Origin of the sequence: Kitasatospora sp. NPDC096128 (assembly GCF_040303105.1) — a bacterium.
Lineage (GTDB): Bacteria > Actinomycetota > Actinomycetes > Streptomycetales > Streptomycetaceae > Kitasatospora.
Genome location: NZ_JBEOSP010000027.1, coordinates 19,321 through 75,639, shown reverse-complemented (window position 1 = coordinate 75,639; position 56,319 = coordinate 19,321). Strand labels below are relative to the sequence as shown.

Annotated in this window: 52 protein-coding genes; 26 read left to right on the top strand and 26 right to left on the bottom strand. The window is 73.2% G+C overall.

Annotation, left to right across the window (positions count from 1 at the left end; all coding sequences use genetic code 11):
- Window positions 1–50: 50 nt before the first annotated feature.
- The 15 genes from ABTY61_RS27220 to ABTY61_RS27150 form a co-directional block, all read right to left on the bottom strand.
- Complete coding sequence (locus ABTY61_RS27220) at window positions 51–2,402, bottom strand: immune inhibitor A domain-containing protein (RefSeq protein ID WP_350507711.1); 2,352 nt, start codon at window positions 2,400–2,402, stop codon at window positions 51–53.
- A 273-nt stretch (window positions 2,403–2,675) separates the two neighbouring features.
- Window positions 2,676–5,195: an ATP-dependent Clp protease ATP-binding subunit gene (locus ABTY61_RS27215; protein WP_350507710.1), complete on the bottom strand. Its 2,520-nt coding sequence runs from the start codon at window positions 5,193–5,195 to the stop codon at window positions 2,676–2,678.
- Between the two features lie 660 nt (window positions 5,196–5,855).
- Entirely contained in the window at window positions 5,856–6,206 is a 351-nt protein-coding gene (locus tag ABTY61_RS27210) for a histone-like nucleoid-structuring protein Lsr2 (RefSeq protein WP_350507709.1), read from the bottom strand.
- 91 nt (window positions 6,207–6,297) lie between these two features.
- A complete protein-coding gene (locus ABTY61_RS27205; RefSeq protein ID WP_350507708.1) occupies window positions 6,298–6,834 on the bottom strand; it encodes an amino-acid N-acetyltransferase in 537 nt (178 codons plus the stop codon).
- Between the two features lie 9 nt (window positions 6,835–6,843).
- A complete protein-coding gene (locus tag ABTY61_RS27200) occupies window positions 6,844–7,323 on the bottom strand; it encodes a BlaI/MecI/CopY family transcriptional regulator (protein ID WP_350507707.1) in 480 nt (159 codons plus the stop codon).
- 250 nt (window positions 7,324–7,573) lie between these two features.
- A complete protein-coding gene (lysX, locus tag ABTY61_RS27195) occupies window positions 7,574–9,151 on the bottom strand; it encodes a bifunctional lysylphosphatidylglycerol synthetase/lysine--tRNA ligase LysX (protein WP_502895440.1) in 1,578 nt (525 codons plus the stop codon).
- 111 nt (window positions 9,152–9,262) lie between these two features.
- Complete coding sequence (locus tag ABTY61_RS27190) at window positions 9,263–10,012, bottom strand: hypothetical protein (RefSeq protein WP_350507705.1); 750 nt, start codon at window positions 10,010–10,012, stop codon at window positions 9,263–9,265.
- An 89-nt stretch (window positions 10,013–10,101) separates the two neighbouring features.
- Window positions 10,102–10,890: a type III pantothenate kinase gene (locus ABTY61_RS27185; protein WP_350507704.1), complete on the bottom strand. Its 789-nt coding sequence runs from the start codon at window positions 10,888–10,890 to the stop codon at window positions 10,102–10,104.
- 59 nt (window positions 10,891–10,949) lie between these two features.
- On the bottom strand, window positions 10,950–11,918 hold the full coding sequence (gene nadC, locus ABTY61_RS27180; RefSeq protein WP_350507703.1) for a carboxylating nicotinate-nucleotide diphosphorylase: 969 nt from the start codon (window positions 11,916–11,918) through the stop codon (window positions 10,950–10,952).
- Window positions 11,919–11,922: 4 nt separating this feature from the next.
- A complete protein-coding gene (locus tag ABTY61_RS27175) occupies window positions 11,923–13,596 on the bottom strand; it encodes an L-aspartate oxidase (protein ID WP_350507702.1) in 1,674 nt (557 codons plus the stop codon).
- A 15-nt stretch (window positions 13,597–13,611) separates the two neighbouring features.
- The gene (gene panD / locus ABTY61_RS27170; protein WP_350507701.1) at window positions 13,612–14,061 is read right to left on the bottom strand and encodes an aspartate 1-decarboxylase; all 450 of its coding nucleotides are present in this window, start codon (window positions 14,059–14,061) and stop codon (window positions 13,612–13,614) included.
- Window positions 14,062–14,116: 55 nt separating this feature from the next.
- A complete protein-coding gene (gene panC, locus ABTY61_RS27165; protein WP_350507700.1) occupies window positions 14,117–15,022 on the bottom strand; it encodes a pantoate--beta-alanine ligase in 906 nt (301 codons plus the stop codon).
- The gene (locus tag ABTY61_RS27160; RefSeq protein WP_350507699.1) at window positions 15,009–15,977 is read right to left on the bottom strand and encodes a Rossmann-like and DUF2520 domain-containing protein; all 969 of its coding nucleotides are present in this window, start codon (window positions 15,975–15,977) and stop codon (window positions 15,009–15,011) included. Before ABTY61_RS27160 ends, panC begins: the two co-directional genes overlap by 14 nt.
- An 88-nt stretch (window positions 15,978–16,065) precedes the next feature.
- Window positions 16,066–16,755, bottom strand: a complete 690-nt coding sequence (locus ABTY61_RS27155; protein WP_350507698.1) for a response regulator — start codon at window positions 16,753–16,755, stop codon at window positions 16,066–16,068.
- Window positions 16,756–16,781: 26 nt separating this feature from the next.
- Window positions 16,782–18,005: a sensor histidine kinase gene (locus ABTY61_RS27150; RefSeq protein ID WP_350507697.1), complete on the bottom strand. Its 1,224-nt coding sequence runs from the start codon at window positions 18,003–18,005 to the stop codon at window positions 16,782–16,784.
- A 129-nt stretch (window positions 18,006–18,134) separates the two neighbouring features.
- On the opposite strand from ABTY61_RS27150, the gene ABTY61_RS27145 reads away from it, so the two are divergent.
- Window positions 18,135–19,151: an SAM-dependent methyltransferase gene (locus tag ABTY61_RS27145; protein WP_350507696.1), complete on the top strand. Its 1,017-nt coding sequence runs from the start codon at window positions 18,135–18,137 to the stop codon at window positions 19,149–19,151.
- Entirely contained in the window at window positions 19,148–20,317 is a 1,170-nt protein-coding gene (locus ABTY61_RS27140) for an NADH-quinone oxidoreductase subunit D (protein WP_350507695.1), read from the top strand. The genes ABTY61_RS27145 and ABTY61_RS27140 overlap by 4 nt, the downstream gene beginning before the upstream one ends.
- Window positions 20,318–20,548: 231 nt before the next feature.
- Here ABTY61_RS27140 and ABTY61_RS27135 read toward each other — a convergent pair whose 3' ends face one another.
- Window positions 20,549–21,373, bottom strand: coding sequence for a DUF3109 family protein (locus ABTY61_RS27135; RefSeq protein ID WP_350507753.1), 825 nt, complete (start codon window positions 21,371–21,373; stop codon window positions 20,549–20,551).
- Between the two features lie 270 nt (window positions 21,374–21,643).
- Between ABTY61_RS27135 and ABTY61_RS27130 the strand changes: the two genes are divergently transcribed.
- Both ABTY61_RS27130 and ABTY61_RS27125 read left to right on the top strand, forming a co-directional pair.
- Window positions 21,644–22,114, top strand: a complete 471-nt coding sequence (locus ABTY61_RS27130; RefSeq protein ID WP_350507694.1) for a hypothetical protein — start codon at window positions 21,644–21,646, stop codon at window positions 22,112–22,114.
- A 28-nt stretch (window positions 22,115–22,142) separates the two neighbouring features.
- Complete coding sequence (locus tag ABTY61_RS27125) at window positions 22,143–24,914, top strand: toxin glutamine deamidase domain-containing protein (protein ID WP_350507693.1); 2,772 nt, start codon at window positions 22,143–22,145, stop codon at window positions 24,912–24,914.
- A gap of 33 nt (window positions 24,915–24,947) precedes the next feature.
- On the opposite strand, the gene ABTY61_RS27120 is transcribed toward ABTY61_RS27125, so the two are convergent.
- Both ABTY61_RS27120 and ABTY61_RS27115 read right to left on the bottom strand, forming a co-directional pair.
- Window positions 24,948–25,238, bottom strand: coding sequence for a hypothetical protein (locus ABTY61_RS27120; RefSeq protein WP_350507692.1), 291 nt, complete (start codon window positions 25,236–25,238; stop codon window positions 24,948–24,950).
- On the bottom strand, window positions 25,235–25,504 hold the full coding sequence (locus ABTY61_RS27115) for a hypothetical protein (protein ID WP_350507691.1): 270 nt from the start codon (window positions 25,502–25,504) through the stop codon (window positions 25,235–25,237). Before ABTY61_RS27115 ends, ABTY61_RS27120 begins: the two co-directional genes overlap by 4 nt.
- A 124-nt stretch (window positions 25,505–25,628) precedes the next feature.
- Between ABTY61_RS27115 and ABTY61_RS27110 the strand changes: the two genes are divergently transcribed.
- The 7 genes from ABTY61_RS27110 to ABTY61_RS27080 all read left to right on the top strand — a co-directional run bounded on the left by ABTY61_RS27110 (window position 25,629) and on the right by ABTY61_RS27080 (window position 33,906).
- Window positions 25,629–26,921, top strand: coding sequence for an SUKH-4 family immunity protein (locus ABTY61_RS27110; RefSeq protein ID WP_350507690.1), 1,293 nt, complete (start codon window positions 25,629–25,631; stop codon window positions 26,919–26,921).
- 189 nt (window positions 26,922–27,110) lie between these two features.
- The gene (locus ABTY61_RS27105) at window positions 27,111–27,962 is read left to right on the top strand and encodes a glycerophosphodiester phosphodiesterase (RefSeq protein WP_350507689.1); all 852 of its coding nucleotides are present in this window, start codon (window positions 27,111–27,113) and stop codon (window positions 27,960–27,962) included.
- Window positions 27,963–28,082: 120 nt separating this feature from the next.
- Window positions 28,083–29,045, top strand: coding sequence for a Ppx/GppA family phosphatase (locus ABTY61_RS27100; RefSeq protein WP_350507688.1), 963 nt, complete (start codon window positions 28,083–28,085; stop codon window positions 29,043–29,045).
- A 576-nt stretch (window positions 29,046–29,621) separates the two neighbouring features.
- A complete protein-coding gene (locus ABTY61_RS27095) occupies window positions 29,622–30,425 on the top strand; it encodes a sugar phosphate isomerase/epimerase family protein (RefSeq protein ID WP_350507752.1) in 804 nt (267 codons plus the stop codon).
- 45 nt (window positions 30,426–30,470) lie between these two features.
- Complete coding sequence (locus tag ABTY61_RS27090) at window positions 30,471–31,241, top strand: class I SAM-dependent methyltransferase (RefSeq protein ID WP_350507687.1); 771 nt, start codon at window positions 30,471–30,473, stop codon at window positions 31,239–31,241.
- Between the two features lie 184 nt (window positions 31,242–31,425).
- Complete coding sequence (gene ilvD, locus ABTY61_RS27085; protein WP_350507686.1) at window positions 31,426–33,270, top strand: dihydroxy-acid dehydratase; 1,845 nt, start codon at window positions 31,426–31,428, stop codon at window positions 33,268–33,270.
- Window positions 33,271–33,393: 123 nt separating this feature from the next.
- The gene (locus tag ABTY61_RS27080; RefSeq protein ID WP_350507685.1) at window positions 33,394–33,906 is read left to right on the top strand and encodes an EamA/RhaT family transporter; all 513 of its coding nucleotides are present in this window, start codon (window positions 33,394–33,396) and stop codon (window positions 33,904–33,906) included.
- 3 nt (window positions 33,907–33,909) lie between these two features.
- Here the strand turns inward: ABTY61_RS27080 and ABTY61_RS27075 are convergent, their stop codons facing one another.
- Both ABTY61_RS27075 and ABTY61_RS27070 read right to left on the bottom strand, forming a co-directional pair.
- A complete protein-coding gene (locus tag ABTY61_RS27075; protein WP_350507684.1) occupies window positions 33,910–35,253 on the bottom strand; it encodes an SCO2583/SCO2584 N-terminal domain-containing protein in 1,344 nt (447 codons plus the stop codon).
- A gap of 121 nt (window positions 35,254–35,374) precedes the next feature.
- A complete protein-coding gene (locus ABTY61_RS27070; RefSeq protein ID WP_350507683.1) occupies window positions 35,375–35,824 on the bottom strand; it encodes a hypothetical protein in 450 nt (149 codons plus the stop codon).
- 167 nt (window positions 35,825–35,991) lie between these two features.
- On the opposite strand from ABTY61_RS27070, the gene proC reads away from it, so the two are divergent.
- From proC to ABTY61_RS27035, 7 genes are all read left to right on the top strand, one after another.
- The gene (proC, locus tag ABTY61_RS27065) at window positions 35,992–36,819 is read left to right on the top strand and encodes a pyrroline-5-carboxylate reductase (RefSeq protein WP_350507682.1); all 828 of its coding nucleotides are present in this window, start codon (window positions 35,992–35,994) and stop codon (window positions 36,817–36,819) included.
- Between the two features lie 141 nt (window positions 36,820–36,960).
- Window positions 36,961–38,175, top strand: coding sequence for an MFS transporter (locus tag ABTY61_RS27060; RefSeq protein ID WP_350507681.1), 1,215 nt, complete (start codon window positions 36,961–36,963; stop codon window positions 38,173–38,175).
- A 49-nt stretch (window positions 38,176–38,224) separates the two neighbouring features.
- Window positions 38,225–39,421, top strand: coding sequence for an acetoin utilization protein AcuC (locus ABTY61_RS27055; RefSeq protein ID WP_350507680.1), 1,197 nt, complete (start codon window positions 38,225–38,227; stop codon window positions 39,419–39,421).
- Window positions 39,422–39,657: 236 nt separating this feature from the next.
- Entirely contained in the window at window positions 39,658–39,867 is a 210-nt protein-coding gene (locus ABTY61_RS27050) for a helix-turn-helix domain-containing protein (RefSeq protein ID WP_045699258.1), read from the top strand.
- A 173-nt stretch (window positions 39,868–40,040) separates the two neighbouring features.
- Window positions 40,041–40,157, top strand: coding sequence for a 30S ribosomal protein bS22 (locus ABTY61_RS27045; protein WP_425311139.1), 117 nt, complete (start codon window positions 40,041–40,043; stop codon window positions 40,155–40,157).
- 149 nt (window positions 40,158–40,306) lie between these two features.
- Window positions 40,307–41,398, top strand: coding sequence for an NAD-dependent epimerase/dehydratase family protein (locus ABTY61_RS27040; protein WP_350507751.1), 1,092 nt, complete (start codon window positions 40,307–40,309; stop codon window positions 41,396–41,398).
- 7 nt (window positions 41,399–41,405) lie between these two features.
- Window positions 41,406–42,413: a lysophospholipid acyltransferase family protein gene (locus ABTY61_RS27035; RefSeq protein WP_350507679.1), complete on the top strand. Its 1,008-nt coding sequence runs from the start codon at window positions 41,406–41,408 to the stop codon at window positions 42,411–42,413.
- Between the two features lie 87 nt (window positions 42,414–42,500).
- On the opposite strand, the gene ABTY61_RS27030 is transcribed toward ABTY61_RS27035, so the two are convergent.
- The 3 genes from ABTY61_RS27030 to ABTY61_RS27020 all read right to left on the bottom strand — a co-directional run bounded on the left by ABTY61_RS27030 (window position 42,501) and on the right by ABTY61_RS27020 (window position 46,512).
- Window positions 42,501–43,805: a DUF5667 domain-containing protein gene (locus tag ABTY61_RS27030; protein WP_350507678.1), complete on the bottom strand. Its 1,305-nt coding sequence runs from the start codon at window positions 43,803–43,805 to the stop codon at window positions 42,501–42,503.
- 297 nt (window positions 43,806–44,102) lie between these two features.
- Window positions 44,103–44,918 (bottom strand): ECF subfamily RNA polymerase sigma factor, BldN family, encoded by an 816-nt coding sequence (locus tag ABTY61_RS27025; protein ID WP_497973248.1) that lies wholly within the window; start codon window positions 44,916–44,918, stop codon window positions 44,103–44,105.
- A 547-nt stretch (window positions 44,919–45,465) separates the two neighbouring features.
- Window positions 45,466–46,512, bottom strand: a complete 1,047-nt coding sequence (locus ABTY61_RS27020) for an HAD family hydrolase (protein ID WP_350507677.1) — start codon at window positions 46,510–46,512, stop codon at window positions 45,466–45,468.
- 120 nt (window positions 46,513–46,632) lie between these two features.
- Here ABTY61_RS27020 and ABTY61_RS27015 point away from each other — a divergent pair, with 120 nt between their 5' ends.
- The 7 genes from ABTY61_RS27015 to hemB all read left to right on the top strand — a co-directional run bounded on the left by ABTY61_RS27015 (window position 46,633) and on the right by hemB (window position 53,924).
- Entirely contained in the window at window positions 46,633–46,908 is a 276-nt protein-coding gene (locus tag ABTY61_RS27015; RefSeq protein ID WP_350507676.1) for a glutaredoxin family protein, read from the top strand.
- Between the two features lie 163 nt (window positions 46,909–47,071).
- Window positions 47,072–47,806 (top strand): 3'-5' exonuclease, encoded by a 735-nt coding sequence (locus ABTY61_RS27010; protein WP_350507675.1) that lies wholly within the window; start codon window positions 47,072–47,074, stop codon window positions 47,804–47,806.
- A 107-nt stretch (window positions 47,807–47,913) separates the two neighbouring features.
- The gene (locus tag ABTY61_RS27005; protein WP_350507749.1) at window positions 47,914–48,810 is read left to right on the top strand and encodes a redox-sensing transcriptional repressor Rex; all 897 of its coding nucleotides are present in this window, start codon (window positions 47,914–47,916) and stop codon (window positions 48,808–48,810) included.
- 25 nt (window positions 48,811–48,835) lie between these two features.
- Window positions 48,836–50,176: a glutamyl-tRNA reductase gene (locus tag ABTY61_RS27000; RefSeq protein WP_350507674.1), complete on the top strand. Its 1,341-nt coding sequence runs from the start codon at window positions 48,836–48,838 to the stop codon at window positions 50,174–50,176.
- A 41-nt stretch (window positions 50,177–50,217) separates the two neighbouring features.
- Window positions 50,218–51,222, top strand: a complete 1,005-nt coding sequence (hemC, locus tag ABTY61_RS26995; RefSeq protein WP_350507673.1) for a hydroxymethylbilane synthase — start codon at window positions 50,218–50,220, stop codon at window positions 51,220–51,222.
- A complete protein-coding gene (locus ABTY61_RS26990) occupies window positions 51,219–52,865 on the top strand; it encodes a bifunctional uroporphyrinogen-III C-methyltransferase/uroporphyrinogen-III synthase (RefSeq protein WP_350507672.1) in 1,647 nt (548 codons plus the stop codon). The genes hemC and ABTY61_RS26990 overlap by 4 nt, the downstream gene beginning before the upstream one ends.
- Window positions 52,866–52,937: 72 nt before the next feature.
- Window positions 52,938–53,924 (top strand): porphobilinogen synthase, encoded by a 987-nt coding sequence (gene hemB, locus ABTY61_RS26985; protein WP_350507671.1) that lies wholly within the window; start codon window positions 52,938–52,940, stop codon window positions 53,922–53,924.
- Window positions 53,925–54,015: 91 nt separating this feature from the next.
- Here the strand turns inward: hemB and ABTY61_RS26980 are convergent, their stop codons facing one another.
- The 3 genes from ABTY61_RS26980 to ABTY61_RS26970 all read right to left on the bottom strand — a co-directional run bounded on the left by ABTY61_RS26980 (window position 54,016) and on the right by ABTY61_RS26970 (window position 55,189).
- Window positions 54,016–54,282, bottom strand: coding sequence for a hypothetical protein (locus ABTY61_RS26980; protein ID WP_350507670.1), 267 nt, complete (start codon window positions 54,280–54,282; stop codon window positions 54,016–54,018).
- A gap of 134 nt (window positions 54,283–54,416) precedes the next feature.
- Window positions 54,417–54,761: a rodlet layer protein gene (locus ABTY61_RS26975; protein WP_188309838.1), complete on the bottom strand. Its 345-nt coding sequence runs from the start codon at window positions 54,759–54,761 to the stop codon at window positions 54,417–54,419.
- A gap of 83 nt (window positions 54,762–54,844) precedes the next feature.
- The gene (locus tag ABTY61_RS26970) at window positions 54,845–55,189 is read right to left on the bottom strand and encodes a rodlet layer protein (protein ID WP_350507669.1); all 345 of its coding nucleotides are present in this window, start codon (window positions 55,187–55,189) and stop codon (window positions 54,845–54,847) included.
- Between the two features lie 326 nt (window positions 55,190–55,515).
- Here ABTY61_RS26970 and ABTY61_RS26965 point away from each other — a divergent pair, with 326 nt between their 5' ends.
- Window positions 55,516–56,223, top strand: a complete 708-nt coding sequence (locus tag ABTY61_RS26965; protein ID WP_350507668.1) for a hypothetical protein — start codon at window positions 55,516–55,518, stop codon at window positions 56,221–56,223.
- Window positions 56,224–56,319 lie beyond the last annotated feature (96 nt).

The window sequence follows — 56,319 nt, the reverse complement described above, 5'->3', positions numbered from 1 at the left end:
GGACATGGAGACTTCAGTGCCGCGCGATCACGGCCTGACCGTCAGGACGATCAGTTGTCGACCGGGCGGACCCGGATCCAGGTCTCCAGGTAGTTCGCGGACTCGTTCTCGACCTCGATGCTGGTGCCGGTCTTCGGCACGTCGACACCGGCGTACTGGTCGTCCTTGGACCACCAGGACTTCAGGTCGTTGAACTCGTCGACGCCCTTGGACTTCGGGATGACCGTCTCGACGTCGGCCTTGTGCAGGGTCAGCGCCGGGACGCGGCGCGAACCGAAGGTCGAGTCGAAGCCCTGCATGCGCGGACGCATCAGGGTGCCGTCCGACCACTTGATCGGGGTCGGGTGCGAGTCGACCGGCAGCACCAGGCCGTGGCCCGGGTGGGCGCTGACGTTGTTGTCGGTCTGCGACTCGTCCCAGTACCAGATCAGCAGGCCGGGCTGGTACGCGTAGTGCTCGACCCAGTTGGGCTTGGCGGCCGAACCGAAGTTGTACGGGCCGGTCTTCAGCGTCTGGTCGAACGACACGTACTGCTTGTTCTCCGCGATGTAGTACTGCGCGTAGTCCTTGGTGTACGAGCCGCCGAAGCGGGTGAAGCCGGCGGCGGTCCAGCCGTTGTCGCCGTTCTCCACGTCGTCGCTGAACACGGTGGCGCCGTCGGCGACCACCGCGATGTTGTCCACCGCGAAGCCGCGGTAGTGCAGACCGCCGTCGGTGGTGTTGTGGTAGCGGAACTGGATCTTCTTGCCGGCGTAGGCGTCCAGGTTGAACGACAGGTCACCCCAGGCGGCGGTCAGGCCGCTGACGGCCGGGCGGCCGTTCTCCTTGGGGAGCGCGGCGCCGTTCCAGGTGCCGTCCACCACGGTCCAGTTCTTGCCGCCGTCGGTGGAGACCTCACCGAAGGCGTAGTCGAAGTCCTGCTCCAGCTCGTACCAGGCCTTGGCGTTGATGCTGGCCTTGGCCTTGCCGGTCAGGTCGATGTCGCGGGTCAGCGTGACGTTGAGGTTGTCGGCGCTGCCGCTCCACCACTCGCTGTTGCCACCGAAGGGCTTGTTGATGTCGGTGGTGATGCTCTTCTTCGGCAGGTCGACGATGAGCGCCTGCGGAAGGTTGGTGTTGTACTCGACCGGGCCGATGTGGTGGGTCGACTCGGTGCCCGCCTTGGCGCGGTCGGCCTTCAGCCAGCCGAGCTGGTACTTGCTCCAGGCGTCGAGGTCGTTCGGCATGTCGCCGATGCTGTCCTTGCCCTCGCCGAGCCAGGAGCCGGAGGACATCAGGGACCAGAAGCCGACCGAGTTGTCGATGCCCTTGCCGGCGGTGTCGTAGAGGTCCGGCAGACCGAGGTCGTGGCCGTACTCGTGGGCGAAGACGCCGAGGCCGCCGTTCTCCGGCTGCATCGTGTAGTCGCCGATCCAGAAGCCGGAGTCACCGACCTGGACGCCGCCGAGCTTGTTGTTGTCCGGACCGGCCTGGCCGGTCAGGTTGCCGTAGACGTACGAGCGGTGCGCCCACAGGGCCTTGCTGCCCTGCTTGCCGCCACCGGCCGACTTGTCCTCGCCGGCGTGCACGATCTGGAAGTGGTCGATGTACCCGTCGGGCTGGTTGAAGTTCCCGTCGTGGTGCGACCCGTAGCGGTCCCACTGGTCGTACGAGGCCAGCGTCGCCTTGATCTGGTCCTTGGTCTGACCCTTCGCCAGCTGGTCCTTGTACCAGATGTCGACGGCGTCGCGGATCAGGTCCTGGGCGCTGGAGCAGACGTTGGAGCCGCAGTAGTCGGAGCCGTACCGGGCCTCGTTCCACGGCACCCGGACCCAGTCCGAGACCACGCCGTCGACCGTGTAGCGGCCCGAGGACTGCTTCTCGTAGAAGGTCTTCAGCGAGGGCTTGTCCTTGGCGAAGTACAGGTCCTGGTAGTGCTGCTGGCTGTAGTCGGCCTGCCAGGCGGTCGAGTTGTTCGTGGCGCGGTCGGGCGCTGCGATCTCGTTGTGCTTGGGGCCGGCCTCGCCGCCGTACTTGACCTTGCCGTCGGCGGTCTTGGTGGTGTTGTCGACCTGGTCGCCGAAGTCGACCAGGATCGTGAAGATCTTGTCCGAGCGCTCACGCGGGAGCTCGACGTACTTGTCCTTGCCGAGCTTCACGCTGGTGCTGCCGTTGTGCTCTTCGACCTGGGCGGTGCCGTTGAGCAGCTGCTCGGTGGCGGCCTTCTTCTCCGCCTCGACCTTGGCGGTCAGCGGGCCCGGGATGTTGTGCTCGGTGTTGACGGCCTGGACGGCGTCGGCCGGGTCCTTCGGAACCGGTGCCGAGCCGGACGCGACGGCGCTGCTCGGGAACAGACCCGCGCCGAGCGTGACTATGACCGCCGCCGCGGTGGTGACCGCGGCAGCTCTCCTGGTGGTCTTCAACGTTGTGACGCCCTCCCCGACCGAGCCGACTCTTGGCCAAGGCCCGGTAAACCAATATGAAAGACAGGTGGACGTCATTTGACCGAAGTGGAGCTGGAAAAGATAGACCTTGACCGTGACATGGCCACGGCGCTATGCTCGCCGATTTCCCGTCAGCTGATGGTGCGTGAGAAAGGCCAGGTCCGGACCCTGCGCCGGCACCCGGAACGCACCGAGCCCCCGGCGCGAACGCCGGGGGCTCGGTGGCTGTGAAGTTGTCTGTTAAATGTTGCTCTACTTCGTCAGGTCCGGACCGGACGAAGCGACCTCGGCCGGGGTGTCCGCGACGGCCGACTTCTCCTCGCCGCGGAAGGTGAACTTGGCTTCCTTGCCGTCACCGTCCACGTCGACGACCACGATGTGGCCGGCCCGCAGCTCGCCGAAGAGGATCTTCTCGGACAGGTGGTCCTCGATCTCGCGCTGGATGGTGCGGCGCAGCGGACGGGCACCCAGGATCGGGTCGTAGCCGCGCTTGGCCAGCAGCTTCTTGGCCTCGACGCTGAGCTCCAGGCCCATGTCCTTGTCCTTGAGCCGCTCGTCCACCTTGGCGATCATGAGGTCGACGATCTGGATGATGTCTTCCTCGGACAGCTGGTGGAACACCACGATGTCGTCGACGCGGTTCAGGAACTCGGGGCGGAAGTGCTGCTTGAGCTCCTCGCCGACCTTCGCCTTCATCCGCTCGTACCCGGTCTGGGTGTCACCCGTGGCCGCGAAGCCCAGGTTGAAGCCCTTGGAGATGTCCCGGGTGCCGAGGTTGGTCGTCATGATGATGACGGTGTTCTTGAAGTCGACCACGCGGCCCTGGGAGTCGGTCAGGCGACCGTCCTCCAGGATCTGCAGCAGCGAGTTGAAGATGTCCGGGTGGGCCTTCTCGACCTCGTCGAAGAGGACGACCGAGAACGGCTTGCGGCGGACCTTCTCGGTCAGCTGGCCGCCCTCCTCGTAGCCCACGTACCCGGGCGGGGAGCCGAACAGCCGGGAGACGGTGTGCTTCTCGGAGAACTCGGACATGTCGAGCGCGATCAGCGCGTCCTCGTCGCCGAAGAGGAACTCGGCGAGCGTCTTGGACAGTTCGGTCTTACCGACGCCGGACGGGCCGGCGAAGATGAACGAACCGCCGGGGCGCTTCGGGTCCTTGAGGCCCGCACGGGTGCGCCGGATGGCCTGGGAGAGCGCCTTGATGGCGTCCTTCTGGCCGATGACGCGCTTGTGCAGCTCGTCCTCCATGCGCAGCAGCCGGGAGGTCTCCTCCTCGGTCAGCTTGAAGACCGGGATGCCGGTGGCGGTGGCCAGGACCTCGGCGATGAGCTCCTCGTTGACCTCCGCGACGACGTCCATGTCGCCGGCCTTCCACTCCTTCTCGCGCTTGGCCTTGGCCTGCAGGAGCTGCTTCTCGTCGTCGCGCAGGGACGCGGCCTTCTCGAAGTCCTGCGCGTCGATCGCGCTCTCCTTCTCGCGGCGCACGTCGGCGATCTTCTCGTCGAACTCGCGCAGGTCCGGCGGCGCGGTCATCCGGCGGATGCGCATTCGGGAGCCGGCCTCGTCGATCAGGTCGATCGCCTTGTCCGGCAGGAAGCGGTCCGAGATGTACCGGTCGGCCAGGGTGGCGGCGGCGACCAGGGCGGCGTCCGTGATGGAGACCCGGTGGTGGGCCTCGTAGCGGTCGCGCAGACCCTTGAGGATCTCGATGGTGTGCGGCAGCGAGGGCTCGGCGACCTGGATCGGCTGGAAGCGGCGCTCCAGCGCGGCGTCCTTCTCCAGGTGCTTGCGGTACTCGTCCAGGGTGGTGGCACCGATGGTCTGCAGCTCGCCGCGGGCCAGCATCGGCTTGAGGATGCTGGCGGCGTCGATGGCGCCCTCGGCGGCGCCCGCGCCGACCAGGGTGTGCAGCTCGTCGATGAACAGGATGATGTCGCCGCGGGTGCGGATCTCCTTGAGCACCTTCTTCAGGCGCTCCTCGAAGTCACCGCGGTAGCGCGAGCCGGCCACCAGGGCGCCCAGGTCCAGCGTGTAGAGCTGCTTGTCCTTGAGCGTCTCCGGGACCTCGCCCTTGACGATCGCCTGCGCCAGGCCCTCGACCACGGCGGTCTTGCCGACGCCGGGCTCACCGATCAGGACCGGGTTGTTCTTGGTGCGGCGGGACAGCACCTGCATGACCCGCTCGATCTCCTTCTCGCGCCCGATGACCGGGTCGAGCTTGGCCTCGCGGGCGGCCTGGGTGAGGTTGCGCCCGAACTGGTCCAGGACCAGCGAGGTCGACGGGGTGCCCTCGGCGGGCCCGCCGGCCGTGGCCGACTCCTTGCCGCCGCTGGTCTGGTAACCGGAGAGCAGCTGGATGACCTGCTGGCGCACCCGGTTGAGGTCGGCGCCCAGCTTCACCAGGACCTGGGCGGCGACGCCCTCGCCCTCGCGGATCAGGCCGAGCAGGATGTGCTCGGTGCCGATGTAGTTGTGGCCGAGCTGCAGGGCCTCCCGGAGCGACAGCTCCAGGACCTTCTTCGCCCGGGGGGTGAAGGGAATGTGACCGGACGGGGCCTGCTGGCCCTGGCCGATGATCTCCTCGACCTGCTGGCGCACGGCCTCAAGGGAAATCCCGAGGCTCTCCAGGGCCTTGGCGGCGACGCCCTCGCCCTCGTGGATCAGACCCAGGAGGATGTGCTCGGTGCCGATGTAGTTGTGGTTGAGCATCCGGGCTTCTTCCTGAGCCAGGACGACAACCCGCCGCGCGCGGTCGGTGAACCTCTCGAACATCGTTTATCGCTCCTCAGAGCGGTCGGGCAGTTCGGGGTCCGTCCCCGCCCTGTCCTTCCGCATGCTAGTCCCGCTCAGCGGCGCGGCCCACGGATTCACTCCCCGGTAGAGGAGCGAGATGCTGCGCGACCAGCCGACACCAATCCCAACCTGATGCTGGGAATCGGTGTTCCCACAGGTGGGCCGGATGCACCGGAAACCGCTACGCCATCGGCGAACAAGCGTCGCCGGGGCGGAGCCGGTCCCTCTTCGGCCGGTCGCACATGCTGCCCCTGGACGGGTCGAAGAACCCGTCCACCTGCATTCATACCCGGTATCGGGGCGGTTCTCGCGCAGTTTCCGCGGTGGCGGTGTTCGCCTGGCGAGAAGTCCGGTCGCGGTGACGGTGGTTCGACGGCGGCCGGGGACGGTCGTGCGCCGTCCCGGGGTGTCCGCCCCCGGGGGTGTTCGCGTCGCTTCGCCCTTACAGCGTTGCACAGCTCGTGATTGTTCCGCCGCCCGAGCCCGCGGCCCCGGCCGGTGCCACCGCACGGCGGACCTCCGGGTGCGCGCCGCGGGGCGCGGAGGTGTGACCTCCGCGCCCCGCGCGTGTGTCGTCGGCGCCGTACGCGGCCGCCGGGGCCCCGCATCCGCTCCGGCGGGCCGGTGCCGGCACCGGGATCAGGCCGCGTTGGCCTTGTCGTAGGCCTCGCGGACGGTGCTGGGCACCCGGCCGCGGTCGTTGACCTCCATGCCCTGCTCCTTGGCCCACGCGCGGATCTTCGCGGTGTCGGGAGCGCTGCCGGACGGACGCGCCGCCGCCGTGCGGCCCGGACGGCGGGGGCCGGCCAGCCGACCGCTCTGCTTGCGGCCCTTCTCCACGTAGGGCGCCAGCAGACCGCGCAGCTTGTCCGCGTTGGCGCTCTTCAGGTCGATCTCGTAGGCAACGCCGTCGAGCGCGAACGTCACCGTCTCGTCCGCCGAACCGCCATCGAGATCGTCTTCAAGAATGACCTGCACCCTCTGTGCCACGGGCTTCCCTTTCCGCTAAACGACCCATTGCCTAAGGAAAGGAAAGCGCCTTTCTGCGGAAAACACAAACCCTTGACCGGCTCGGAGTCGCTCAGAGGTGCAGCAGCATGCGTGAGTTGCCCAGTGTGTTGGGCTTCACGCGCTCCAGGTCAAGGAACTCGGCGACACCTTCATCGTACGAGCGGAGAAGTTCTTCATAGACATCCGTAGCGATCGCCGCCGGGTCTGTCGTACCATCATCGGTTTCCTGGAGCTCCCCGATCTCGACGAAACCGTGTTTCGCGAAGAACGGCACCTCGAACGTCAAGCAGAAAATCCGACGGACGCCCAGCCAGCGTGCCGTCTGCACCAGCTTCTCCAGCAGCAGGTGCCCGACCCCGAAGCCCCGGCAGGACGGATCGACCGCGAGCGTACGGACCTCGGCGAGGTCCTCCCACATCACGTGCAGGGCGCCGCAGGCCACCACCGCGCCGTTGTCGTCCCGTTCCGCGACCCAGAACTCCTGGACCGATTCGAACAGTGTGACCGTGGGCTTGTCGAGCAGAATGCCGTCGCGCGAGTAGGCGTCGATGAGCCCGCGTACGGCCCGTACGTCCGTGGTCCGCGCGCGGCGGATGGTGACCTCCATGGCGGGACGTTATCGCGTCGCGCCCGGCGGGGTCTCCCCGGTATCCACTGTTCCGGTATCGGAGCCGCCGGTATCGGTCCCGTCCTCGGCGGAATCCCCGGCCGGCGGATCGGCCGCTGGATCGGACGGGAACAAGGCCGCCACCCGCAACGCGTCCCGGAGGGCCTCGCGTTGCTCCGGCGACATCAGGCCGAAGAAGTGCACCAGGGCGGCCGCGGGATTGTCACCGGTGGCCCAGGCGTCGTTCATCAGAGCCGCCGTGTACGCCTCACGCGAGGAGACCGGTTCATATCGATAGGCCCGGCCGACCCGCTCGCGGCGCAACCAGCCCTTTCTGTGCAGCTTGTCCAGGACGGTCATCACCGTGGTGTACGCGATTTCGCGTTCCGACTGCAGATCCAGGAGAACCTCGCGAACCGTCACCGGTCGGTTCCACCGCCACACCCGGGTCATGATGGCGTTCTCAAGTTCGCCGAGTTGCCGGACCATAGTGCCGCCAGGATAGGGAGTGAATGGGGCAAATCTTGTGAAGTGCGCCAAACCGGCGCGCCGCCACCCCCGGGAATCGGGAATGGCGGCGCGGGTCGTTCGGGGCGGCTGACGGCGTCAGTCCGATCAGTCGATGTCTTCCTTGGCCTTCTGGGCCCCGCCCTGGCTGCGGACGATGGCCCGCACCAGGAATCCGAAGCCGATCGCCATGACCAGCGGTGGCACGATCGCGCTGACGTAGTCCATCAGGTCACTCCTCCTCGGTCTTCTCCGCCGGCGCGGCGGAGGCCTTCGGCTCCGGCTTCACCAGCGGGAAGAGCACGGTCTCCCGGATGTTCTTGCCGGTCAGCAGCATGATCAGGCGGTCCACGCCGAGGCCGAGGCCGCCGGTCGGCGGCATCGCGTACTCCAGGGCCCGCAGGAAGTCCTCGTCCACCTGCATCGCCTCGACGTCGCCGCCGGCGGCCAGCAGGGACTGCGCGGTCAGGCGGGCGCGCTGCTCGACCGGGTCGACCAGCTCGGAGTAGGCGGTGCCGATCTCGGTGCCGAAGATCACCAGGTCCCACTTCTCGGCCACGCCCGCGATCGAGCGGTGCTGGCGGGTCAGCGGGGAGACCTCGGTCGGGTAGTCCTTGATGAAGGTCGGCCGGACGGCGTTCTCCTCCAGCAGGCGCTCCACCATCTCCAGCACGATCTGGCCGTGGCCCCAGTTCTTCTCGAACGGGATGCCGTGCTCGGCGGCCAGCGCGCGCAGCTCCTCGACGCCGGTCTCCGGGGTGACCTCGACGCCCAGGCGGGCGGAGATGCCCGGGTAGACGCTGACCTCCTCCCACGGCTCGGCCAGGTCGATCTCGTGCTCCACGCCGTGCGGGTCCACGCCCTTGATCACCGTGGTGCCCAGGGCGTCCCGGGCGGCGTTGACGATCGTCGCGCGGATCAGCTCGGCCTGGGTGTCGTAGTCGCCGTAGGCCTCGTACGACTCCAGCGAGGTGAACTCCGGGTTGTGGGTGGAGTCCGCGCCTTCGTTGCGGAAGTTGCGGTTGATCTCGAAGACCTTCTCGGCGCCGCCGACCACCAGCCGCTTGAGGTACAGCTCGGGGGCGATGCGCATGTAGAGGTCGATGTCGTACGCGTTGATGTGCGTCTTGAACGGACGCGCGTTGGCGCCCCCGTGCACCGGCTGGAGCATCGGCGTCTCGACCTCGATGTAGCCGCGGTCCTCGTAGGTGCGGCGGATCGAGCGGACGACCTTGCTGCGCAGGTGCAGGATCTCGCGCGCCTCGGGGTTCACGATCAGGTCGACGTAGCGCTGGCGGACCCGGGCCTCCGGGTCGGTCAGGCCCTTGTGCTTGTCCGGCAGCGGGCGCAGGCACTTGGCGGTGAGCTCCCAGCGGTCCACCATCACCGACAGCTCGCCGCGCTTGGAGGTGATCACCTCGCCCTCGACGCCGACCTGGTCGCCGAGGTCGATGTCGGACTTCCAGGCCGCCAGCCGCTCGGTGCCGAGCTTGTCCAGGGAGAGCATCACCTGGAGGTCGCCGGTGCCGTCGCGCAGGGTGGCGAAGCACAGCTTGCCGCCGGTGCGGGACAGGATCACCCGGCCGGTGATGCCGGCGCGCTCGCCGGTCGCGGTGTCGGGTTCGAGGTCCGGGTGCTTGGCACGCAGGTCCGCGATGGTGCTGGTGCGGGGGAATCCGACCGGGTACGGGTCGACCCCGGCCGCCCGGAGCCGGTCCAGCTTCTCGCGCCGGACGCGCATCTGCTCGGGAAGGTCGTCGGTCGCGGGGACAAGGCTCTGATCGCTCACCCCACAAGGGTAGCCAGCCACACACGGTGCTCCGCGACCGGATAAGGCCGGACGACGCCGGACGACGCCGGACGACGCGGGAGGGGAGGCCGTCGGGTCGACGGCCTCCCCTCCGGGGCGGGTGCGGGCGGCTCAGCCGGTGCCGGTGCGGAGCTCGACCTCCTCCGGAGCCCGCTCGGCCGGCGGGGCGGGCGGGGCCGGCGGCTTGGGGCGGCGGCCGAACAGCTCGGCCGGGGTGGGCATCCGGTGCGGGCGGGGCGGGGTCTGCGCGGCGGCGGGCTGCTCCGGGCGGGAGTCCCGGGAGTCGGTGCTGCTCATCGTGATCCGTCCTCCTACAGGGGTGGGGTGACTGCTGGGTGGTGCGGCGGGGTTCGGGACGGCCACCAGGTGGCGCGGGTGGCCGGTGGTGAGCGCGAGCCGTTCGCGGACGGCGGCCTCGGCCAGCGCGTGGCACCGCCCGGCGAGCCGGGAGCGGCGGGCCCGCTCGCCGTGGCCGCAGGGCTGGCGGGTCAGCCCGCGCAGCGCGGTGAGGTCCTCGGGCGCGGGGAGGTAGCCGTCGGTCACCGCCTCCTCGAGGCGTTCCAGGTAGCCGGCGGCGCTGCCGGGCAGGGCGGCCCGGTAGCGGCAGAGGTCGGCGAGCAGGAAGGCGCGCAGTCGGCCGCCCTCCTGGACGGCCTCGTCGATCGCCTCGGTCAGACGCAGGGCGTCCTGGACGTCCTCGGCCCACAGCTCGGCGCCCGGGCCGGCGGGCGCCGTCCGGTCGGGCCCCTGGAGGTGGACGGGGACGGCGGGGTGCAGGGCTTGGGCGAGGGCTCGGCGCAGCACGCGGACTTCGTCGGCGCTGAAGGCCATGCCGCCGCGCGATCCGTGTGGCGTAGGCATGGGTTGACACTACGTGAGGAATATCCGATTTGTCGGTAACGTCGCGCGGAATTCCCCACGTCCGCCCGGCCGGGCGTTCGGTCGGGCGATCAGCTGGTGGGGCGATTGCGCTCGTACACCAGGCGCAGGCCGATCAGGGTCAGCCAGGGCTCGTGCACGTCGATGGTGGAGGCCTCGCCGAGGACCAGCGGGGCGAGGCCGCCGGTGGCGATCACCTGGACGTCGTCCGGGTCCTTGGCCAGCTCCCGGGCCATCCGCTCGACCAGGCCGTCGACCTGCCCGGCGAAGCCGTAGAGGATGCCGGACTGCATGCCCTCGACGGTGTTCTTCCCGATCACGTTGCGCGGCCGGGCCAGCTCGATCTTGCGCAGCTGGGCGCCGCGGACGCCGAGCGCCTCGACCGAGATCTCGATGCCGGGGGCGATCGCGCCGCCGACGTAGTCGCCGCGCGCGTTGACGGCGTCGAAGGTGGTCGCGGTGCCGAAGTCGACCACGATGCACGGGCCGCCGTACAGGTGGTTGGCGGCCAGCGCGTTGACGATCCGGTCCGCGCCGACCTCCTTGGGGTTGTCCATCAGGACGTGCACCCCGGTCTTCACGCCGGGCTCCACGATCACCGCGGGGACGTCGCCGTAGTAGCGGCGGGTCACCTCGCGGAGCTCGTGGAGCACGGCGGGGACGGAGGAGCAGATCGCCAGGCCCTCCACCGCGGCCTCCTTGACCGCGGTGTGGTTGCCCATCAACCCCTGGAGCAGGACGGCCAGTTCGTCGGCCGTGCGACGCGGATCGGTGGAGATCCGCCAGTGTTCCACCACTTCCTCGCCGTCGAACAGGCCGAGTGTGGTCTGGGTGTTGCCGACGTCGATGGTGAGGAGCACGGGGACGCTTTCTGCGAGTCGGGACGGGGTCGGGGCAGGAACCGCTCTCGACCTGACGGTCAGGCGCGCAGGTCCAGGCCGATGTCCAGGATCGGCGAGGAGTGGGTCAGCGCGCCCACGGCCAGGTAGTCGACACCAGTCTGGGCGACCTCGCGCGCGTCGGCCAGGGTCAGTCCGCCGGAGGCCTCCAGCTTCGCCCGGCCGGCCACCAGCGCGACGGCCTCCTTCAGCTGGTCGACGGTGAAGTTGTCCAGCAGGATCAGGTCCGCACCGGCCTCCAGCACCGGCGGGATCTGTGCCAGCTCGTCCACCTCGACCTCGACCGGCAGCTCCGGGTACGCGGCCCGGACGGCCCGGAAGGCCTCGGCCACGCCGCCGGCCGCGACCACGTGGTTGTCCTTCACCAGGGCGGCGTCCGAGAGCGCCATCCGGTGGTTGGCGCCGCCGCCGCAGCGGACCGCGAACTTCTGCAGCGCGCGCAGGCCCGGGGTGGTCTTGCGGGTGTCCCGGACGACCGCGCCGGTGCCCTCCAGGGCGTCCGCCCAGGCCCGGGTCGCGGTGGCGATGCCGGACAGGTGGCAGAGCAGGTTGAGCGCGCTGCGCTCGGCGGTCAGCAGGTCGCGGGTGCGCGAGCGCACCGACAGCAGCACCTGGCCGGCCTCGACCCGGTCGCCGTCCTGGACGTGCCGCTCGACCTCGAACTCCTCCTCGCAGACCAGCGAGACGACCGCCTCGGCGACCCGCAGGCCGGCGACCACGCCCGCCTGACGGGCGGTGAAGTCGGCGGTCGCGACCGCGTCGGCGGGCACGGTGGCGACCGAGGTGACGTCCTCGCCGCCGGCCAGGTCCTCGGCCAGCGCCAGGGTGGCGATGTCCTCGACCTCGATCGGGTCCAGCCCGGCCTCCTCCAGCAGCTCGGCCAGCTGCGGGTCCAGGCCGGTCTCGTAGCCCTCGCCGTCCCCGCAGGCGCAGCCGTCGCCGCAGCCGCCCTGGTCGGCCAGCGGGAGTTCCTCGTGCGAGTGGGTCATGGTTCTACTGCTCCTCAGGGGTGCTGACGGGGTCGCCGGAGGCGGCGAGGGTGGTGATCAGGTGGCGCCGCCAGTGGGCGTCGTCGCGCTCGGGGAAGTCCTCGCGCCAGTGGCAGCCGCGGGTCTCCTCGCGCTGCGCGGCGGCCGCGACCAGTGCGGTGGCGACCAGCAGCAGGTTGGCGGCCTCCCAGGTCTCCACCCGGGGGTCGGCCGGCTTCTCCTCGGCCACGTGGAAGTGGGCCTGCTCGGCGAGCAGGGCCAGCCCGGCCGCGGTGTCGGCCATCGAGGCGGCCGAGCGCACCACGCCCGCGCCGCGGGACATCAGCCGCTGGATCTCCGCCCGGGCCTCGGACGGCGGCAGCGGCACCGGCTGCGCGGCCCGTGCGGCGGCGACGTCCACCGTGCGCGCGGGCAGCTCGCCGGCCGCGTGCAGGCCGGCCAGGTCGGCGGCGATCCGCTCGGCGAAGACCAGGCCCTCCAGCAGCGAGTTGGAGGCCAGCCGGTTGGCGCCGTGCACCCCGGTGCAGGCGACCTCGCCGCAGGCGTACAGGCCCGGGACGCTGGTACGGCCCTGCGCATCGGTGCGCACGCCGCCGGAGGCGTGGTGGGCGGCCGGGGAGATCGGGATCGGCTCGGTGACCGGGTCGATGCCGTTCGCCCGGCAGGAGGCGAGGATGGTGGGGAAGCGGTGCTCCCACATCTCGGCGCCGAAGTGCCGCCCGTCCAGGAACATGTGCTCGGCGCCCTGCTCCTGCATGCGCCGGGTGATGGCCTTGGCGACGACGTCGCGCGGGGCCAGCTCGGCCAGCTCGTGCTGCCCGACCATGAAGCGGACGCCGTCCGCGTCGACCAGGTGGGCGCCCTCGCCGCGGACCGCCTCGGAGACCAGCGGCTGCTGGCCCTCGGCGTCCGGACCGAGCCAGAGCACGGTGGGGTGGAACTGGACGAACTCCAGGTCGGTGACGGCGGCGCCGGCCCGCAGGGCCAGGGCCACGCCGTCGCCGGTGGAGACCGCAGGGTTGGTGGTGGCGGAGAAGATCTGGCCCATGCCGCCGGTGGCGAGCACCACCGCGCGGGCCCGGACGGCGCCGACGCCGTCGCGCTGGCCCTCGCCCATCACGTGCAGGGTCAGCCCCGCGGCGTGGCCCTCGGCGTCGGTCAGCAGGTCGAGGACGAGCGCGTGCTCGATCAGCTCGATGTCCGGGTCGTTGCGGACGGCGGCGACCAGGGCGCGCGATATCTCGGCGCCGGTCGCGTCCCCGCCCGCGTGGACGATCCGGCGGCGGTGGTGGCCGCCCTCGCGGGTCAGCAGGATCTCGCCGTCCTCGCCCCGGTCGAACAGGGCACCGGTGGCGATCAGCCGGCGGACGGCGTCCGGGCCCTCGGTGACCAGGGTGCGGACGGCCTCCTCGTCACAGATGCCGGCGCCGGCCACCAGGGTGTCGTCCAGGTGCTGCTCGGGGGAGTCCCCCTCGCCCAGGGCGGCCGCGATGCCGCCCTGCGCCCAGCGGGTCGAGCCCTCGTCCAGCATCGACTTGGTGACCACCATGGCCCGCAGGCCGGTCTTGCGGACGTTGAGGGCGACGGTGAGGCCGGCCACCCCGGAGCCGACCACGACCACGTCGGTGTCGGCGGTCCACCCGGGGTTCGGGGCGGTGAGGCGGTGCGTAACGGACATGGCTCAGTGGCTCCTTCAGCGCGTGGCCGTGGTGGCCGCGCCGTCCTCGTCACGGTACGCCTCGTCACCGCGCAGCAGTCCGCTGCCCTCCGGTGCCTCGGCGGGGTCGCCGCCGAAGCCGGTGATCCGGTTCCGCTCGTCCACGAAGACGACCTTCGGCTCGTAGCCCTTGGCCTCGGCCGTGTCCATCTGCCCGTAGGCGATGAGTATGACGAGGTCGCCCGGGTGGACCAGGCGGGCGGCGGCGCCGTTGATGCCGATCACGCCGGTGCCGCGCGGGCCGGCGATGGTGTACGTCTCCAGCCGGGCGCCGTTGTTGATGTCGACGATGTGGACCAGCTCGCCGGGGAGCAGGTCGGCGGCGTCGAGGAGGTCCTCGTCCACCGTGACCGAGCCGACGTAGTGCAGGTCGGCCTGGGTCACGGTGGCCCGGTGGATCTTGGACTTGAGCATGGTGCGGAGCATTGCGGGTCACGCCTCCTGTGAGTGCATGCCTGAAAAGGGATCTTGCTGCCGGTGTTCAGCGAACGATGATGCGAACGTTGTCGATCAGGCGGGTCGAGCCCACCTTCGCGGCGACGGCCAGCACCGCCTCGCCCTGGAAGTCGTCCGCCGCCTCGGAGAAGTCGTGCGGGTCGATCAGGGCGAGGTAGTCGGGGGTGACGCCCTCGGCGCCGTCCAGGACGGCGGAGGCGGCCTCGCGCACGGCCTTCGGGCCCTGCGCGGCGACGTCCCGGCCGGCGAACAGGGCCTTGGACAGGGTGAGGGCGCGGTCGCGCTCCTCCTCGGAGAGGAAGCGGTTGCGCGAGGACAGCGCCAGGCCGTCCTCCTCGCGGACGGTCGGCACGCCGACGATCTCGACGTCGAAGTCCAGGTCGGCGACCATCCGCTGGATGAGCGCCAGCTGCTGGGCGTCCTTCTCGCCGAAGAAGGCGAAGTCCGGGTCGGTGATGTGCAGCAGCTTGGCGACGACGGTCAGCACCCCGTCGAAGTGGCCGGGGCGGGTGGCGCCCTCGAAGCGCTCGCCCATCGGGCCGGCCGCCAGGCGCACCTGCGGCTCGCCGTTCGGGTAGACCTCCTCGACGGTGGGCGCGAACACCACGTCGGCGCCGTTCTCCTCGGCCAGCTTCACGTCGGCGTCGAGGGTGCGCGGGTAGCGGTCCAGGTCCTCGGACGGGCCGAACTGCAGCGGGTTGACGAAGACCGTCACCGCGACCCGGCCCTCCCGGCCGACCTGCTTGCGGGCGGCCCGGATCAGCGCGGCGTGGCCCTCGTGCAGGGCGCCCATGGTCATCACCACGGCGTTGTCCACCGGGCTCTCGTCCGGCCAGAACACGGCCTCGAAGTCGTCCACGGTGTGGGTGACGACGGCCCGGTGGACCTTCGGCGCCCGCTGGGGCTTGTTCGGCTGCTTACCGCGTGCCATCGCGCTTCTCCTCGTTCAGTACGTCCAGCAGTTCCGCCGCCGACGCGTCGTCGATCGTCCCGTTGGCGAGCGCCCGCTGCGCGGTGGCACGGGCCATCGCGCGGTAGGCCGCCGGGATGTCCGGGGACACCGTACTGAGCTGCGCCAGGTGGCGCCGTACGGTGCCCGCGTCGCCCCGGGCGACCGGGCCGGTGAGGGCCGCGTCGCCGGAGCGCAGGCTGTTGTCCAGGGCCGCGCCGAGCAGCGGGCCGAGCATCCGGCCGGGCTCGGCGACGCCGGCCGTGCGCAGCAGGTCCATCGCCTGGGCGACCAGGGTGACCAGGTGGTTCGCGCCGTGCGCGAGGGCGGTGTGGTAGAGCGGACGGACCTCCTCGGGCACCCACTCGGGCTCGCCGCCCATCTCCACCACCAGCGCCTCGGCGACCGGCCGCAGCTCCTCGGGGGCGGTCACCCCGAACGGGCAGCCGGCCAGCCGGGCCAGGTCCACGGAGGTGCCGGCGAAGGTCATCGCCGGGTGCAGGGCCAGCGGCAGCGCCCCGGCCCGGGTGGCGGGCTCCAGGATGCCGACGCCGTGCGCACCGGAGGTGTGCACCAGCAGCTGCCCGGGGCGCACCGACCCGGTGGCGGCCAGACCGGCCACCAGGTCGGCCAGCGCGTCGTCCGGGACGGTCAGCAGCACCAGGTCGGCGGCGGCCATGACCTGCGGCGGGGTGACGATCCGCACGCCCGGCAGCAGGGACTCGGCGCGGCGGCGGGAGGTGGCGGACACCCCGGAGGCGGCGACCACGGTGTGCCCGGCGAGCTGCAGGGCGGCGCCCAGCGCGGGGCCGACCCGGCCGGTGCCGATCACGCCGACGGCGAGCCGGGCCGGCCGGTTGCCGGGGTCGCGGGGATCACCGAGGCCGTCGGCGAGCGGGGCGAACTCGCCGAAGTCGGCGAAGTCGGACGAACCCATGTCCACCCTTGTCCTGAATGACCGTTCCGGTCCACCTGCGGGTACCGGACGTACCGCCCCAGTGTACGGGCGGCCCCGGCGGTCGTTCCTAGTCCGAGGCCCCGGCCCGGATCAGTCCGGCCTCGTACGCCAGCACCACCGCCTGGACCCGGTCGCGCAGCCCCAGCTTGGCCAGGATCCGGCCGACGTGGGTCTTCACGGTGGCCTCCGAGAGCACCAGCCGGGCCGCGATCTCGCCGTTCGACAGGCCCTGGGCGACCAGCAGGAACACCTCCCGCTCCCGCTCGGTCAGCGGGCCCAGGACGTCCGAGCCGGGCGCGCTCTGGGGGGTCGGCAGCACCTCCGCGAAGCGGTCGATCATCCGGCGGGTGGTGGTCGGGGCGACCACCGCGTCCCCGCCGTGCACCGCGCGGATCGCGGCCACCAGCTCGGTCGGCGGGACGTCCTTGAGCAGGAAGCCGCTGGCCCCGGCCTTGAGCGCGGCGAAGGCGTACTCGTCCAGGTCGAAGGTGGTGAGGATGAGCACGTGCGGGGCGTTCGGCAGCGGGCTGCCGTCCTCGGCCAGGCAGATCCGGCGGGTCGCCTGCACCCCGTCCAGGCGTGGCATCCGGACGTCCATCAGGATCACGTCCACCTGCGTGTGCCGCAGCAGGTCCAGGGCCTGGGCGCCGTCGCCCGCCTCGGCGGCGATCTCGATGTCGCCCTGCGACTGGAGGATCATCCGGAAGCCGGTGCGCAGCAGCTCCTGGTCGTCGACGAGCATCACGCGGATGGTCAAGGTGGCTCCTAACAGGGGGCGGAGGGCTAGTGTGCCGCCTTGAGCGGGAGGACGGCGCGGATCCGGAAGCCGCCGCCGGGGCGGGGGCCCACGTCGAGGCTGCCGCTGACCATGCCGACCCGCTCGCGCATGCCGATCAGGCCGTGGCCCAGACCGTCCGTGCCGCCGGCGGCCAGTTGTTCGTCGGTGCTGCCGCGGCCGTCGTCCTCCACCAGGACGGCCAGCTCGCGTTCGCCGAAGTCGACCGCGACCCGGGCGTGCACATCGGGGCCGCCGTGCTTGCGGACGTTGGTGAGCGCCTCCTGGACGATCCGGTAGACCGTCAGCTCGACGCCGCGCGGCAGCTCGCGCGGGTGGCCGGAGGTCGCGTAGTCGACCGCCAGCCCGGCGGTGCGGACCTGCTCCAGCAGGTCCGGCAGCTCCTCGACGCCCGGCTGCGGGACGTACTCCTCGGCGGTGTCGGCGGTGCGCAGCACACCCAGCAGGCGGCGCATCTCGACCAGGGCCTGCCGCCCGGTGGAGGCGATCGTGCCGAGCGCCTCCTTCGCCTGCTGCGGGGAGTTGTCCAGCACGTAGGCGGCGCCGTCGGCCTGGACGATCATCACCGACACGTTGTGCGCGACCACGTCGTGCAGTTCGCGGGCGATCCGGGCCCGTTCGGCCGCGACCGCGACCTTGGCCTGGGCGTCCCGCTCCCGCTCCAGCCGGGCCGCGCGGTCCTCCAGCTCGGTCAGGTAGGCGCGGCGCACCCTGGTCAGCCGGCCCCAGGCCCAGCAGAGGATGAACGGGGTGCTCATCAGCAGGGCGTACAGCAGCGCCTCGCCGAAACCGAACGGGCGGGAGACGTAGTGCCCGGAACCGGTGGAGACCGTCTTGGTCGGGTGCAGCCGCCAGAACTCCAGCGGCCCGGCGGCCAGGCCGGCCACCAGGGCGAGCCGGGAGGTCCACTTCTGGCCGAAGGCGGCGCCGGTGTAGGCGAAGACCAGGTAGGCGATGGAGGAGGCGCCCGGTTCGACGTCGGCGAGCACCTGGCCGAGCCCGAGGCCGGTGGCCGTGGCGACCGTGACGTCCGGGTGGCGCCGCCGGAAGACCATCAGCAGCGGCAGCAGCACCGCGATGATGACTTCGGGGGTGTACGGCCAGTTGTCCTCGGTGCCGTTCGGGATCAGGCCGAGGAAGAGGATCATCGACGCCCAGACGGCGTCGACCACCATGGGGTGACGGCGGAGCCAGGCGTTGAGTCGATGCACGTCTCCAGCCTAGGCAGTCGCGCGTGGTGCCCAGGTCCGCCGGTAGGGCGATCCGTCCTACTCCGTAGGTCGGAGACGGCCGGGCTCCGGTTGGGAGGGGTCGCCCGGAGCCCGGTAGCGTCCGGGCCCATGACGTGGATGCGGTGGGCGCCCGCCATGGAACGGGCCCTGTACGACCAGGACGGCGGCTTCTACCGCAGGCCGGAGGGCCCGGCCGGGCACTTCCGCACCTCGGTGCACGCCTCGCCGAGGTTCGCCCGTGCGGTGGCGCGCCTGCTGCTGGAGGTTGACGAGGCCCTCGGTCGTCCGGAGGAGCTGGCCCTGATCGACGTCGGGGCCGGGCGCGGGGAGCTGCTGGCCGGCGTGCTGGCCGAACTGCCCGCCGCGGTGCTCGCGCGGCTGCGCCCGTACGGCGTGGAGATCGCGGAGCGCCCGCCCGGACTTCCGTCCACAGCCCTGTGGACGACGGAGCCGCCGCGCGGCGTGACCGGGCTGCTGTTCGCCAACGAGTGGCTGGACAACGTGCCGCTGGACGCCGGGGAGGTCGACGGGGACGGGGTGCTGCGCTACCGCGAGGTGGACACCGCGACCGGTGCGGAGCGCCTCGGCGAACCGGTCTCGGCGGCCGACGCGGCCTGGGCCGAACGCTGGTGGCCCGCCTCCGCGCCCGGGGACGTGGTGGAGTTCGGCGCGCCCCGGGACGCCGCCTGGGCCCGGGCCGTGGCCGGGCTGGAGCGCGGACTGGCCGTCGCCGTCGACTACGGGCACACGGCCGGGCGGCGCCCGCCCTTCGGGACCTTCACCGGCTTCCGGGACGGCCGGGAGGTGGCCCCGGTGCCGGACGGCTCCCGCGACGTGACCGCGCACGTCGCGCTGGACGCCGTCGCCGTGCCCGGTCTCCACAGCCTGTGGACGACGCAGCGCGAGGCCCTGCGCGCGCTCGGGGTCAGCGGCGGACGCCCGCCGCTGGCGCTCGCCTCCACCGACCCGGTCGGCTACCTGCGGGCACTGAGCGGCGCGGGGGAGGGGGCCGAACTCACCGACCCGGCCGGGCTGGGCGCCTTCGGGTGGGTCCTGCAGGCCGTCCACATGCCGGTACCGCGGAGCTTGGAGCTGCTGCCGGGATGGCAGACTCTGGGGTCATGAGGGAGACCACGGTCGGCATCGGGGCGGGAGCCGAGAACTTCACCGGCGGGGCGGGCACCACCGACATGGTGCTCAACATCGGCCCGCAGCACCCGGCCACCCACGGCGTGCTGCGGCTGCGCCTGCTGCTCGACGGCGAGCGGATCGTCACCGCCGAGCCGGTGATCGGCTACATGCACCGCGGCGCGGAGAAGCTGTTCGAGGCCCGCGACTACCGGCAGATCATCATGCTGGCCAACCGGCACGACTGGCTCTCCGCCTTCTCCAACGAACTCGGCGTCGTGCTCGGTGTGGAGCGGATGCTCGGCATGGAGGTCCCCGAGCGGGCGGTCTGGATCCGCACCCTGCTCGCCGAACTCAACCGGGTGCTCAACCACCTGATGTTCCTCGGCTCCTACCCGCTGGAACTGGGCGGGATCACCCCGATCTTCCACGCCTTCACCGGCCGCGAGGACCTCCAGCACGTGCTGGAGGAGGCCTCCGGCGGCCGGATGCACTACATGTTCAACCGGGTCGGCGGCCTCAAGGAGGAACTCCCGGCCGGCTGGCTCGGCCGGGTCCGCACCGCCGTCGCCACCGTCCGCTCGCAGCTGCCCGTCTTCGAGGACCTCGTCCTCGGCAACGAGATCTTCCGCGCCCGCACCGCCGGCGTCGGCGTCCTCACCGCGGCCCAGGCCCAGGTGTACGGGGTCAGCGGCCCGATCGCCCGGGCCAGCGGCCTCGACTTCGACCTGCGCCGCGACGAGCCCTACCTCGCGTACGGCTCCGAGGAACTGCGGCAGGTGCTCACCGTCGTCACCCGCGAGGAGGGCGACTGCCTCGCCCGCTTCGAGTGCCTGCTGGAGCAGACCCTCAACTCGCTGGACCTCGCCGACGCCTGCCTCGACAAGCTGGCCACCCTGCCGCCCGGCCCGGTCAACCAGCGGCTGCCCAAGGTGCTCAAGGCGCCCGAGGGCAGCACCTACGCGTGGACCGAGAACCCGCTCGGGGTCAACGGCTACTACCTGGTCTCGCGCGGCGACAAGACACCGTGGCGGCTCAAGCTGCGCTCGGCGTCCTTCAACAACATCCAGGCGCTGACCGAGCTGCTGCCCGGGACGCTGGTCGCCGACATGGTGGCGATCCTCGGGTCGATGTTCTTCGTGGTCGGGGACATCGACAAGTAGCAAGTGGACCGACCGGTCTATCTACGGGGCCGGTGGACCGACCGGTCTACTTACGGGGCAAGTGGACCGACCGGTCTACCTACGGGGCAAGTGGACCGACCGGTCTACCTACGGGGCAAGTGGACCGACCGGTCTACCTACAGGACCAATGGACCGACCGGTCTACCTACGGGGCCGATCGACCGACCGGCGGGCGGCCCGGCTCCCCGGAAGGGACCGGGCCCGCGGCCGCTACTTCTTGTCCTTGGCCTTCTTGACCGGGTCCGCCGGGTGCGGAGCCACCTTGCGGTCGCCCTTGGTGGCGATCCGCTCCTCGCACAGCCCGGCCAGCACGCCGTACGCCGCCTTGCCCATCAGCTCGGTGAGCTCCGGACGGTAGCTGACGTACACCGGCACCGCGCCCTGGTGCGCGGCCGGGGCCCCGGTGCACCACCAGTGCAGGTCGTGGCCGCCAGGGCCCCAGCCGCGGCGGTCGTACTCGCCGATCGTCACTTGGAGGTAGCGGGTGTCGTCCGGGCGGTCGATCCAGTCGTAGGTGCGGCGGACCGGCAGCTGCCAGCAGACGTCCGGCTTGGTCTCCAGCGGCTCGCGGCCCTCCTTGAGGGCGAGCGCGTGCAGGGCGCAGCCGCCGCCGCCCGCGAAGTCCGGGCTGTTCACGAAGATGCAGGCGCCGTCGACCCGGCGGGTCTGGCGGTCGCCGTCCTCGTCCAGCATGGTGACGCCGCCGTCGGACCGGATCCGCCCCTTGGCGTCGGTGCCCTCGGCGAAGTTCTCCCACAGCTCGGGCGTCAGCCGGGCCGCGTGCCCCAGGACGCGCTTCTCGTCGTCCTCGTCCGAGTAGTGGGCGCCCAGCGTGCAGCAGCCGTCCGACTCGCCGCGGCCCTCGCGGATGCCGTGGCAGCCCTGGCCGAAGACGCAGGACCAGCGGGAGGTCAGCCAGGTCAGGTCACAGCGGAAGACCTGCTCCTCGTCGGCGGGGTCGGAGAACTCGACCCAGGCGCGCGGGAAGTCGAGCGGGACCTCGTCGCGCGGGATCTCGCGGCGCAGGGTCGGCATCGCGAGGTCGACGGGGGCGGGGGAGGCCACGGGCTTCGCCTTGGACTTCTTCTTGGACGTTTCTGCTGGTGCCACCCGGCAAGGGTAGAGCTTCGCGGGGGCGAACGGGCCGGTGGGCGCCGCCCGTGGCGGGCACGGGTGGTGCCGGGGCCGGGCCGGCGGCGGGTACCGGGCGCGGTGAAGGCGGGGTGAAGAGGTCCGGCGGTCGGTGCGGAGCCGACCCGGCGCGTGCCTAGGATGGCGGCCGGTCCGCTACGGGGAGGTACGGGGATGGCAGGCGGCAGCACCGGGAAGTCCGACGGCGATGGCGGCGGGTTCGCCCTCAAGCCCTGGGAACTCCACGGCGAGGGGCGGGAGTTCGAGAAGCTCGGGCGCGAACTCGGCAAGGCCGTCGGCGCCTTGGAGAAGGACCTCGCCGCGCTCGGCGCCCCCTGGGGCGCCGACCAGCCGGGCAGTGCCTTCGCCGCCGTGTACGGCCCGGCGCACGGTGAACTCCTGGGCGGGCTCAAGGCCTTGGCCGGCCAGGTGGGGAAGGTCGGGGCCGGGCTGCACACCATGGCCGAGCGGACCACCGACACCGACACCACGACGGCGGACGGCTTCGGCGGCAACGTCGGACCGGCGGGCGACGCACCGGGGGCGGTCGCCCGGCCCGCCGTGTACCAGGGCCCGCCGGCGACTGCGGGAACCGGCGCAACCCCGGGGGCGGCACCGGCCGTCCCTCGGTCCATGTCGGTCTGAACGGCCCGGCTCGAAGGGGGAGAAGCGCGTGACCCGGAAACTGCCCGAGGAACTGGTTCCGCTCCTGGCCAGGACCGGCCACCCGTGGCCGCAGGCCGACGAGGACGCCCTGCGCAAGGCGGCCGCGCACTGGCGCGAGTTCGCCGCCGAGGCCGAACGGATCACCCGCCGGGGCGGCGAGTCCGTCCAGCGGGTGGCCGCCGACAACTCCGGCCACGCCGTCGACTCCTTCACCGCGTACTGGCGGACGTACTGCGACGGCGGCAAGGGCCGCCTGCCGGACGCCCACACCGCGGTCGGGCTGGTCGCCACTGCCTTCGACAGCGCCGCGCAGGACGTCGACGGCTGCAAGGCCGAGATCATCGCCACCCTGCGCAACCTGGCCGCCGAGCTCGAGCAGGCCGGGGAACAGGCCGCCAAGGTCCAGCGGACCGCCGCGGAGGTCGCCCGCAGCGCCGACCGGACCGGGCGGACCGGGGTGTTCGGCGGGCTGGAGAAGTCCGTCGCGGGCTTCGCGGACGGCGTGAAGAACGCCGCCGCCGCCCAGGTCGCCGCGGGCGTCGAGGCCGTCGCGGTGGAGACCGCGGCCCTCAAGATCGCCGGACTGCTCGCCGAACTCGGCCGCGGCATGAAGGACGCCCTGGCCACCGCGCTCAAGGACCCCGCCGCCGTCGCCCTGCTGCGCCTCGGCACGGCCGCCACGTCGGGCGTCACCACCGCCTCCTACCGCACCGCGGGCGGCTTCGACCCGCTCGCCGCCGGACTGCCCGCCGCCCTCGGCGAACCGGGCGTGCTCGGCCGGGACGGCACCGGACTGGTCGTGCTCTCCGGGAAGGACGGCAAGCCGCTGGTCGGCGTCCCCGGCCTCAGCGTCAAGCTCGACGAGCACGGGCAGCCCGTCCTCGGCGCGGACGGCAAGCCGGTCATCCTGCGCTCCGACGGCAGACCGGTCGCCGACGCCGCCGGGCTGCTCGTGACCACCGGGCCGGACGGCAAGCCGGTGGTCGGGGTGGCCGACCTGGCCGTCCGGCTCGACGCGCACGGGCAGCCGGTGCTCACCGACCAGGCGGGCAAGGAGCTGCACGGGCTGCCGCTGGCCGACCTGACCGATCCGCGGGACCCCCGGGATCCGAAGGACCCGAAGAACGGGCCCGAGGTGCCGGGGGTGGTGCCGACGGTGGACCGGGCCGCCGCGCCCGTGGTTCCGTCAGTGCTCTCCGCCGCGCTCCCCACCGCGGACCCCGCCGCCGTCCCGGCCCCGGCCCCGGCGGTCGATCCGGCGGCCGACGCCGCCCCGGCCGCCGGCCCCCCGTACGGGGGCTCGCACCGGGCCGCGGCCGCCGCCGCCGACTGGTCGCCGCCCGCCCGGGACGACGGGTCGGCGGTCCGGGCGGCGGCCCCCGCCCACCAGGGCGGCGGCGCGGTGGCGGCGAGCTGGTCGGACGCGGACTACCCGCTCCAGGCGCCCTCGCACAACGGAGGCGGCGGTGGTGGCGGCAGCGTGCCGGTGACCGTACGGACCGACTCCGTGGCCGCCCCGCCCGCGCCCGCCGCTCCGCCGTCCACCGGCGGACCCGGCTACAGCCCGGCGCCGGACGCGCCCCCGGTCGTCCGGCAGGTCGGCGTGGTCGGTGTGGTCGGCGCGCCCGGGCAGTTCGGGACCCCGGCCTACTCGGGCGGCTACCCGGTGGCGGGCCCGATCGGCACCGTCGGGCCCGGCCCGCTCGCCGTCGGCGGCGGCTACCCCGCGCACCCGGCCGCCCCCTTCGGCAGCGGCATCGGGACGGGTGCGCCCGGCGGTGTCGTGGGCGGCGGTGTCGTGGGCGGTGGTGTCGTGGGCGGCGCACCGGTCGTCGGCGCCCCGGTGGCCGCCGGACCGCAGCCCGGCGCGCCCCGCACCCCGGCCGGGACCCCCGGGTCCGGCGCCGCGCCCCACCAACCCGCCATCCACGGCCCGGCGACCGCGCCACCGCCCCCGGCCCCGGCCGAGCCGCCGATCGTCGGCACCACCCCGGTCTTCGGCCGGCCCGAGCCGCACCACCCCGACGGCCGCCGCCGGGACACCGCCGCGGCCCTTGCCGACCCGACCCTCGCCTGGGGCGCCGTCCCGGTCGCCACCGCCCACGCGATGGCCCTCCAACTCGCCCTGCGCGCCCGCCGCGGCCCGCTCGCCGACGGTCCCGAACCCCGGCTGCGCACCATCGCCGACAGCCGCCCCTCCGGCCTGCCCGGCGGACTCGGCCCGGTCGACCCCCAGCACCAGGCCGAACTCGAACGCCGGGTGCCCCGCGACGAGGACGGCCTCCCGGTCCGCCACCCCGACCCGGCGGCCGGCGGCTGGGCCGAGGCCGTCAACGCGGACGGCCATCGCGAACCCGGCCGGGCCAACAACAGCCTGGAGATCGCCCTCTCCGCCGTCGACACCTACACCGGCCGCCCCACCTGCGCCGCCCCGCGGATCCCCACCGAGGGCGACGCCGGCGAACGCGGCGGGCGTGATCGCGCCGAACGCGAACTCGGCGCCCCCTTCCGCGACCTCGGCGACGGCGGCCAGGCCTTCACCCGCCTCGCCGACGAACTCCGCCGGGCCGGCCACGGCGCCCAGGCCGTCCTGCTCACCCTCGACGCCTACGGCCGCCCGCACGCCTGGAACGCCGTCAACCACCAGGACACCGTCACCTACCTCGACCACCAGCTCGCCCGCCGCGGCCCCACCCCCCTCCACCCCGCCACCCAGGGCCTCTGGGCCATCGCCCTCACCCCCGAGGGCCGCCCGGTGGACCTGGCCGTGGCCGGGTGACCGCGGTGCGACGACCACGCCGAAGCGCTTCGATCAGTCCACTCGCAGGATGCGGGAGACGTAGATCCGCGGCGGATCCTGCCCTTCGTCCACCGAGTACTCCACCAGCCCCAGATCCCGGCGCAGCGGTGCCGAGTGCATGCCGGACCGGCCCGGCACCGGCATGCTCAGGTGGGGGAAGGCGTTCTCACGGAGGTCGACGAGGAAAGCCACGATGGCGGAGAACAGGTCGGGTGTCGTGCCCGGGTCGCCGAGGAGCTCCTCCACGGCTGGGGAGAGAGTGACGGGGTCGTCCTCGTCCGGGACCTCGACGTGGCCGCTCACAGTGCCCCGAGCCGGCGCAGGACCGCGGACGCCGGGGTGCCCGGTGCGGTGCCGGCCTGGACAGCGGTGTGGATGCGGTCGCCCTCCGGGTCGCGGTAGAGCTGGGCACGCAGCCACCAGCGGCGCAGGACGCCGCCGATCGTCTCGTCGTCGGCCTCTCCCATCTCCCGGTAGAACTCCATCCGCTGTGCCGGCGGGAGGGCGGCGGCGACGGCGTCCTGGGTGCGGGCGATGGGTTGGTGGCCGTGCACGGGTGCTGCGCTCACCGTTCCTCCGGAGGCTCTCGTCGGGCGGGACCGCTACCAGTGTCCTCCTTCGACGGACTCCGCCGGTACCCGGGCGGGCCGGGATGATGGTGGGGTTCGGAGTCGGTTCGACGGGGGTGGACGGGTGATCGCGCGGGCGCAGGCGGTGGAGGCGGGGCACCGGTGGATCAACGGGGATCTGCCGCAGGGTGCCGGGGCGGTGCGGCGGGTGTGCGTGCACGAGTTCGAGCTGGGGTGGGTCGTCTGGGCTGAGCCGCCGCGGGTGGAGGTGGATCCGCGGACGGGGGAGCGGCGGGCGCCCGGGGAGGTCGGGGCGGCGTGTGCCGTGGTGGACCGGGAGAGCGGGCGGTTCACGGTGTGGCCGTCGGTGCCGGTGGACGAAGTGGTCGGGCTCTACCGGGACTTCGTCGGTGCGGGCGGGTACGACCCGACCCGCCCGCCGGCCACCGGCCGGGGTGCCCGGGCCGAGCTGACGTACCGGGACGGCGCCGGTGCCACCCACGCGCTGGCGCTGCGGTCGGCCGCCGGGCTGCCGCATCCGGCGCTGCGCGGCTGGTGGTGGCTGCGGGAGCAGGGCGTCGCGGCCGAGGACGTGCTGGCGGTGCGCACCGATCTGCGGATGGCGGCCCTGCCCGGCGGCTACTGGTCGTACGCGCTGGCGGCCGAACTGCCGCACGCCCGGCTGGACTTCGACCTGCCGTACGGCCCGCGCTTCGACCACCGGGCCTCCGCCGTACGGGAGTTGACCGCAGAGCCGGACGGGCCGGGCCGAAACCGGGTGCCGTTCCCGCGGTCGGTGCCGCCGCTGCCGGAGGAGCCGGACGCCGCTCTGGCGGAGCGGTTGGCCCGGAGGTTCGGCCCGGCGGGCGTGCAGCGCTTCGACCGGGCGGACGTGGTGCGCGCGGAACTGCCCGGGGAGGCGGCGGCGCTGCTGCTGGCGATCGGGGTGCCGAAGGCGGTGGAAGGTTTCTTCGCGCTGCACCACCCGGGCGTGGAGGCGATCGCGGACGGGTCCCGCCCGGGCACCGTCCTGCCGCCGCTCGCGCCGTACCTCGCGGCGCTCGGCCGCGGCACCCGGGCGGCCGGGCGGGAGCGGTCGGCGCCGGCCGGGCAGCTGGTGCTGGGGACGGACGGCTGGGCGCTGATCGCCCTCGACCGGGCGGAGGGCGCCGTCCGGGCCGTCGACCCGGACTACGCGACGGCCCGCCACTGCAACGCCGACCTGCGGGCCTTCGTCCGCTGCCTGGAGCTGTTCGCCGGGTGGTGGCCCACCCTTCGCGGGCTGGACCCGGCCGCGGCGGGCCCCGCGGTGGACGCCCTGCAGCGGGGGCTGGCGGAGCTGGACGGTACGGTCTACGGCGATCCGGAGAACTGGTGGGCCGTCATCGTGGAACAGTTGTGGGACGGCCTGCTCTGATCCGGCCTCAGCCCGTGGCGATCCGGCCTCGGGCCGGATCGATCCGGCCGGTCCCGGCGGGCCGGGGAACCGGAGGCCGGTGCGGGGCTGTCAGAAGGATCAGATGACCACGAACCATCGGATGACCACGAACCATCGGACGACCGCGAACCAGCCGACCCGAAGCGACCGAAACCGGAGCACCGCGCCGTGACCGCCCCGTCCCGCACCCAGACCGCCGTCCTCGCCGCGCTCTCGGTCCTGGCCGCCGGGTGCGCCTCCGGTGGTCCCGCGTTGCAGGCCCGCTCGGCCGCCGCGCCGTCGGTGTGCGCGTCCCCGGTGGTGATCGGGCACCGGGGTGCGCCGTTCAACGCGCCCGAGAACACCATGGCCTCCTTCGACACCGCCCTCGACCAGGGCGCGGACTGGCTGGAGACCGACGTCCAGACCACCCGGGACGGCGTCCCGGTGCTGATGCACGACCCGACCGTGGACCGCACCACCAACGGCAAGGGCGCCGTCGCGGACCTGACCGCCGCCCAGATCGCCGCCCTGCGGGTGACGGTCGGCCCCGGCGGCGCCCAGCCCGTACCCACCCTGGAGCAGCTGCTCGAACGCCTCTCCGGCAGCAGCGCCACGCTGCTGATGGAGATCAAGTGGCAGCGCCCCGAGGACGTCGCCCGGATCGCCCGGCTCGCGGCCGGCAGCCGGGCGCACGTCGTCCTCTACTCCTTCTCGGTCGCTCACCTGCGCCAGGCCCACGCGGTGGCGCCCGCCCTGCCGGTGGTGCTGATCCAGAGCGGCGCGATCGCCGAGGACCCGGGGGACCTCAAGCTGGACGGGATCGCCCTGGACACCGGCCTGGCCAGTGCCACCCGGATCGCGGCCGAGCGCAAGGCCGGGCGCGAGGTCTACGTCTGGACGCTGGACGGCGACGAGGCCTGGCAGCTGATGACCGCCCGGGACGCCGACGGCCTGATCACCGACACCCCGGGCCCGGCCCGCCGCTGGGTGGACACCAACTGCCGCACCGAGCGCCGGGCCGGACCGCGCGGCCACTGAGCGGCGATCGACGGAGCGTGTTCACCGATCGCACCCGGAACGGTCGGGAACGACCTGGACCAGCGCGAATACCGTCACAACCGATCGCCTCCACGGCCGGATCGCGTAGCGTGGAGAGTTATGCGACTCGGTGTTCTCGACGTAGGTTCCAACACGGTCCACTTCCTCGTGGTGGACGCCCATCCGGGTGCCGCCCCGCTGGCCGCGTACTCGCACAAGGCCGAACTGCGTCTGGCCGAGCTGCTGGACGAGTCCGGCGCGATAGGCGAGGCCGGCGTCGAGCGGCTGATCGGGCACATCGCCTCCTCACTGCGGGTCGCCGAGGACAAGGGCGTGGTCGACATCCTGCCGTTCGCCACCTCGGCCGTCCGCGAGGCCGCCAACGGCGAGCAGGTGCTGCGCCGGGTCGCCGCCGAGACCGGGATCGAGCTGCGGGTGCTCTCCGGTCAGGACGAGGCCCGGCTCACCTTCCTGGCCGTCCGCCGCTGGTTCGGCTGGTCCTCGGGCCGACTGCTCAACCTGGACATCGGCGGCGGCTCGCTGGAGATCGCCTGCGGCCTGGACGAGCAGCCGGACGTCGCCTGCTCGCTGCCGCTCGGCGCCGGGCGGCTGACCGCCCGCTGGCTGCCCGGGGACGTCGCCGACCCGGACGGGCTGCGCGAGTTGCGGCGGCACATCCGCGCCGAGATCGCCCACGTGGTCGGCGAGATCTCCCGGCTCGGGCCGCCGCAGCACGCCGTCGCCACCTCCAAGACCTTCAAGCAGCTGGCCCGGATGACCGGCGCCGCCCCCGCCGACGCCGGCCCGTACACCGACCGCCGGCTCACCCGCAGCGGGCTGGCGGCCTGGCTGCCGCGGCTGTCCACGATGACCGTCGCCGAGCGCGCGCAGATCCCCGGGGTCTCCGAGGGCCGGGCCAAGCAGCTGCTGGCCGGGGCACTGGTCGCGGACGCCGCGATGGACCTGTTCGGGCTGGAGGAGCTGGACGTCTGTCCGTGGGCGCTGCGCGAGGGCATCATCCTGCGCGAGCTGGACGCCATGGACAGCCCCGCCGACCAGCGCCGCCCCGCGCTCACCCAGTAGCGCCCGCTCGGTAGCACCCGCCCAGGAGCGCTCGCGCAGGAGCGGGGGAGCGTGCCGGTGGTCACTCCGCCGGGCGTCCGCCCCCGTTCGGAGCGTGCTCCGCTTACGCTGTCTCCCGTGGTGCAACCAGCGGGCGACGACGGAACGCAGGAGGGCCGCGCTCCCGGAGCGGACGGGCAGCCGCGGCCGGCGGACCCGCGCGGCCGGCGCGGTACGTCGGGTCGCGGCAAGGCGGGTCTCGGCAAGGCCGCCAAGGCCGCCGAGGCCGCCGAAGCGGTCGGGACCGTCAAGGGCGTCAAGCCGCCGCAGCGCACCGCCGGGACGGCCGCCGACGAGCAGACCCCGGCCGACAAGACCGGCAAGAACGCCAAGACCGACAAGGCCCCCGCCCGGAAGACCGCGGCCCGGAAGACCGCGGCCCGGAAGGCCGCGGCGCGGAAGGCCGCCGCCGGGGCCGCCGGCGCCGCCAAGGCCGCCGTGCAGTCCGTCCGCTCGGTGAAGGCCGCCAAGCGCGACGCCGCACGCCCGCCGCTGCTGCGCACCACCGACCGGCTGGTGCTGCCCCCGCACCCGACCCTGCACATCCCGGACACCAAGGTGGCGCTGTCCACCGCCTCGGTGTACCCGGCGAGCACCGCCGTCGCCTTCGAGCTGGCCGCCAAGCTCGGCTACGACGGGGTCGAGGTGATGGTCTGGAACGACCCGGTCAGCCAGGACCTGGAGGCCCTGCGCCGCCTCTCCGACGCCCACCAGCTGCCGATCCTGGCCGTGCACGCCCCCTGCCTGCTGATCACCCAGCGGGTGTGGACCACTGACCCGTGGACGAAGCTGGTCAGGGCCCGGGCGGCGGCCGAGAAGCTCGGCGCGAGTGCTGTGGTCGTGCACCCGCCGTTCCGCTGGCAGCGGCAGTACGCCCGCGAGTTCGTCGAGGGCATCAACCGGATGGCGGGCGAGACCGACGTCCGCTTCGCCGTCGAGAACATGTACCCGTGGCGCTACCGCGACCGCGAGGTGCTGGCGTACGCGCCCGGCTGGGACGTCACCGACGAGGAGTACCGGCACTTCACCATCGACCTCTCGCACGTCGCCACCTCCCGGATCGACACCTTCGCCATGGTCGAGCGGATGGGCGACCGGCTCGCCCACGTCCACCTCGCCGACGGCAGCGGCTCCGGCAAGGACGAGCACCTGATCCCCGGCCGGGGCAAGCAGCCCTGCGCCGAGCTGCTGGAGCACCTCGCCCGCACCGGCTTCGACGGCCACGTGGTGCTGGAGGTCAACACCCGCCGCTCCGCGTCCCCCGCCGAACGCGAGGCCGATCTGGCCGAGGCCCTCGCCTTCACCCGCTTGCACCTCGCCACCCCCTCGCGCGTACGCTGACCACCGGGCCCGAACGGGCGTGAACTGCCGTGCACAGGGGGAAATGTGACGGACTACCAGAACTACCGGGACCTCGCCGTGAGCTTCGGCGCGGTCGCCGCCGAGTACGACCGGGGGCGGCCCGGCTACCCGGCCGAGCTGTTCGACACGGTGGAGCGGCTCTGGGGCCGCGGCCTCAAGGGCGCCCGGGTCCTGGACGTCGGCGCCGGGACCGGCATCGCGACCCGGCTGCTGGCCGCCCGGGGCGCAGAGGTCGTCGCGGTCGAGCCCAGCGGCGGCATGGCCGCCCAGTTCCTGGCCTCCTCGCCCACCCTGCCGATGGTCCGCGGCACCGGCGACGACCTGCCCTTCCACGACGCCTCCGCCGACCTGATCAGCTACGCCCAGGCCTTCCACTGGACCCGCCCCGAGCTGGCCGTCCCGGAGGCGGTCCGGGTGCTGCGGCCCGGCGGCGCCGTCGCGACCTGGTGGAACGTGTACGACGAGACCGTGCCGTGGGTCCGGGCCCGGGCCGAGCGGCTGGCCGCCGCACTGCCCGACCACTACCGCGGCTACGGCGGGATCAGCGACCACACCCGGCACTTCGCCCCGGCCGGCCTCGCGGTCGAACGGGCGGTGCTGCACTGGGAGCGGCAGGTCACCGTCGAGCACGTGCTCACCGACCTGACTTCCCGCTCCTACCTGGCCTCGCTCAGCCCCGAGGAGCGCGCCCCGGTGCTGGCCGCCGAGCGGGAGGCGATGACCGCCGAGTTCCCGGACGGCCTGGTGGTCGAGCCGTTCAGCCTGGACGTCACCGTGGCCGTCAAGCAGGACTGAGCCCGGGCCCGCCGCCCGCCGCCCGCTGCCCGCCGCCCGCCCGTTGCCCGGAGGCCGTCCGCTGCCCGCATCGCGGACGCGCCGTCCGCCGGCCGGACGGCGGGCGTAGGCTCGTAAGCCACAACGGCCCCCGCACCCTGATCACCGGCGGGCGCCAGCGAGAGCCCCGAAGGAGTGGAGCACAGTGCCCGAGCTGAGGTCCCGTACGGTCACCCACGGTCGCAACATGGCAGGCGCCCGGGCGCTTCTCCGGGCCGCCGGCGTAGCCCGCGAGGACTTCGGCAAGCCGATCATCGCGGTCGCCAACTCCTTCACCGAGTTCGTCCCGGGGCACACCCACCTCCAGCCGGTCGGCCGGATCGTCTCCGAGGCGATCAAGGAGGCCGGCGGCATCCCGCGCGAGTTCAACACCATCGCCGTCGACGACGGCATCGCGATGGGCCACGGCGGCATGCTCTACTCGCTGCCCTCGCGCGACCTGATCGCCGACTCGGTCGAGTACATGGTCAACGCGCACTGCGCCGACGCGCTGATCTGCATCTCCAACTGCGACAAGATCACCCCCGGCATGCTGATGGCCGCGCTGCGCCTCAACATCCCGACCGTCTTCGTCTCCGGCGGCCCGATGGAGGCCGGCAAGGCCACCCTGGTCGACGGCACCGTGCGCAAGCTGGACCTGATCGACGCGATCTCCCAGGCGGTCAACGAGAACGTCTCCGACGAGGACATCGCGATCATCGAGGAGAACGCCTGCCCCACCTGCGGGTCGTGCTCCGGCATGTTCACCGCGAACTCGATGAACTGCCTCACCGAGGCGATCGGCCTCTCGCTGCCCGGCAACGGCTCGGTGCTCGCCACCCACACCGCCCGCCGGGCGCTGTACGAGAAGGCCGGGCGAACGGTCGTCGAGATCACCAACCGCCACTACGGCCAGGACGACGCCTCGGTGCTGCCGCGCGCGATCGCCAGCCGGGCCGCCTTCGAGAACGCCATGGCCCTGGACATCGCCATGGGCGGCTCGACCAACACCATCCTGCACCTGCTCGCCGCCGCCCAGGAGGCCGAGCTGGACTTCGACATGCGGGCCATCGACGCCGTCTCCCGCAAGGTGCCCTGCCTGTCCAAGGTCGCGCCCAACGGCTCGTACTACATGGAGGACGTGCACCGGGCCGGCGGCATCCCGGCCATCCTCGGCGAGCTGTACCGCGGCGGGCTGCTCAACGAGGACGTCCACACCGTGCACTCCGACTCGCTCGCCGAGTGGCTCAAGACCTGGGACGTGCGCGGCGGTTCGCCCTCCGCCGAGGCCGTCGAGCTGTGGCACGCCGCACCCGGCTGCAAGCGCTCCGCCGAGGCCTTCTCGCAGTCCGAGCGCTGGGAGTCGCTGGACACCGACGCCGCCGGCGGCTGCATCCGCAGCGTCGAGCACGCCTACTCGGTCGAGGGCGGCCTCGCCGTGCTCTACGGCAACCTCGCCGAGGACGGCTGCATCGTGAAGACGGCCGGCGTCGACGAGTCGATCTGGACGTTCAGCGGCCCGGCGGTGGTCTGCGAGTCCCAGGAGGCCGCGGTCGAGGCGATCCTCGCCAAGCGGGTCAAGGAGGGCGACGTCGTCGTCATCCGCTACGAGGGCCCCAAGGGCGGCCCGGGCATGCAGGAGATGCTCTACCCGACGTCCTTCCTCAAGGGCCGCGGCATGGGCAAGGCCTGCGCGCTGATCACCGACGGCCGCTTCTCCGGCGGCACCTCGGGCCTGTCCATCGGCCACGCCTCCCCGGAGGCGGCCTCCGGTGGCACCATCGCGCTGGTCGAGGACGGCGACACCATCGCCATCGACATCCCGGCCCGGACGATCTCCCTGGAGGTCCCGGCCGAGGTCCTCGCCGAGCGCCGCCGCGCGCTGGAGGCCGGGCACGGCTACCGGCCGCGGAACCGCGACCGCCAGGTCAGCCAGGCGCTGCGGGCCTACGCGGCGATGGCCACCTCGGCCGACAAGGGCGCCGTCCGGGACGTCAGCAAGCTCGGCTGAGCCCGCCCGCCCACGGAGGAGCCGTCCCGACGTCCGGGGCGGCTCCTCCGTCGTTGCCCTCCCCGGCGCGGGGTCACCGCTGCCGCTCGGGTGACAACCGCCGCTCGGGTGATAATCGACGGCGTGACCGAGCAGCCCCCCGCCCCCGCCCCCAAGCCCACCGGCGCCCCCGAGCCGGAGCCGATCCGCTTCTTCGGCACCAGCTGGCTCGACCGGGACAACGGCTACTGGCTGCGCCGGGTCGGCGTCTCCGTCGGCGCGCTGGTCGCCACCGCCGCCGCCGCGCTGGTGCTGCGCTTCGGCGTCGAGGGCGTCGCCCTCTCCGACGGCGGCGGCTTCCTGAACGGGCTGCTGACCGCCGCCATCGCGGTCTGCTCGCTGATGTCCGTCCTGCGCACCTGGAAGGTGCTCACCGAGGGCAAGGACCAGCTGACCGGCTGGATGGCCGAGGAGAAGTCGCTCGGCGCGGTCTGGCTGATCGGCGGGGCCGGCGGCCTGGCCGCCTACTTCGCCCGCAGCCTGGTCGAGGCCCCCGGCGAGGCGGTCAAGCGGGCCGCCCACCAGAAGGCCGTCGAGCAGTACGAGAAGCGCCGGGCCGGCCGCGGCGGCCGACCCGGCGGGAAGCGCAAGCGCTGACCGTCAGAAGCGGCTGACCGTGCCGCAGTCGCCGCCTCCGGTCGTCGGCAGGTCGTGGCTGCGGTCGTAAGGGTCGCTCCTGGGGCCGGTCGAGTCCGGCCCGGGGGCGGCGAACTGGTCGAACTGCGGGTGCAGGAAGCCGTCGTAGACGTCGCACGCGCTGTTGCCGATGTCCGTCGCCGACTTGTCGACCATGAGCTTCGCCCGGTCCACCCGGTACCTGGCCGGGTCGTAGAAGCGGAAGTCCTGCTGCCTGCGCACGATCGTGCGGGTGGTCCAGGTCTCCCCGGCCGCATCGTCGGCCGGCACCAGGAGGCCCACCGGCTTGGCCGTGCCGTCCTGGGGTGCCTGGGACGCCTTCGTCGACGGCTGGGCCGATCCGGGGGCCTTGGCGGCGTCCGGGCCCGGCCGGAGGGCGTAGACGTAGGTGAAGTCGGTGTGCACCAGGACGCCCTTGTCGCCGTCGCCCTCCACGGTGATCAGCCCCTGCACCTTGGCGGAGTCACCGATCTGGATCGCCTCACGGGGGTCGAACCGGGCGAACCACAGCGTGGGGTCCTGCTCCTTGGACGGCTTGTCCAGCGTGGCGCCGATCCTGCCCTGGCTCTCCCGGCTCAGCATGGCCAGCGCGGCGTCCGGCCGCGCGCCGGCGATCACCTTCGGGTCCAGGTTGGCGGCCGCCAGGTAGTCCTTCACCAGCTTCACCTGTGCGGCGACCTGCTCGGCGCTGAACACCCCGATCGCGTCCGGTGCGTCCTTCGGGCCGAAGGCGTCCATCGAGGTCGGCCAGCCCTCGGCGGGGGAGCCCGCCCACGGGTGGGCCAGCGTGGGCTGCTCCTCGGGGGCCTTCGACGGCGCGCTGGTCGGCCGGGCCGTCTCCGGGGCGACGGTCGGCACCGGGGCGTAGGCCTTCGCCGAGGAGCCGTCGGCGCCCCCGTGCAGCCACGTACGCAGCGCGTCGACGTTGAGCGCGGCCAGCAGCACGGCGACGGTCAGCACGATGAACAGCGGTGTGCGCCACTCCAGCCCGCGCCGGCGCCGGGCCGGGCGCGGGTTGCCCCAGGGGTCGACCACCTGGAGCTTCGGCTTGCGGCCGAAGCGGCGCTTCGGCGCCGGGCCGTCGTTGACCGAGCGTCGGCCGCCCGGGTCGACCGGCGGGGTGTGCTTCCAGCGGGCGCTCAGCATCCGGGTGCGCCCGGACTGCTCCTTCACGCTGGCGGCCTTGATGAACTCCTCGTCCAGGACGAGGTCGGCGAACGGGTCCTTCCCGCCCGCTCCGGACGGGTCGGACCCGCCCGGCTCACTGCCCTCGGAGGGGCGTGGTTCCGGATCTTCGGCAATCGGCATCGCGCCAGTATGCCGACGGGGTGTGACGGTTCGTCGATCGGGGCCGCACCATGTGGTGAACCCGTGCGCGACGCCCGGGGGTTCACCATATTTTGTCCGGAAACCGCCCCGACCCAGGCCCCTAACCCTTGCCGCGGGCCTGCTTCACCGAGCCCACCACCCCGGCGATCACCAGCAGGAGGCCGGCCGGGAGCAGCGAGATGAAGAAGGAGCCGAACAGCCCGGCGTCGCCCAGGAAGTACTGCGCCAGGGTGTTCAGTGCCAGCAGCCCGCCGGCCGCCGGGAGGGCCGCCTGCCACGGGTGCGCGTCGGCCCAGCGGCGCAGCCGCCGGTCGGTGGTGTCGCGGCGCAGCTGCCCGCCGACGGTGCCGACCAGGGCGACGAAGAACAGGGCCCAGCCGGCCGGTCCGGCCAGCATGCTCAGTGACCAGTCCCCGGAGATCGCTTCGACCCCCAGGGCGGTCGCGCCCACCACCGCACCGACGCCCGCGGCCGTCCGCCACGGGCCCACCGTCGCCGAGGCGGCGGCGAGTTGCCGGTTCTCACGTCGGGACATCTCGTCGTGTGCCATGGCTCCACGGTGCGCCTGCCCGGGCCCGGAGGCCATAGGGGAAACCCCCGAGTTTTCTCCCTAGGGGCAAAGGCCCCCGGGGCCGCGCGGCCCACGGACCGGACGGTCCCGGCGGGCGCCGTCGTGCGGTGCGAGGATGGCCGCAGTACCGAGGCAAGGAGCGGACCATGGCCAGCAGCGCAGCACCCGGACAGAAGATCGCCTTCCTGGGCACCGGCAAGATCGGCGAGGCCCTGCTCTCCGGCCTGCTGCGGGCCGGCACCGACCCGGCGGACGTCCTGGTGACCGCCCGCCGCCCCGAGCGCGCGGCCGAACTCGCCGACCGGTACGGCGTGGTGGCGGTCTCCAACGCCGAGGCCGCGAAGCTGGCCGACACCCTGATCCTCGCGGTCAAGCCGCAGGACATGGGCACCCTGCTGGAGGAGCTGGCCCCGCACATCAGCCCGGACCGGCTGGTGATCTCGGCGGCGGCCGGCGTCCCGACCGCCTGGTTCGAGGAGCGGCTGGCGGCCGGCACCCCGGTGGTCCGGGTGATGCCCAACACGCCGGTGCTGGTGGACGAGGGGATGAGCGTCATCTCCGGCGGCTCGCACGCCCGGGAGGAGCACCTGGCGCGGGCCGAGGAGATCTTCAGCTCGGTCGGCAAGGCGCTGCGGCTGCCGGAGTCCCAGCAGGACGCGGCCACCGCGCTGTCCGGCTCGGGCCCGGCCTACTTCTACTTCCTGGTCGAGGCGATGACGGACGCGGGCATCCTGCTCGGCCTGCCCCGGCAGGTGGCGCACGACCTGATCGTGCAGTCCGCGATCGGCGCCTCGGTGATGCTGCGTGACTCCGGCGAGCACCCGGTGAAGCTGCGCGAGGCGGTCACCTCCCCGGCCGGCACCACCATCGCGGCGATCCGCGAGCTGGAGAACCACGGGGTGCGGGCCGCGCTGCTGGGCGCCCTGGAGGCGGCCCGGGACCGCTCCCGGGAGCTGGCCTCCGGCGGGAAGTGACCGGGGGCCGCCCACGGCGGAAGTCCCTGCACGACCCCTCCCGCAAACCCGGCGCACCGCCTACGCTCTCGGCCAACATCGTTCTACCGGCCGGTAGCGGGCCCGGGGGCGACCGGTAGCGAGCCGCGTGGAGGTCCGTAGATGAGTGCCGCACCGCCCGTGCAGTCCGTCCCGACCCCGACGGCGCCGGGACTGCGCGTCGGGCGGGCCGCGCTCGCCGTCAGCTTCCTGCTCCAGGGCACCACCTTCGCGCTGCTGGTCACCTGCATCCCGGAGATCCAGCACCGGTACGGGCTGAGCGACGGGCTGCTGCCGGTCTTCCTGGCCGCGGTGCCGGTCCTGGCCGGGGTGGGCTCGATCCTCTCCGAGCGGCTGGTGAAGCGCACCGGCGCCCGGGCCGTCCTGCGGGCCGTCCAGCCGGCCGTCTGCCTCAGCCTGGCGGGCGCCGGACTGGGCGACTCGCTGTGGCAACTCGCCGTCGCACTGGGCGCGTTCGGGCTGCTGGTCGGGGCACTGGACGCCAGTATGAACATGCTCGGGGTGGGCCTCCAGCGCCGCTACGGCCGCTCGATCATGATCGGCTTCCATGCCGCGTTCAGCCTCGGCGGCATCCTCGGTGCGGCCGTCGCCGGCCTCGGCTCGCACTACGACCTGGGGCTGCCGGTGCTGTTCGGCACGGCCGCGGCGGTGATCGCCCCGCTCGCGGTGCTGACCGGCACCCGGTTCGCCGGACCGGCCGAACTCGGCGACGCCGTCCGGGCCGCCGCCGAGGCCGCCGCCCGGTCCATCCCCTGGCGCCCGCTGCTGCCGCTGTGCCTGGCGATGGCCTTCGCGTACATCGCGGACGCCTCGGTCTCCAACTACAGCGTCAAGTACCTCACCGACGGCCTGGGCAGCCGGGAGGACCTCGCCAAGCTCTCCTACCTCGGCTACATGGTCGCGATGCTGCTCGGCCGGGCCCTGGGCGACCGCGCGGTGCAGCGCTTCGGCGCCGTGCCGGTGGTGCGCCTCGGCGCCGCGCTGGCCGCGCTGGGCTTCGGGCTGGCCGCGCTGGCGCCCGCCGCCTGGGCGGGCATCGCCGCCTTCACCGTGCTCGGCTTCGGCATCTGCGCGATCATCCCGCAGGTGTTCGCGGCCGGCGGCCGGCTCTTCCCGGCTGACTCGGACGCCGCCGTGGCCCGGCTCAACCTCTTCAACTATGTGGGCTTCCTGGTCGGTTCGCCGCTGGTCGGGGCGATCGCGGACGCGAGCTCGTACCGCTGGGCGCTGCTCGCCCCGATGCTGCTGGTGCTCGCCGTGCTGCCGCTGGCCGAGCGCTTCGCCCCCGCACCGGCCCTGGCCCCCGCCGCCGCGTGACGGTGGGGGCGGGCGAGGCCCGCCGCCCCCACCCACTACGGTGGAGGCCATGCCCGAAGCCGAGCGTGACACCCCCTGCGGCCTGCACCTCTTCTGGGACGAGGCCGTCACCGCCTACGACTTCGGCCCCGGCCACCCGATGGACCCGACCCGGCTGGCGCTCACCATGCGCCTGGTCGAGGCCCTCGGACTGGCCGCCGGGCCCGGGGTGACCGTCCGGTCCGCGCCGCCCGCCGGGGACTCCACCCTGCAACTGGTGCACACCAAGGAGTACGTCGAGGCGGTCCGGCACATTGCCGCCCACCCCGAGCAGTCGGACCTCCGGCACGGGCTCGGCACCGACGACAACTGGGCTTTCCCGGCCATCCACTCGGCCTCCGCGCTGATCGCCGGCCAGTCGGTCGCCGCCGCCGAGGCGGTCTGGCGCGGCGAGGCACCGCACGCCGTCAACTTCGCCGGCGGACTGCACCACGCGATGCCCGGCAAGGCCTCCGGCTTCTGCGTCTACAACGACCCGGCCCTGGCCATCGCCCGGCTGCTCGAACTCGGCGCCGAGCGGGTCGCCTACGTCGACGTGGACGTCCACCACGGCGACGGGGTCCAGGCGGCCTTCTGGAACGACCCCCGGGTGCTGACCGTCTCGCTGCACGAGCACCCCGCCACGCTCTTCCCGCAGACCGGCTGGCCCACCGAGACCGGCGGCCCGGACGCCCCCGGCTCCGCCGCCAACCTGCCGCTGCCGGCCGGCACCGGCGACGCCGGCTGGCTGCGCGCCTTCCACGCCCTGGTGCCCGAACTGCTCGCCGCCTTCCGGCCGCAGGTCCTGGTCACCCAGCACGGCGCGGACACCCACCTGGAGGACCCGCTCGCCCACCTCGCCGTCACCCTGGACGCCCAGCGGCTGATCGCCGAGGAGCTGCACGGGCTGGCCCACCGGCTCACCGGCGGCCGCTGGGTGGCCACCGGCGGGGGCGGCTACGCCGTCGTGGACGTCGTCCCGCGCTGCTGGACCCATCTGGTCGCCACCGCGGCCGGCCGGCCCGTCGACCCGGCCACCGAGACCCCCGAGGCCTGGCGCGCCGAGGTCTACCGCCGCACCCGCCGCCCGGCCCCGCTGCGGATGACCGACGGCGCCCGCCCGGCCTGGCGCGACTTCGACTCGGGTTACGATCCGGCCGACCGACTCGATCAGGCCATCCTCGCCGGCCGCCGAGCGGTGTTCCCCCACCACGGTCTGCTGGCCTGAATCCGCCGCCCCGGCCCCGCCCCGGCCGGGCCCCGGAGGGGCCGTGCGTACGCCCCCTGGGGCGATCCGCCGAGTGACTACGTACTGCAACGGTCCTATCTCTCACCGTACGAGGACTGCACCTCCCCTCTTCCCACTGGTACCACCCATAACTACTCTGGGGATACACGTGTGCCGGTGGAGTCACCGGAGGGGAAGCCGGTGCCTTGCACACGGGTAAGGGTCGGGTGATGGTCATGAGTTCCGTCGAGCGTCCCCTGCAGGAAGTCGTCTTCCTGACCGTGGCCGAGGTTGCCGCGGTCATGCGGGTGTCCAAGATGACCGTGTACCGGTTGGTGCACAGCGGAGAGCTGCCGGCCATCCGGGTCGGACGGTCCTTCCGGGTGCCCCAGCAGGCGGTGCACGAGTACCTCAAGGAGTCGTACGTGCGACTCGAGAGCGCGTAGCACCGGGGTCGGCGGGGGCGGGTCCACAGCCCGTGGATCCGTCCCCGTTCGCCCCGGATTTCCCGCGAGTTTCCCGCTTCAGGGGAGCACGATTACGGCCCCGGCCACGCGGACGGTAGGCTAGGCCCTCACGTCAGTCGTATGGACTCCGTCTCTCACGGACGAGAGTCTCAGTGAGCGAGGGTTGTTCCGTGGGCTCTGTCATCAAGAAGCGTCGCAAGCGTATGGCCAAGAAGAAGCACCGCAAGCTTCTGAAGCGGACCCGCGTTCAGCGTCGCAACAAGAAGTAAGCGCCCCCGGCCGCGCCCAGCGCGCCCAGCGCTTCCACCGCCCGCCCAGGCCCCCGTGGCCTGGGCGGGCGGTGTCGTTTCACGGCCCGGTGGGGCGGCGCGGTACGGTGCACGCAGGCCGCTCGGTCGAGGGAATGGGGTGCAGCACCGTGGGCGTGGTCGTGCTCGTCACCGGCGTGGCACGCCATCTGGGTGCCCGCTTCGCCGCCGAGGTCCGGCGCCGTCCGGGGGTGGACCGGGTCGTCGGCGTGGACGTGCAGCCGCCCCGGCTGCCGGTCGAGGAGCCCGCCGGACCGGCCGCCCCGTACACCTTCCACCAGCTCGACCTGCGCCGCCCCGCCGTCTCCCGGGTGATCGCCGAGCACCGGGTGGACACCGTGGTGCACCTGAGCGTCAGCGCCACCGGGCTGGGCTCCACCAACCGCGCCGCGGTGAAGGAGTCCAACGTCATCGGCACCATGCAGCTGCTCGGCGCCTGCCAGAAGGCGCCCGGGGTGCGCCGGCTGGTGGTGAAGTCCACCACCGGCGTGTACGGCTCCGCGCCCCGCGACCCGGCGGTGTTCAGCGAGCGGATCCAGCCGAAGGACCCGCCCGGTGGCGGCTTCGCCAAGGACGCGGCGGAGGTCGAGGGCTACGTCCGCGGCTTCGCCCGGCGCCGCCCGGACGTCGCGGTGACGGTGCTGCGCTTCGCCAACATCGTCGGCCCGGGCTCGGACACCCCGCTCAGCGAGTACTTCGCGCTGCCGGTGCTGCCGACCGTGCTCGGCTACGACCCCAGGCTGCAGTTCGTACACGAGGACGATGCCGTCGCGGTGCTCTGCCGGGCCGCCGACGAGCCGGTACCCGGCACCGTGAACACCGGCACCTTCAACGTGGCGGGGGAGGGCGTGCTGCTGCTCTCCCAGTGCGCCCGCCGGCTCGGCCGCCCCACCCTGCCGCTGCTGCTGCCCGCGGTCAGCTGGATGGCCGTGCTGGCCCGGCAGACCCGGCTGGTCGACGTCTCGCCGGAACAGCTGCGGCTGCTCACCCACGGCCGGGTGGTGGACACCGCGCGGCTGCGGGAGACCTTCGGCTACCGTCCGGCGTTCAGCACTCCGGAGGCCTTCGCCGACTTCGCCGCCGCACTGGGCCCCGGCCTGCTGCCGCCCGGGCGGCTGGCCGCCGTCACCGACCGGCTGACCGCCCTGCTCGGCCCGGAAGGGGCCACCGACGCCGTACCGACCCGCCGCCCGAGGAGCTGAACCCGCCATGAGTGCCGCCGCCGAGAACGCGCCGGGCGAGGCCAAGGTCATCCCGATCGAGTCCGCCCCCAGCTGGAGCTCCCCCGAGGGCCCCGGGCCGGCCGACCGGCTCGCCAGGGCCGTCGGCGGGGCGCTGTCCGGCCGGCTCGGCCCGGCGGCCACCTCGCTGTTCGGCAAGGGTTGGGAGGGCCGGGCCACCGAAGGACTGGCCTTCCTGCGCCGCCGGATCACCGGCGACTACGAGGTCGACGAGTTCGGCTTCGACCGGGAGCTCACCGAGGAGGTGCTGCTCTCGCTGCTGCGCCCGCTGGCCGAGAAGTACTTCCGGATCGAGGTCCAGGGCGTCGAGCACATCCCGGCCGAGGGCGGGGCCCTGATCGTCGCCAACCACTCCGGCACCATCCCGCTGGACGCCCTGATGACCCAGGTGGCCATCCACGACCACCACCCGCACCACCGGCACCTGCGGATGCTCGCCGCCGACCTGGTCTTCGTGCTGCCGGGCATCAACGAGCTGGCCCGCAAGGCCGGCCACACCCTGGCCTGCAACGAGGACGCCCAGGCGCTGCTGGAGCGCGGCGAACTGGTCGGGGTCTGGCCGGAGGGCTTCAAGGGCATCGGCAAGCCGTTCTCCGAGCGCTACAAGCTCCAGCGCTTCGGCCGCGGCGGCTTCGTCTCCTCCGCGCTGCGCGCCGGGGTGCCGATCGTGCCGTGCTCGATCGTCGGGGCGGAGGAGACCTACCCGATGATCGGCAACGTCAAGACGCTGGCCCGGCTGCTCGGCCTGCCGTACGTGCCGATCACCCCGACCTTCCCGTGGCTGGGGCCGCTGGGGATGCTGCCGCTGCCGACCAAGTGGACGATCCGCTTCGGCGAGCCGATCGCCACCGACGGCTACCCGCCGGAGGCCGCGGACGACCCGATGCTGGTCTTCGACCTGGCCGACGAGGTGCGCGAGACCATCCAGCACACCCTGTACCAGCTGCTGGTGCAGCGGCGTTCGGTGTTCTTCTGACCGCCCTGCCGATGATCCTGACGCGCTGAGGGCCTGGTGGAACGCGTTCCACCAGGCCCTCAGCGCCTTGCTCAGCCCCTGCCTCGCTCAGCTGCCGCCGAGGATCCGCAGCCCGGGCAGCAGGCCGGGGATCAGCGGGGGCACGTCCACGCCCTGCTGGGCGCTCGGCGCGCTGGGCGCACCGGACGGCGGCTGCGGCACCTGCGGCGGGGCGGCGTCGGCGCTCGGCGAGGGCCGCCCGCCGCCGGTGAGCCCATTGGTGAGGTTGCCGACCAGGCCGTTGACGGCGTCCGGGGCGCTGGTGGGCAGGGTGCTGGGCAGACCGCCGCCCTTGGCCCCACCGCCGGCCGTGCCACCGTTGCCGGCGGTGTCCGGGGCGCGGTCGGTGCCGCCGGGGCGGCTGCTGCTGCCCGTGCCGCCCTGGGACTGCGCGGAGCCGGGTGCGGCGCCGGAGCCGTTCGCCCCGGAGTCGGCCGGGGAACCGCCGGTCGAGGAGGACGAGTCGTCGCCCGCTCCGGTGCCGCCCGGTCCACCGCTCTTGGCGGGGGGCTGGGTCAGGCGCAGGGGCGCGACGTCCTCGCTTATGTCGTCGAAGAGCTGGTTCACCAGGTGTGCCTGCTCGGTGAGTTGGACCGGCAGCCGGCCCTGAAGCTCGCTCCAGCGGCCGTCCTCGTCGTGGGCGAAACCGGCCAGCGCGCGCATCGGGTCCAGCGAGCCGTTGCTGCGGTAGACCGAACGCAGCAGCTCGCGGCCCTTGAGGGCGTCGGCGTGCATGTCGTCCAGCGCCCGGCGGACCCGGTCGACCGTGCCGGGGCTGAGCCCGGTGGTCGAACCCGTCTGCCCGACCAGGGCGTTGGCCTCGCCGAGCCGGGTGGCCGCGTTGCCGAGCAGCAGTTCGCCGCGCTCCGAGTCGGAGTCCGCGAGGTCCAGTCGAAGCCCTTCGAGACCGCGCTTCATGCCGTACAGCGTGTCCCCGGGAAGGGCGTTGGAGCTTGCCGCGGCCGCGCCGGCCAGGCTGCCGACGGCGAGCCCGGCGACCAGTCCGCCGATCGCGAAGCGGCGGCTCCACCGGCCGCGCGGTGCCGTCCGGATCGCCCGGTGGCGGCGCTGGCGGGGCACCGCGGCGCCCGGCCCGCCGGCGAAGGCCTGCTCGAAAGCGGCCATCAGCTGGGCGCGTTGGACCGTCCGGACCTCCTGGTCCAGGGCTGGTCCGGGCAGTGCCCCCAGTGCGTCGGCCACCCCGACCAGTTCGGCCATCGCGACCGAACCGGCCTCGGCGACAGCGGTGTTGGCCGATTCGGCATCGGCCGCACGGCGTTGCTCCGCCTGGTGGGCCTCCAGCGCCTCGGCGAAGGCCTTCGCCCGTCGGTGCTCCAGCACGTTTGCCGTCACGGGCCACACCTCCCTTCGTCGTTGTCGACACCCCGGCCTGCCGGACGGTTGCCCCGGCGGGCCAAAGCCACTCCATCGGGTGATAGGTCACAATTCGGCTTGACCGTATGCCTGGTGGGGGCTTGCATGCTGGCCAACGAGCGGTACGGGCGGTCGGTTACGCACGGCTGATCATCGGATCGACCGTTCACCCGGACGTGTCGGTCGGGCGGCGGTGATGACGGGCCGTCGGATCGCCGCCCGGGCAGGGCCCGTCGGGGCAGGGCCCGCCCTATCGCCCCCTCGGTCACCGTCGCCTCACCGCGCGTCGGGCGGCAGGAGCCGGGCCAGGGTGCGCACGGCGCGGTACTGGAGGGTCTTGATCGCGCCCTCGTTCTTGCCCATGATCCGCGCGGTCTCGGCCACCGACAGCCCCTGGAGGAAGCGCAGCGTCACGCACTCCTGCTGCTGGGGGTTGAGCCGGCGCACCGCGTCCAGCAGGGCGGCGTTGGAGAGCGACTCCAGCACCGACTCCTCCGGGCTGCGCTCGCACTCGTTGGAGTCGAGCATCTCGCCGGTGGTGACCTCCAGCCGGAACCGGCTGGACTTGAAGTGGTCGGCGACCAGGTTGCGCGCGATGGTGACCAGCCAGGCGCCGAAGTCCCGGCCCTGCCAGGTGAAGGTGCCGATCCGGCGCAGCGCGCGCAGGAAGGTCTCGCTGGTGAGGTCCTCGGCGGTGGCCCGGCTGCCGACCCGGTAGTAGATGTATCGGTACACGGTGTCCGCGTAGTGGTCGTAGAGCCGGCCGAACGCCTCGCTCTCGCCGGCCTGGGCCCGCTCGACCAGCTCCATGATCGGGTTGTGCTCGGTCTCGTAGCCGGGGCTCGGCGCGGTGCGGGAGCGGCTGCGGCCCACGCTGCCGGTGCGGCCGCGCGAGCCGGTGCCGGTCGAGCCGGCGGCGGTGGTGCGCAGCGCGGTGCCGGGGCCGTGCTGGTGGCCGACCAGCGGACCGCCGGCGGGCACGAGTTGGGGCGAGACGGCGAGCTGGCTGCGGAGCAGGGTGCGCAGCAGGTCCAGGCCGGTGGAGATCTGCCGCTCGGCCGGGCGACCGCGGAGGCCGGTGCGGGGACGCAGGGGCGCGGACGACGGGCGGGAGGGTGCAGGCGCGTCGTTCCGGACGGGTGGGTACACGGGACTCCCAGAGGCAGAACTGTGGACGGATCACCTCCGCCTGCGCGGAGAGCACTCCCCATGACACCCGTTCGAGCGGGGCGCTTGGGTGACGTGCATCCAGGAGAGAATAACGCTTTGTGCAATGACAGCTACACCGTGTGGTCGAAGTGGTCGTTTGGGATCCATTTGTTGTGCATATTCGGCTGACACTGACCGGAGATGTCGGCGTTCATCCGGCTCAACGTGACCGTTCGGGCGCCCAGGGTGACCAATTCGGCGGCACTGGCGGCGGTTTCCCAGCCTTGGAGCTCCGTAACCCCTGACTTTCCCGGTCTGGCGAACGATCAGAAGCGGTCACCGCGTGACAGGTTCGTGCATCGGGCCCGGACGACCTTGTCGGAGCAGGGAGTTCGCCCGTACGAGGGGCCGGCTCAGGCCGCCGATTGACGCCTTCTCACCCGCGCGGGGGAGGGGCGGGGAGGGGAAGAAACGGTTCCGTGGCCGGGATTCAGCCCCGCCGACGGCGGCGTTGCAGCGCCACCCCGGCTGCCGCGGCACCCGCCAGCACCCCGACCGCGGCCGCCGCCGGCAGCCCCACCCGGGCCGCCTTGCGCCCGGTCCGGAAGTCGCGCACCCGCCAGCCCTGCGCCCGGGCGTGCCGCCGCAGCGCGCCGTCCGGGTTCACCACGTACGGGTGGCCGACCAGCGAGAGCATCGGGATGTCGTTGGCCGAGTCGCTGTAGGCCGCGCAGCGGTCGAGGTCCAGCCGCTCGCGCCGGGCCAGTGCGTTCACCGCGGCGGCCTTGGCCGGGCCGTGCAGCAGGTCGCCGACCAGCCGGCCGGTGTAGTGGCCGTCCCGGGCCTCGGCGACGGTGCCCAGTGCGCCGGTCATGCCGAGCCGCCGGGCGATGATCCGGGCCACCTCCAGCGGGGCGGCGGTCACCAGCCAGACCCGCTGGCCGGCGTCCAGGTGCATCTGGACCAGGGCGCGGGTGCCCGGCCAGATCTTGTCGGCGACGACCTGCTCGAAGACCTCCTCGCAGATCGCCTCCAGGTCGGCGGTGCGCTTGCCGGCCACGATGCCCAGGGCGGTGTTCCGGGCGTCCGAGATGTGGTCCGGGTCCTCGGTGCCGTGCAGCCGGAAGAGGGCCTGCTGCCAGGCGAACCGGGCGATGTCGCGGCGGGTGAGGAAGCCGTGGCGGTAGAGGCCGACGCCGAGGTAGAAGATCGCGGCGCCGCGCAGGATGGTGTTGTCGCAGTCGAAGAAGGCGGCGGCGCGCGGGTCGTCCCGGTCCGGGGTGTGGTTCCCGGGAGGGGCCTTGGGGGCCCTTCCGGCCCGGCCGGCCGCCGGGCTCCCCGCCGGGGCGGCGCCGGCCTCGGGGCCGTCCGTCCCGGGGGCCTCCGCCGGGGTGTCCGCCGCCGGGGCGCCGGTGGGGGCGAGCAGCGGTTCGGCGCGCAGCGCGGCCTCGGCCGCCGCTGCCGCGGCCTCGCCTGCCAGGGCGCTCCGCTCGGTGGTGGAGCGTCTCGCCTGGGTGAGCCTTCGGAGCACGGCCATGTCATCGAGCATAGCCAGCCGGGCGGGGAGCGGCCGTGACGGAGCCGTGCCCGTGCGGTGAACAGCTTCCCGTCGTAGGGGGCCGGGCGCCCCGGGGGCGGGCGGGCGAATAATGGCCAGGTGAGCCCACTGCTGCGACGCAAGAGCCCCGAGCCGGCGGACCGTACCGTGACCCTGGTCGGCAAGCCCGGCTGCCACCTGTGCGACGAGGCCCGGGAGGTGATCGTCCGGGTGGCGGCGGAGCTGGGTGCGACCTTCGAGGAGAAGGACATCACCCAGGACGAGGAGCTGTACCGCCGCTACTGGGAGCAGATCCCGGTGACCCTGATCGACGGCCGCCAGCACGACTTCTGGCGGGTCGACGAGAACCGGCTGCGCAAGGCCCTGGCGAGCTGAACCGGCGTTCGTGCGTGCACCACCGCCCCCGCCGACCGGCGGGGGCGGTTCGCCGAATCGTTGTCAAAGACACTCCGTTCCGGCTTGGGGCGGGGCGCTCCGGTCGGCTTACGATCGAACGCGTTTGCGCCCGTGGGGGGCTGAGCACACGAGGAGTGCCGCCATGCTTCCCCGCCCGATCCCCGCGCTGCCCGGAGCTCCGGGCTTCGCCGTGGTGGACGTGGAGGCGACCGGCCGCAGCCCGTGGCGGCACCGGGTGGTCGAGGTCGCGGTGGTGCTGCTGGACGCCCGGCTCCGCCCCGAGGGTGAGTTCGCCACCCTGCTGGATCCGCTGGGCCCGGTCGGCCCGACCCATGTGCACCGGATACGCCAGGCCGACGTCGAGGGCGCCCCGCGCTTCCGGGAGATCGCCCCCCACCTGCTGGAGCTGCTGGCCGGCCGGGTGCTGGTCGGCCACCACGTCAGCTGCGACCACGCCTTCCTGGACCGCGAGTTCGCCCGGATCGGGGTGCCGCTGCCGCCCGTCCCGCTGCTGTGCACGATGGGGCTGGCCCGCGCCCACCTGCCGGAGGCCCGCGGCCACGGTCTGGCGGCCTGCGCGGAGGCGGCCGGTCTCGGCTGGTTCCCGGCGCACACCGCGCTGGGCGACGCCCGGGTGACGGCGGAACTGCTGCGGCACTGCGCGGGCGTCCCGTCCTGCCCGCCGGACGACTGGACCGGGCCGCTGCGCGAGGCCGCCCGGGTGCCCTGGCCGCGGCTGGGCCGGGCCCGCTCCCGCCCGTCCGGCGACGCCGTCCCGCTGCTGCGCCGGGAGGCGTCGTACGGCCCCTGGCTGCCGGGCGCCCAGGCCCCGGAAGTGGTCCTGACGCAGGCCGGTGCTATGAGCTCATCGGCGTGATGCGTGTCACTGTGCCGGGACAAAACGGACACCATCTTTGTGCACACGTTCACAAACGCTTAGCCTGGCTGCCAAAGCCCAGCTTCACCCACAGGAGCACCGTGGCAATCGGCCGATCACCACAGAGCAGTTCGCAGACGCCCGACCAGGGCGCCGCGCGCCGACCCTCGCGTGCCCGGGGCATCCCGGAGGCGACCGTCGCCCGCCTGCCCCTCTACCTGCGGGCCCTCACCGCGCTCTCCGAGCGCTCGGTGCCGACCGTCTCCTCGGAGGAGTTGGCCGCCGCGGCCGGTGTGAACTCCGCCAAGCTGCGCAAGGACTTCTCCTACCTCGGCTCCTACGGCACCCGCGGCGTCGGCTACGACGTCGAGTACCTCGTCTACCAGATCTCCCGCGAGCTCGGCCTGACCCAGGACTGGCCGGTCGTCATCGTCGGGATCGGGAACCTCGGCCACGCCCTCGCCAACTACGGCGGGTTCGCCTCCCGCGGCTTCCGGGTCGCCGCCCTGTTGGACGCCGACCCGAACGTGGTCGGTTCCACCGCGGCCGGGCTGCCGGTGCGGCACATGGACGAGCTGGAGTCGATCGTCGAGAGCCAGCACGTCTCGATCGGCGTGATCACCACCCCGCCCGGCGCCGCCCAGCAGGTCTGCGACCGGCTGGTCGAGGCGGGCGTCACCAGCATCCTGAACTTCGCCCCGACCGTGCTGGCCGTCCCGGACGGCGTGGACGTGCGCAAGGTGGACCTCTCCATCGAGCTGCAGATCCTCGCCTTCCACGAGCAGCGCAAGGCCGGCGAGGAGCCCGACCGCACCGAGTCGGTGCTGGACCGCGCCCCCGGCCCGGTCCGCGCGGCCGCGGCGAAGCTGCGCCGGGCGGCCGGCGGCAGCACCAAGGGCCGCACCGGCGCCGAGCCGGCGGCCAAGGACCAGGCCGAGCCGTCGGCCAAGGGGAAGCCCGCCAAGGGCGGCGAGGGCGAGCTGTCCGCGGTGATGCCCGCGTGAACACCGAAAGCTGTGGGGGGCGGGCATGAGTCTTCTCGTCGTCGGACTGAGCCACCGGACGGCACCGGTCGGCGTGCTGGAGCGCGCCGCGCTGACCGGTGAGGTCCCGACCCGGCTGCTGCACGACGCGGCCGCGTCCTCGACCGTCGCCGAGGCCGCGCTGCTGAACACCTGCAACCGGATCGAGCTGTACGCGGACGTGGACAAGTTCCACGCCGGCGTCGCCGAGCTGTCGCTGCTGCTGGCCCACCACAGCGGGGTGGACCTGGAGGAGCTGACCTCCCACCTGTACGTCCACTACGAGGACCGCGCCGTCCACCACCTGTTCTCGGTGGCCTGCGGCCTGGACTCGATGGTGGTCGGCGAGGGCCAGATCCTCGGCCAGCTGCGCGACGCGCTGGCCAAGGCCCAGGACGAGCACACCGCCGGGCGCGGCCTGAACGAGCTGTTCCAGCAGGCCCTGCGGGTCGGCAAGCGGGCGCACAGCGAGACCGGCATCGACAAGGCCGGCCAGTCGCTGGTCACCTTCGGTCTGGAGCAGGTAGCCGCGGGCGCGGGCGAGATCGCCGGCAAGCGCGCGCTGGTGGTCGGGGCCGGCTCGATGAGCTCGCTGGCCGCCGCCACCCTGGTCCGCTCCGGGGTCACCGACCTGCTGATCGCCAACCGCACACCGGCCCGCGCCGAGCGCCTGGTGGAGATCCTCGGCCCGGACGTGGCCCGCACCCTGGACCTCGCCAAGGTGCCGCAGGCGCTGGCCGACGTCGACCTGGTGATCTCCTGCACCGGCGCGGCCGGCGTGGTGGTCCGGGCCGAGGACGTCGCCGCCGCGGTCGCCGCGCGCACCTCGCCCCAGCCGCTGGCCCTGCTCGACCTCGCCATGCCGCGGGACGTCGACCACGCCGTGCACGAGCTGGACGGCGCCCTGCTGGTCGACCTGGAGAGCCTCTCCCACGCGCACGCCGCCAGCCCCGGCGCCGGCGACGTCGACGAGGTCACCCGGATCGTCTCCGATGAGGTGACCGCCTTCGGCGCCGCCCAGCGGGCCGCCCGGATCGCGCCCACCGTGGTCGCGCTGCGGGCGATGGCCTCCGACGTGGTCGCCGCCGAACTGGGCCGGCTGGACTCCCGGCTGCCCGACCTGGACGAGCGCTCCCGCACCGAGATCACCCAGACCGTCCGCCGCGTCGTCGACAAGCTGCTGCACGCCCCGACCGTCCGGGTGAAGCAGCTGGCCGCCGAGCCCGGCGGAGCGTCCTACGCGGACGCCCTGCGCGAGCTGTTCGACCTCGACCCGGCGGCCGTGCACGCCGTGTCGGGCACGCCCGTCGGCGGCCGGCCCCAGCCTTCCGGCGGGGGCACCAGATGAACCGTCAGCCATCCCACGAGTACCACCGGGACGATCACCTCATGAATGGTCAACCGCTCACCGAGCAGGCTCCGGCCGCCGCCCTGCGGCTCGGCACCCGGCGCAGCGCGCTCGCCATGGCCCAGTCGGGCATGGTCGCCCGCGAGGTGACCAGGCTCACCGGCCGCCCCGTCGAGCTGGTCGAGATCACCACCTACGGCGACACCTCGCGGGAGGCGCTCGCCCAGATCGGCGGCACCGGCGTGTTCGTCTCCGCCCTGCGGGACGCCCTGCTGGAGGGCCGGATCGACTTCGCCGTGCACTCGCTCAAGGACCTGCCCACCGCGGCGCCCGAGGGCCTGGCGCTGGCCGCCGTCCCCGAGCGCGAGGACGTCCGGGACGCCCTGGTCGCGGCCGAGGGCCTGGCCCTGGACGAGCTGGTGGAGAAGCTGGCCGGGGCCGGCCGCCCGGCCCGGATCGGCACCGGCTCGCCGCGCCGGATGGCCCAGCTGAACGCCTGGGCCCGGGCCCGCGGGGCCCAGCTGGAGACCGTCGCGATCCGCGGCAACGTGGACACCCGGATCGGCTACGTGACCGCCGGCGAGCTGGACGCCGTGGTGCTGGCCACGGCCGGCCTGAACCGGCTCGGCCGCAGCGCCGAGATCTCCCAGCACCTCGACCCCGAGCTGATGATCCCGGCCCCCGGCCAGGGCGCGCTCGCGATCGAGTGCGCCGCCGCCGACACGGACCTGACCACCGCGCTCGCCGCGCTGGACCACGCCCCCACCAGGGTCGCCGTGGCCGCCGAGCGCGCCCTGCTGGCCACCCTGGAGGCCGGTTGCTCGGCCCCGGTCGCCGCACTGGCCACCTGGGGCCGGGAGTACGAACTGCAGCTGGACGGCGTGGTCGGCGATCCCGACGGCACCGCCCTGCTGAAGATGTCCGCCAACGGTCCGATCGTCCTCGACGAGACCGCCGAGCAGCAGGCGCGGGCCCTCGGCCACGCCCTGGCTGCCCGGCTTCTCGACGCGGGCGCGGCCACCCTGATGGGGGAGCGAGCCCGATGAGCCCCACCGCCGCCACCGACGCCCTCTTCCCGGCCGGCCAGCCCACCGGACGGTGCACCTTCCTGGGAGCGGGTCCCGGGGACCCGGGCCTGCTGACCCTGCGCGCGGTCGAGGTGCTGTCCTCGGCCGACGTCCTGGTCGCCGACCCGCTGACCGCGGCCGCCGTGCGCACCCACTGTCCGGCCGGCGTGCAGGTGCACGCCCCGGCCGCCGACGGCACCGACTTCGACCTGGCCAAGCTGGTCGCCGAGGCCGTCCGGTCCGGCAAGCACGTGGTCCGCACGGTCGACGGCGACCCGGGCCTGGACGGCTGCGCCGCCGAGGAGATGCTCAGCTGCGCGGGCGACGGGATCCCCTTCGAGGTGATCCCGGGCGTCGCCCAGTCGGTCGGCGTCCCGGCGTACGCGGGCGTCCCGCTGCGCGGCGCGGCCGGCACCGACGTCCGCTTCGTGGACGGCGGCCAGCTGCTGTCCGGCGCCCCGGTCGACCTGGGCGCGCCGGAGACCACCCTGGTGGTCCGCACCACCCTGGGCCAGCTGCCCGCCACCGCGGGCGCGCTGGTGTCCAACGGCCGCAAGCCGGACTCGGCGCTGAGCGCCACCCTGTCGGGCACCACCACCCGCCAGCGGACCTTCACCTCCACGCTGGCCACCATCGCGGCCGACCTGAAGGCCGCCCGGGTGCTGCCCTCGCCGGTCTCCGCCCCGGTGGACCCGGCGACCTCGGTGATAGCCGTGGTGGGCGAGCAGGTCGCCCACCGGGCCTCGCACTCCTGGTTCGAGACCAAGCCGCTGTTCGGCTGGAACGTCCTTGTGCCGCGCACCAAGGAGCAGGCCCACGGCCTGTCCGAGCAGCTGCGCTCGTACGGCGCGGTGCCCCAGGAGGTGCCGACCATCGCGGTCGAGCCGCCGCGCACCCCGCAGCAGATGGAGCGGGCCATCAAGGGCCTGGTCACCGGTCGCTACGAGTGGATCGCGTTCACCTCGGTGAACGCCGTCCGCGCCGTCCGGGAGAAGTTCGAGGAGTACGGCCTGGACGCCCGGGCGTTCGCCGGGATCAAGGTCGCGGCGGTCGGCGAGACCACCGCCCAGGCCCTGGTGGACTTCGGCGTGAAGCCGGACCTGGTGCCCTCCGGGGAGCAGTCCGCGGCCGGGCTGCTGGAGGACTGGCCGCCGTACGACCCGGTCTTCGACCCGATCGACCGGGTGCTGCTGCCGCGTGCCGACATCGCCACCGAGACCCTGGTGGCCGGCCTGGTCGAGCTCGGCTGGGAGGTCGACGACGTGACGGCGTACCGGACGGTGCGCGCCTCGCCGCCGCCGGCCGAGACCCGCGAGGCGATCAAGGGCGGCGGCTTCGACGCGGTGCTGTTCACCTCGTCCTCGACCGTCCGGAACCTGGTCGGCATCGCCGGCAAGCCGCACAACGTCACGGTCATCGCCTGCATCGGGCCGGCCACCGCCAAGACCGCCGAGGAGCACGGCCTGCGGGTCGACGTGATGGCCCCGGCGCCGTCGGCGGCCGCGCTGGCCCAGGCGCTGGCAGACTTCGGGGCCAAGCGCCGGGACACCGCGACGGCCGCGGGCGAGCCGGTCTACCGGCCCAGCGAGCGCCGTCCGGGATCCCGCCGCAAGGCCCGCTGAGCCCTCAACTATGGTGCTGGGGGCGGCTGTTCGCCGCCCCCAGCACTGCACAACCGTTCGGAGAGAGAAGCCGTGTCCGCTGAATTCCCGTACGTTCGCCCGCGCCGGCTGCGGCAGAGCCCGGCGATGCGCCGGCTGGTCGCCGAGACCAGGCTGCACCCGGCCGAGCTGATCCTGCCCGCCTTCGTCAGCGAGGGCATCAGCGAGCCCAAGCCGATCGCCGCGATGCCCGGCGTGGTCCAGCACACCCGGGACAGCCTGCGGAAGGCCGCGGTGGAGGCCGCCGAGGCGGGGGTGGGCGGCATCATGCTGTTCGGCCTGCCCGAGGTGAAGGACGCCGTCGGCTCCGAGGGCACCAACCCGGACGGGATCCTCCAGCGGGCCATCCGCGACGTGGTCGCCGAGGTCGGCGACCGGCTGGTGGTCATGTCCGACCTCTGCCTGGACGAGTTCACCGACCACGGCCACTGCGGCGTGCTGGCCGAGGACGGCAGCGTGGACAACGACGCGACCCTGGCGCGCTACGCCGAGATGGCCGTGGTCCAGGCTGAGGCCGGCGTCCACATGGTCGGTCCGTCGGGGATGATGGACGGTCAGATCGGCGTCGTCCGGCGGGCGTTGGACGCGGCCGGGCACCAGGACGTCAGCGTCCTCGCCTACACCGCCAAGTACGCCTCCGCGCTGTACGGGCCGTTCCGTGAGGCCGTCAACTCCTCGCTCAAGGGCGACCGCAAGAGCTACCAGCAGGACCCGGCGAACGCCCGCGAGGCGCTGCGCGAGCTGGAACTGGACCTCGCCGAGGGCGCGGACCTGGTGATGGTCAAGCCCGCGATGCTGTACCTGGACGTCCTGCGGCAGGTCGCCGACGCCTCGCCGGTGCCGGTGGCCGCCTACCAGATCTCCGGCGAGTACTCGATGGTGGAGGCCGCCGCCGCCAACGGGTGGATCGAGCGGGAGCGCACCATCCTGGAGACGCTCACCTCGATCCGCCGGGCCGGCGCCGAGCAGATCCTCACCTACTGGGCGGTCGAGGCCGCCGCGATGCTCAAGCAGCAGTAGCACCGGTACGGCCGGAGGCCGGGCCGCTCCCCACAGTGAGCGGCCCGGCCTCCGGCCGTGTCGTTTCCGGCTGCGCTGCTTGCCGGTTGTGTTACTTCCAGCCCTTGATGTGCGCGAAGCCCCCGCCGCCGCCGATCAGGTCCTTGGCGGTGGCGGCACCGCCGATGAAGCCGCCGGCGGCGACGTCGGAGGTGTGGGCGATGCCGGCGGCCGTACCGGCCACGAAGGGCTCGTCGCCGGTGGCGACGATGCCGCCGCCGCCCTCCAGGCCGACGTGGGCGAACGCCGGGGTGGCGGCACCCGCGAGCGCGAGCGCGGCGGTGACGGTCAGGGCGGCCTTGGCCAGCTTGCTCTTCATGGATCTGCCTCTCTGTGGGGGCGCCCCCGTGGGCGCCCGTCCGCTGACTGCTGCTGTGAACTCCGGTCGGCCAAGCCCGGAGGGCCCGGGGAGACCTTCCTCCCCGGGCCCTCCGTCCGTGCCGTGCCCCTTGATCAGCCGATCAGGTGCGAGACACCCGCGTCGCCCGAGGACTGGGTGTTCTGGCCGACGTTGCAGATCTGCTTCGGGGTGCTGTTCAGGACGGGCACCTCGACCGGAACCGCGACGCCGACGACGGCGACGGCGATGTTGTGGACCTCCGGCAGGCAGATGTTCGCGTTGTCCAGGGTGTGGAAGTTCGGGCTGCCGTTGCCGTGGGTGCCGGTCTGGTTGGTGCCGCCGTTGCCCTGGACGGAGGTGGCGGCGCCGTCCGAGTCGACGATGGCGGAAGCCGAGCCGGCGGACATCGCGATGGCGGCGGCGGCCAGGCCGGCGGCGGCGAGGGACTTCTTGATCATTTCCGGTTTTCCTCTCAAGGGTGAATCGGGGAGCGATTCGAGGGTGGTTCAGGGGGGTGGTGCGGTGGTGGGCTGGGGGAGCGTCAGCCGACCAGGTGGGACACGCCCGCGTCGCCGTGGCTCTGGGTGCCCTGGCCCTGGGTGCAGTACTGCTTGCCACCGCTGTTGGCGATCGGGACCTCGACCGGGACGGCCACACCGAGAACGCCGACCGCGATGTTGTGGATCTCGGGGAGGCAGACGTTCGCGTTGTCCAGGAAGTGGAAGTTCGGGCTGTTGTTCCCGACCGTCCCGGTGAAGTTGGTGCCGCCGTTGCCCTCGATGGAGGCGGCCGCGCCGTCCGCGTCACCGATGGCGGAAGCGGGTGCGGCGGCACCGGCCAGAGCGGCGACGGCCAGGCCGGCGGCGGCGAAGGACTTCTGGATCATGGGGAGATCCCTCTCTGAAATGCTTTCGGTTTCCGTGCGTAGCAACGCGTCGAACGCTCAGACCCGGTCTGCAGTCACTGACGTCCAGATCAAAGAATGACGGCACGGAAGGTTACGGGGATTTCTGAAAAGAGTCCGGGAGGCGCGTCCGGGAGTGGTTTCCGGTCGGATTATTACGCCGAATCGGTTAACGCCCGCAATCCGAACTCATGGTCACTCGTTGCGCAGATTGCTTTCCGGCTGCGGCCCCGCAGCCCTCCCCGAAGGAACTCCGGTACTGGACCACCAGGACGTCCCCAGTACGGACAGGCAGAACGGTGAAAAGCATGAAGTTCTCCAAGCGGGCCGGCGCGATGCTGCTGGCGGTCGGTGCGGGCGTGCTCGCCTCCCAGGGGGCGGCCTCCGCCGCCCAGGTCAGCCCCGACCAGGTCGGGGCCCTGGAGGACAAGCTGGCCACCCAGCAGGTCCCGGCGGACGTGCCGCTCACCCCGCTGGGCAGCCACGTCACGGCCGGCATCCCCACCTCGCTGGTCATGCCGCCGGCGGCCGGCCGGACCACCGACAACGGGCTGCTCCCGGACCATCTGGTGCCCCAGGTGGCCACTGGCAAGGTCGGCCCGAGTGCCAAGGCCCAGCTGCCGCTCCCGCTGGTCGACCAGGGCGCCGACCTCGGCCAGGTGCTGCTGGACGCCCCGGCCGCGCCGTTGCAGGCCAAGACCCCCGGCCTGGACGTGGGCAAGCCGCTGTCCCTGGTGAAGGACGGCACCGGCCAGCTGGCCGACGGCCGGATCCGGGTGGACGAGGTGGACCCGCGCCTGGTGCCCGGCGCCGTGCAGACCGTTCCCGGGGCCACTGCGAGCCTCGGCACCGACGACAGGCGGCTCTCCGTCACCGACGAGGCGAACGACCTGGCCAACACCACCACCGCCACCGCCACCGGCGTCCTGCAGCAGACCGACGCGACCGACACGGTGACCTCGACCGCCACCGGTCTCGTCCAGCAGAGCGGCCTGGCCGACCTGACCCGGCTCTGAGCCCGCGCCGGACGCGCCGGAGCCCGGCACCCCTGGCCACCAGGCGGGGGCGGCCGTAGATGCCCTTGATGGTGATCATCGAGGTGACGATCGAGG

What these genes read in the sequence shown, in the direction of transcription:
- ABTY61_RS27215 (WP_350507710.1), bottom strand. Translation starts at nt 5,195, where the DNA reads ATGTTCGAGAGGTTCACCGACCGCGCGCGGCGGGTTGTCGTCCTGGCT.
- ABTY61_RS27205 (WP_350507708.1), bottom strand. Translation starts at nt 6,834, where the DNA reads ATGGAGGTCACCATCCGCCGCGCGCGGACCACGGACGTACGGGCCGTA.
- ABTY61_RS27200 (WP_350507707.1), bottom strand. Translation starts at nt 7,323, where the DNA reads ATGGTCCGGCAACTCGGCGAACTTGAGAACGCCATCATGACCCGGGTG.
- ABTY61_RS27190 (WP_350507705.1), bottom strand. Translation starts at nt 10,012, where the DNA reads ATGCCTACGCCACACGGATCGCGCGGCGGCATGGCCTTCAGCGCCGAC.
- nadC (WP_350507703.1), bottom strand. Translation starts at nt 11,918, where the DNA reads ATGACCCACTCGCACGAGGAACTCCCGCTGGCCGACCAGGGCGGCTGC.
- ABTY61_RS27175 (WP_350507702.1), bottom strand. Translation starts at nt 13,596, where the DNA reads ATGTCCGTTACGCACCGCCTCACCGCCCCGAACCCCGGGTGGACCGCC.
- panD (WP_350507701.1), bottom strand. Translation starts at nt 14,061, where the DNA reads ATGCTCCGCACCATGCTCAAGTCCAAGATCCACCGGGCCACCGTGACC.
- panC (WP_350507700.1), bottom strand. Translation starts at nt 15,022, where the DNA reads ATGGCACGCGGTAAGCAGCCGAACAAGCCCCAGCGGGCGCCGAAGGTC.
- ABTY61_RS27160 (WP_350507699.1), bottom strand. Translation starts at nt 15,977, where the DNA reads ATGGGTTCGTCCGACTTCGCCGACTTCGGCGAGTTCGCCCCGCTCGCC.
- ABTY61_RS27145 (WP_350507696.1), top strand. Translation starts at nt 18,135, where the DNA reads ATGACGTGGATGCGGTGGGCGCCCGCCATGGAACGGGCCCTGTACGAC.
- ABTY61_RS27140 (WP_350507695.1), top strand. Translation starts at nt 19,148, where the DNA reads ATGAGGGAGACCACGGTCGGCATCGGGGCGGGAGCCGAGAACTTCACC.
- ABTY61_RS27135 (WP_350507753.1), bottom strand. Translation starts at nt 21,373, where the DNA reads ATGCCGACCCTGCGCCGCGAGATCCCGCGCGACGAGGTCCCGCTCGAC.
- ABTY61_RS27130 (WP_350507694.1), top strand. Translation starts at nt 21,644, where the DNA reads ATGGCAGGCGGCAGCACCGGGAAGTCCGACGGCGATGGCGGCGGGTTC.
- ABTY61_RS27100 (WP_350507688.1), top strand. Translation starts at nt 28,083, where the DNA reads ATGCGACTCGGTGTTCTCGACGTAGGTTCCAACACGGTCCACTTCCTC.
- ABTY61_RS27075 (WP_350507684.1), bottom strand. Translation starts at nt 35,253, where the DNA reads ATGCCGATTGCCGAAGATCCGGAACCACGCCCCTCCGAGGGCAGTGAG.
- ABTY61_RS27070 (WP_350507683.1), bottom strand. Translation starts at nt 35,824, where the DNA reads ATGGCACACGACGAGATGTCCCGACGTGAGAACCGGCAACTCGCCGCC.
- proC (WP_350507682.1), top strand. Translation starts at nt 35,992, where the DNA reads ATGGCCAGCAGCGCAGCACCCGGACAGAAGATCGCCTTCCTGGGCACC.
- ABTY61_RS27060 (WP_350507681.1), top strand. Translation starts at nt 36,961, where the DNA reads ATGAGTGCCGCACCGCCCGTGCAGTCCGTCCCGACCCCGACGGCGCCG.
- ABTY61_RS27055 (WP_350507680.1), top strand. Translation starts at nt 38,225, where the DNA reads ATGCCCGAAGCCGAGCGTGACACCCCCTGCGGCCTGCACCTCTTCTGG.
- ABTY61_RS27050 (WP_045699258.1), top strand. Translation starts at nt 39,658, where the DNA reads ATGAGTTCCGTCGAGCGTCCCCTGCAGGAAGTCGTCTTCCTGACCGTG.
- ABTY61_RS27035 (WP_350507679.1), top strand. Translation starts at nt 41,406, where the DNA reads ATGAGTGCCGCCGCCGAGAACGCGCCGGGCGAGGCCAAGGTCATCCCG.
- ABTY61_RS27020 (WP_350507677.1), bottom strand. Translation starts at nt 46,512, where the DNA reads ATGGCCGTGCTCCGAAGGCTCACCCAGGCGAGACGCTCCACCACCGAG.
- ABTY61_RS27010 (WP_350507675.1), top strand. Translation starts at nt 47,072, where the DNA reads ATGCTTCCCCGCCCGATCCCCGCGCTGCCCGGAGCTCCGGGCTTCGCC.
- ABTY61_RS27000 (WP_350507674.1), top strand. Translation starts at nt 48,836, where the DNA reads ATGAGTCTTCTCGTCGTCGGACTGAGCCACCGGACGGCACCGGTCGGC.
- hemC (WP_350507673.1), top strand. Translation starts at nt 50,218, where the DNA reads ATGAATGGTCAACCGCTCACCGAGCAGGCTCCGGCCGCCGCCCTGCGG.
- ABTY61_RS26990 (WP_350507672.1), top strand. Translation starts at nt 51,219, where the DNA reads ATGAGCCCCACCGCCGCCACCGACGCCCTCTTCCCGGCCGGCCAGCCC.
- ABTY61_RS26980 (WP_350507670.1), bottom strand. Translation starts at nt 54,282, where the DNA reads ATGAAGAGCAAGCTGGCCAAGGCCGCCCTGACCGTCACCGCCGCGCTC.
- ABTY61_RS26975 (WP_188309838.1), bottom strand. Translation starts at nt 54,761, where the DNA reads ATGATCAAGAAGTCCCTCGCCGCCGCCGGCCTGGCCGCCGCCGCCATC.
- ABTY61_RS26970 (WP_350507669.1), bottom strand. Translation starts at nt 55,189, where the DNA reads ATGATCCAGAAGTCCTTCGCCGCCGCCGGCCTGGCCGTCGCCGCTCTG.
- ABTY61_RS26965 (WP_350507668.1), top strand. Translation starts at nt 55,516, where the DNA reads ATGAAGTTCTCCAAGCGGGCCGGCGCGATGCTGCTGGCGGTCGGTGCG.